32 protein-coding genes are annotated in these 40,864 nt (G+C 40.4%); 16 read left to right on the top strand and 16 right to left on the bottom strand.

Annotation, left to right across the window (positions count from 1 at the left end; translation table 11 throughout):
• The first annotated feature begins 117 nt into the window (after positions 1 to 117).
• Positions 118 to 1,728 carry a methyl-accepting chemotaxis protein gene (locus QZU45_RS03170; RefSeq protein WP_295351505.1) on the top strand — a complete coding sequence of 537 codons (1,611 nt, stop codon included), beginning with the start codon at positions 118 to 120 and terminating at the stop codon, positions 1,726 to 1,728.
• 155 nt (positions 1,729 to 1,883) lie between these two features.
• On the opposite strand, the gene QZU45_RS03165 is transcribed toward QZU45_RS03170, so the two are convergent.
• The 5 genes from QZU45_RS03165 to QZU45_RS03145 form a co-directional block, all read right to left on the bottom strand.
• Positions 1,884 to 2,375: a hypothetical protein gene (locus QZU45_RS03165; RefSeq protein ID WP_295351503.1), complete on the bottom strand. Its 492-nt coding sequence runs from the start codon at positions 2,373 to 2,375 to the stop codon at positions 1,884 to 1,886.
• A 287-nt stretch (positions 2,376 to 2,662) separates the two neighbouring features.
• Entirely contained in the window at positions 2,663 to 3,406 is a 744-nt protein-coding gene (locus QZU45_RS03160; protein ID WP_295351500.1) for a basic amino acid ABC transporter substrate-binding protein, read from the bottom strand.
• Positions 3,407 to 3,681: 275 nt separating this feature from the next.
• The gene (locus tag QZU45_RS03155) at positions 3,682 to 4,371 is read right to left on the bottom strand and encodes an aspartate/glutamate racemase family protein (RefSeq protein WP_295351497.1); all 690 of its coding nucleotides are present in this window, start codon (positions 4,369 to 4,371) and stop codon (positions 3,682 to 3,684) included.
• Positions 4,372 to 4,390: 19 nt separating this feature from the next.
• Positions 4,391 to 5,035 (bottom strand): TetR/AcrR family transcriptional regulator, encoded by a 645-nt coding sequence (locus tag QZU45_RS03150; protein WP_295351494.1) that lies wholly within the window; start codon positions 5,033 to 5,035, stop codon positions 4,391 to 4,393.
• A 157-nt stretch (positions 5,036 to 5,192) separates the two neighbouring features.
• Positions 5,193 to 6,260 carry a sugar-binding protein gene (locus QZU45_RS03145; RefSeq protein ID WP_295351491.1) on the bottom strand — a complete coding sequence of 356 codons (1,068 nt, stop codon included), beginning with the start codon at positions 6,258 to 6,260 and terminating at the stop codon, positions 5,193 to 5,195.
• A gap of 456 nt (positions 6,261 to 6,716) precedes the next feature.
• On the opposite strand from QZU45_RS03145, the gene QZU45_RS03140 reads away from it, so the two are divergent.
• Positions 6,717 to 7,022, top strand: a complete 306-nt coding sequence (locus QZU45_RS03140; RefSeq protein ID WP_295351508.1) for a CesT family type III secretion system chaperone — start codon at positions 6,717 to 6,719, stop codon at positions 7,020 to 7,022.
• A 122-nt stretch (positions 7,023 to 7,144) separates the two neighbouring features.
• Here the strand turns inward: QZU45_RS03140 and pseI are convergent, their stop codons facing one another.
• Genes pseI through QZU45_RS03115 form a run of 5 tightly spaced genes read right to left on the bottom strand, consistent with a single transcriptional unit; the run spans position 7,145 to position 12,427 of the window.
• Positions 7,145 to 8,167, bottom strand: coding sequence for a pseudaminic acid synthase (gene pseI / locus QZU45_RS03135; RefSeq protein WP_295351487.1), 1,023 nt, complete (start codon positions 8,165 to 8,167; stop codon positions 7,145 to 7,147).
• A gap of 9 nt (positions 8,168 to 8,176) precedes the next feature.
• A complete protein-coding gene (htpX, locus tag QZU45_RS03130) occupies positions 8,177 to 9,079 on the bottom strand; it encodes a protease HtpX (protein WP_074840281.1) in 903 nt (300 codons plus the stop codon).
• A gap of 25 nt (positions 9,080 to 9,104) precedes the next feature.
• Complete coding sequence (locus QZU45_RS03125; RefSeq protein WP_295351484.1) at positions 9,105 to 10,478, bottom strand: hypothetical protein; 1,374 nt, start codon at positions 10,476 to 10,478, stop codon at positions 9,105 to 9,107.
• On the bottom strand, positions 10,475 to 11,608 hold the full coding sequence (gene tyrA, locus QZU45_RS03120; protein ID WP_295351481.1) for a bifunctional chorismate mutase/prephenate dehydrogenase: 1,134 nt from the start codon (positions 11,606 to 11,608) through the stop codon (positions 10,475 to 10,477). Before tyrA ends, QZU45_RS03125 begins: the two co-directional genes overlap by 4 nt.
• Positions 11,609 to 11,611: 3 nt before the next feature.
• Positions 11,612 to 12,427: a VacJ family lipoprotein gene (locus tag QZU45_RS03115; RefSeq protein ID WP_295351478.1), complete on the bottom strand. Its 816-nt coding sequence runs from the start codon at positions 12,425 to 12,427 to the stop codon at positions 11,612 to 11,614.
• 215 nt (positions 12,428 to 12,642) lie between these two features.
• Between QZU45_RS03115 and QZU45_RS03110 the strand changes: the two genes are divergently transcribed.
• Together QZU45_RS03110 and QZU45_RS03105 are read left to right on the top strand one after the other, a co-directional pair.
• Complete coding sequence (locus tag QZU45_RS03110; protein WP_295351475.1) at positions 12,643 to 17,742, top strand: hypothetical protein; 5,100 nt, start codon at positions 12,643 to 12,645, stop codon at positions 17,740 to 17,742.
• Positions 17,743 to 17,759: 17 nt separating this feature from the next.
• The gene (locus QZU45_RS03105; RefSeq protein WP_295351472.1) at positions 17,760 to 18,191 is read left to right on the top strand and encodes an EscU/YscU/HrcU family type III secretion system export apparatus switch protein; all 432 of its coding nucleotides are present in this window, start codon (positions 17,760 to 17,762) and stop codon (positions 18,189 to 18,191) included.
• 118 nt (positions 18,192 to 18,309) lie between these two features.
• Here QZU45_RS03105 and QZU45_RS03100 read toward each other — a convergent pair whose 3' ends face one another.
• The 4 genes from QZU45_RS03100 to QZU45_RS03085 all read right to left on the bottom strand — a co-directional run bounded on the left by QZU45_RS03100 (position 18,310) and on the right by QZU45_RS03085 (position 22,497).
• The gene (locus QZU45_RS03100) at positions 18,310 to 18,636 is read right to left on the bottom strand and encodes a hypothetical protein (protein WP_295351469.1); all 327 of its coding nucleotides are present in this window, start codon (positions 18,634 to 18,636) and stop codon (positions 18,310 to 18,312) included.
• A gap of 208 nt (positions 18,637 to 18,844) precedes the next feature.
• Positions 18,845 to 20,101, bottom strand: a complete 1,257-nt coding sequence (locus tag QZU45_RS03095) for a glutamate-5-semialdehyde dehydrogenase (protein WP_295351466.1) — start codon at positions 20,099 to 20,101, stop codon at positions 18,845 to 18,847.
• Between the two features lie 6 nt (positions 20,102 to 20,107).
• Complete coding sequence (gene proB / locus QZU45_RS03090; RefSeq protein WP_295351463.1) at positions 20,108 to 21,226, bottom strand: glutamate 5-kinase; 1,119 nt, start codon at positions 21,224 to 21,226, stop codon at positions 20,108 to 20,110.
• Positions 21,227 to 21,228: 2 nt separating this feature from the next.
• A complete protein-coding gene (locus QZU45_RS03085) occupies positions 21,229 to 22,497 on the bottom strand; it encodes an alpha/beta hydrolase (protein ID WP_295351460.1) in 1,269 nt (422 codons plus the stop codon).
• Between the two features lie 1,422 nt (positions 22,498 to 23,919).
• On the opposite strand from QZU45_RS03085, the gene murJ reads away from it, so the two are divergent.
• Both murJ and QZU45_RS03075 read left to right on the top strand, forming a co-directional pair.
• Complete coding sequence (murJ, locus tag QZU45_RS03080; RefSeq protein WP_295351457.1) at positions 23,920 to 25,485, top strand: murein biosynthesis integral membrane protein MurJ; 1,566 nt, start codon at positions 23,920 to 23,922, stop codon at positions 25,483 to 25,485.
• Positions 25,486 to 25,843: 358 nt separating this feature from the next.
• Positions 25,844 to 26,971, top strand: a complete 1,128-nt coding sequence (locus tag QZU45_RS03075; RefSeq protein ID WP_295351454.1) for a hypothetical protein — start codon at positions 25,844 to 25,846, stop codon at positions 26,969 to 26,971.
• 157 nt (positions 26,972 to 27,128) lie between these two features.
• On the opposite strand, the gene QZU45_RS03070 is transcribed toward QZU45_RS03075, so the two are convergent.
• A complete protein-coding gene (locus QZU45_RS03070) occupies positions 27,129 to 27,542 on the bottom strand; it encodes a DUF6803 family protein (protein WP_295351451.1) in 414 nt (137 codons plus the stop codon).
• Between the two features lie 219 nt (positions 27,543 to 27,761).
• Here QZU45_RS03070 and uspE point away from each other — a divergent pair, with 219 nt between their 5' ends.
• Positions 27,762 to 28,703 carry a universal stress protein UspE gene (uspE, locus tag QZU45_RS03065; protein ID WP_295351448.1) on the top strand — a complete coding sequence of 314 codons (942 nt, stop codon included), beginning with the start codon at positions 27,762 to 27,764 and terminating at the stop codon, positions 28,701 to 28,703.
• A 113-nt stretch (positions 28,704 to 28,816) separates the two neighbouring features.
• Here uspE and QZU45_RS03060 read toward each other — a convergent pair whose 3' ends face one another.
• Positions 28,817 to 30,211: a PLP-dependent aminotransferase family protein gene (locus QZU45_RS03060; protein ID WP_295351445.1), complete on the bottom strand. Its 1,395-nt coding sequence runs from the start codon at positions 30,209 to 30,211 to the stop codon at positions 28,817 to 28,819.
• 103 nt (positions 30,212 to 30,314) lie between these two features.
• On the opposite strand from QZU45_RS03060, the gene pdxS reads away from it, so the two are divergent.
• The 9 genes from pdxS (at position 30,315) to QZU45_RS03015 (ending at position 40,733) form a co-directional block, all read left to right on the top strand.
• On the top strand, positions 30,315 to 31,190 hold the full coding sequence (pdxS, locus tag QZU45_RS03055; protein ID WP_295351442.1) for a pyridoxal 5'-phosphate synthase lyase subunit PdxS: 876 nt from the start codon (positions 30,315 to 30,317) through the stop codon (positions 31,188 to 31,190).
• 1 nt (position 31,191) lies between these two features.
• Positions 31,192 to 31,755 carry a pyridoxal 5'-phosphate synthase glutaminase subunit PdxT gene (pdxT, locus tag QZU45_RS03050; RefSeq protein ID WP_295351440.1) on the top strand — a complete coding sequence of 188 codons (564 nt, stop codon included), beginning with the start codon at positions 31,192 to 31,194 and terminating at the stop codon, positions 31,753 to 31,755.
• Between the two features lie 582 nt (positions 31,756 to 32,337).
• A complete protein-coding gene (locus QZU45_RS03045) occupies positions 32,338 to 32,736 on the top strand; it encodes a type III secretion system chaperone (RefSeq protein WP_295351437.1) in 399 nt (132 codons plus the stop codon).
• The gene (locus tag QZU45_RS03040) at positions 32,729 to 33,148 is read left to right on the top strand and encodes a type III secretion system chaperone (RefSeq protein WP_074944498.1); all 420 of its coding nucleotides are present in this window, start codon (positions 32,729 to 32,731) and stop codon (positions 33,146 to 33,148) included. The genes QZU45_RS03045 and QZU45_RS03040 overlap by 8 nt, the downstream gene beginning before the upstream one ends.
• A gap of 5 nt (positions 33,149 to 33,153) precedes the next feature.
• Positions 33,154 to 36,639, top strand: a complete 3,486-nt coding sequence (locus QZU45_RS03035; protein ID WP_295351432.1) for a hypothetical protein — start codon at positions 33,154 to 33,156, stop codon at positions 36,637 to 36,639.
• 291 nt (positions 36,640 to 36,930) lie between these two features.
• Entirely contained in the window at positions 36,931 to 37,365 is a 435-nt protein-coding gene (locus QZU45_RS03030) for a hypothetical protein (RefSeq protein ID WP_295351429.1), read from the top strand.
• Positions 37,362 to 38,276 (top strand): peptidase dimerization domain-containing protein, encoded by a 915-nt coding sequence (locus QZU45_RS03025; RefSeq protein ID WP_295351426.1) that lies wholly within the window; start codon positions 37,362 to 37,364, stop codon positions 38,274 to 38,276. Before QZU45_RS03030 ends, QZU45_RS03025 begins: the two co-directional genes overlap by 4 nt.
• A 27-nt stretch (positions 38,277 to 38,303) precedes the next feature.
• Complete coding sequence (locus QZU45_RS03020) at positions 38,304 to 40,358, top strand: alpha-amylase family glycosyl hydrolase (protein WP_295351424.1); 2,055 nt, start codon at positions 38,304 to 38,306, stop codon at positions 40,356 to 40,358.
• A 216-nt stretch (positions 40,359 to 40,574) separates the two neighbouring features.
• Entirely contained in the window at positions 40,575 to 40,733 is a 159-nt protein-coding gene (locus QZU45_RS03015; RefSeq protein ID WP_295351421.1) for a helix-turn-helix domain-containing protein, read from the top strand.
• Positions 40,734 to 40,864: the final 131 nt, after the last annotated feature.

Below are 40,864 nucleotides of genomic sequence, written 5' to 3'. Positions count from 1 at the left end.
AATGAACAACCGCTTCTTTGAAGCCTCATCTTTTTAGATCGATATCTTTTCTAAATTAATCAGCTAATTACCCGTATAGTATTTAAGATCCCGTGTATGTGAGGGATAGGTATGCTTATGTTCAATAAAATGTCTGTACGAGGAAAACTTGTATCAGCCTTTTTCTCAATCATTATTCTAACAATCCTAATCTCCGCAATCTCTCTAGTTCAACTCTTTAAAACCAATGATGTAATTAAATATGTCCACTTCATTCTGGGCACACGATACGAAGCTGTCATCAAGATTTACTATTCCATGGAGGATGTTGACCAGCTGTGCTTTGGTATTCAGTCAGATCTGAAGACCTTCTCACCTCAGGTGGAACAGAATCTGAAAGAGAATATGGCCGCCCTTCAAGAAGCTACAGATTTTATTGATAAAACCGATACCAATAACCGTAAGGATGTTGATCCTATTGCAGCCGGTGTTAAGGAATACATAGCGCTGGTCAACGAGAAATTCCTGCCAATCGTTCAACAGAATAATGCTCCTATGGCTCAGATTATCTACGAAAAGAGCCTCTTTAGGGTGAGCGACAGTGTTAAGTCGCATTCGCTTGCAATTACAAAGCACCAGATTCAGCAGACTACAGGCAGAGTTGATACCATTGCAAGTACCACTCCTATACTAATTATTCTTGTGATATCAGTGGCCGCAGTGGTCATTGCGGTAACTATAGCCCTGCTCTTCTCTGGCAGCATCGTCAAGGCTCTGAATCAGGCTGTAGGAGCCGCTGACAAAATCGCCAGTGGTGATCTAACCCATGAAACCCATTCCCGTCGTCTTGATGAGTTCGGTACTCTATTAAAGAGAATCGAGAATATGCGTCAGCAGATGAATTCACTGGTTGGACACACCAAAACCAAGACTTTTGCAATTGAAGAGAAGATTACAGCCATCAATGATGTAACCAACCGTATTAACGAATCCTCACAGAACACCCAGAACCGAGCTCTTACGGTGGCTGCCGCTTCAGATGAGATGGTGTCAACTACCGGTGATATTGCCAAGAACTGTGAGAATGCAGCAGCTTCCGCTGATCAGTCCAACGTAACCACCAATCAGGGTGTATCCGAGGTTGAATCAACCATTGCAGGTATTCATGAGCAGGTTGAGCGTTCTAAGAGAGATGCGGCTCAGATTCAGGCTCTTGTAGATCAGTCTCAGAAGATTGGTACTATTGTCCAAACCATTGAAGACATTGCTTCTCAGACTAATCTGCTGGCTCTGAACGCAGCTATTGAGGCAGCTCGTGCCGGTGAGGCTGGTAAGGGCTTCGCTGTGGTTGCAGATGAGGTGCGTTCACTTGCATCAAGAACAGGAAGTTCAACTCAGGAAATCATCAGCATGGTAACCCAGATTCAGACCGATGCAAATGAAGCCAACCAGTCCATGACCGCATCACTTGAAACCATGAATATTCTGGCAGAAAAGGCCTCTGGAGTTTCTACCCTGCTGGGCTCTATTTCAGATCAGGTATCAGGAGTTAACTCACAGATTACACAGATTGCTACAGCAGCTGAACAGCAGACAACTGCAACCGCTGAAATCTCTACTAATATGCAGAATATTACCGAGATGGCAAAAGATCTCACCACCGAGGTTGACGAGGCTAAGCAGTGTGTTTCTGAATCTGTAAGTCTGCTTAATGAACTATTAGAAGAAGTTAAGGAACTTAAGGTTTAAGCGTCAATTAGATTGCTACACTCACCGCCGTCTTTTCTGTTTTAAAAACACTAAAAAGACGGCTTTTTTATGCTTTTTTGCATAACGTAATACTGGTAAAAAAAACAAATAAAAACTCCGCCAGAGTTCTATTAGCTTTTCTCCGTGGAGTCGCTCTAGACACTTAGAAAGTTGTCAATATTGATGGTAGTCTTTGCTTCACTGTGATTGCGAGGGGCTTCAGCTGTATCTGATTGTTCCAGATAGGCTGCAATTATATCTTCTCTTAGTATGTTAATCAGGAGAGGCGCATTTTTTACAAAGTTATCAACTTCAGAGATAAGGCTGTCACCATTTATAGTTTCAAACAGAACATCATGACATACCCAGACTGCAGTTGATTCATCGTCGTAGACAATTCTCATATTTCCGAAACGTCCACCTATGATATTTGAATGCAGAAGTTCGCGAAATATCTCTGGATGATCTTCAGCAGCATTACCAAGAACCTCAACCTGCATAAACAGCATTAAAGACTCCTCTGCCGCATAGATATTCAGCAGGTTACCGTCATTAAGTCTTGCCGAAGTCAAACCGTACGAGTCAAACGGAGGAAGATCGTAATCTGAGAGTCTTTGAAGCAGTTTATTCAGATCAGTTGTATTCATTTGCGGCACCTACCTTTATTTATACTTATTATAGAGAATAAAGCACTACAGTTAAAAAAAGTTTATGTTATTACCTAGAACTCATTAACAAATTTTTAAATTCCGTTATTATTGCAGGACCATAACAATATACGTAGTTACATTTATACAAACATACTATGCCGTTATAGCGCATTCAACTGATAACCTACCGAAGTTTACTGCCTTTTCTGCAGTCTTGAATAAGGACTGGACAATAGATAATCTCAGTCCTTATATTTGAAAAGAAGATTAAAGACTACAGCTGCCTACTGATTAAACCACTTCCTGTACAGCTCATCATATACACCGTTTTCACGAAGTTTTTTCAAGCCAGAGTTGATTTTCTCAACAAGAGCGGTATTTTTCTGGTTAACTGCTATACCAAGCTGTTTTGCATTTACCGCACTCTCAGGAACATGAGCAAGCTCTTTCTCACCTGTTGAGGTCAGGTAGTACTGATTTACAGGAGTTCCTGTTATTGAAGCATCACACCCCTTACGCTTAAGTTCCATAAATGCCTCAACCATGGTGTTGAAGGTAACAATCCTGGCATCAGGAATACCAGCAGCAATATCGGCTCCGGCAGAACCAATCTGTACGCATACAGCCTTTCCCTTAAGATCGTTCATTGCGGTGTATTTGCCAAGATCTTCCTTTCTTACCATCAGATCCTGTGCGGCAGTATAATAACCATCAGAGAACAGCACCTGCTTTTTACGCTCATCAGTAATGGTAAGACCTGAAATCACCGCATCAATAGAGGAAGACATCAGACTTGGAATTAGACCGTCAAACTGCATTGGCTCAATCTTAATATCCAGATTGGCTTCTTTACCGATCGCATTGATAAGGTCAATATCAAAGCCGACAATTTCGTTAGTCTTACTGTCTATAAAGCCGAAAGGCGCAAAGGTTGGTTCTGTGCCAACAATAATTGTATCACCAGCGGCCTCTGCTGAGCAGACAAAGGTACATAGAACTGCTGCCAGAAGTTTTTTATATAGTTTCATCATCATTCCTTAATTAAAATAAACTATACAAAGAGTTTATCCCAAAAATACTACCTCCAAAAAAAATTGTATTATTTTCACCAAAATGGAACCTGTATGGTTCTATACGAAACAAAAATATTCGACATCTATAGACATAAATTAAGAGAACAAAGCTTGCTTTGAGAAAAGTAGAATTACCGCTTTATATGTGCAGAAAAAAAACGCACGATAAGCAGGCAATATCCTGCAGACGTGCGCAAAATTACGAGTTTCTTTTAATCAATCAAAAGTAGCTACGCTAAAGCCTTTAAGATAGCCTCTTCAGCATGAATGACTGTAGTATCATAGACAGGAAGTACACTGTCCTTTTCACTTATAAGCATACCGATTTCTGTGCAGCCTAAAATCACACCTTCCGCGCCTCTATCCTTCATGTAGGAGATGATTCTCTGATATTCCTCTCTGGAACTCTTAAGAACCTTGCCTAAACATAGTTCATTGAAGATAACGTCATTAACAATCTCAATATCCTTATCATCCGGAACCATCACTTCAAGTCCAGCGTTTTTCAGTCGATCTTTAATGAAATCCTGAGTCATAGTGAATTTGGTGCCTAACAGGCCAATCTTTTTGAAATTATCTCTTTTAATTCTGGCCGCGGTTGCATCTGCAATATGCAGAACAGGAATACGGATGTTCTTTTCAATTAAAGGAACCAGCTTGTGCATGGTGTTGGTTGCGATAACAATAAAGTCTGCGCCTCCCTTTTCAAGAGTTCTGGCTGCATCTGAAAGGATTTTTGCATTGCCATCCCAGTTGCCTTTTGACATATTCTCTTCAAGCTCGGCAAAATCCACGTTGTACATCAGGATCTTCGCACAGTGGAAACCGCCAAGCCGCTTTGCAGCCTGACTGTTCATAATCTCATAGTAGGTAATGGTACTCTCCCAGCTCATACCTCCAATAAGACCAATCGTTTTCATTTGACTCCTCCTTAATTACCTATCTGTCCTGTTCTCTATCTGATCCATTGATTACTGCTTTAAAAGCTGCATCCTTGTCGTATATACCTTCAGAAAATCCTGGTATTTCCTTGTATGCCTTACAGATTGCCAAACTGAACTCACTCATGATTTGCGACATCTGAATGTCGGTGAAAAAACATCCATTCGTAACTATCAGAGTTCCAAAGCTGAAAGCTACAAGCCACATGTCTCTAAAATAGTTGTCAGCCATCTGGGCATCCATTCTGTATATATTCATCAGCGATGGACGCACCAGCTCCTGAGCACACTGCATTGCTCTGATCGCACCTCCCTGGCTGTCCTTTGGGAAGGTTAAAAAAAGAAGCTTATAAAGTTCACCTTCCTCTTTAGCGAAGCGAATATACTGCTGGCCAACACCTAAGAACGGAATTGGCTGCTCAAGGCCTCTTTGAACATATTCTGAAAAGATTCTTTTTCCTTCCTCACAAACAGCTTCTTTAACCTGGGCCATTCCATCAAACCACGAAAAAATTGGTCTTGAGGAGACCCCCAGGAAGGCAGCAATTTCTCTGGCAGAAACAGCATCTATTCCCTGCTTTCTGGTGATAGCCAAGGCTGCTTGAATTATTTCTTCTTTAGTAACTTTAAATTTTGGTGGCATGAAATCACATCACTCTAAAAAAGTCTTCATGTTATGCAACACCTGTTGCATATAAAAATATTATTCTCTCCTAAAAATGATGTCAATTAGAAAAAGAATAAAAAAGAGCCGGATACATCATAAGTCCCGGCTCCTTCAAAAATAGTAAAACAGAAGGTTATTTGAGATCTTTTAGAGTGTAGTATCCGGTATCAATCAGGAGCTCCTTGATATTCTCCTTGTTAACCACCTTAGGATCACACAGGTAGGCAGGAATTACACCTGTACCGTTGTCATATGAGGTAGTATCGTTTACATCAACCTCCTCACCTGAAAGCATCTGATTAACCATATCCACCACGTGGATTGCCAGAATTCTTGAGTCCTTGAATACACACATTGACTGCAGACCGTTTCTGATGTTCTTAGCTCCTGCCTTTGAACAGTCCTGACCTGTAATCACAGGCATATTTGAGACATCATAGCCGCTCAGCTTGATTAAAACCTCAATAACGGCATTTGCTACAGTATCATTAGGACACAGAACAGCATCCAGACGAGTCTGACCTGGTTTTGGTCCATAATTATGAGCCTGAATCAGCTTGACCATACGGTCCCTGGCATTTTCAGCAAGCCAGCGATGAACAGCAGCATCTTCCTTGGAGGTCTGATTGGATTTGCAGACCAGACGGCCTGAAACCAGATATGGTTTTAACACCTCCATATCACCGGCCCACAGAAAGTTTACGTTGTTATCATCAATTGAGCCTGTGAAGAACTCGATGTTCTTAGGAGAATCATCATTCTTTAGATTTAGTTTTTCCTCAATAAAAGAGCCTTGCAGCAGACCGACCTTGAAGTTATCAAAGCTAGCGTAATAATCAACGGCATCTGAATTCATAATCAGACGGTCATAGGAAATAATCCTGATCCCTGCCTGTTTTGCTTTAGCCAGAACATCTGTAAGTGATCTGCCGTCAACAGGAACAACTAACAGAGCATCACATTTCTGAGCAATCATATCCTCAAGCTGAGCAATCTGAGTCTCTTTCTTATTGTCTGCAAAAACAAGTATGACCTCATTATCTGTAGCTTCAAACTCATCCTTTAAAGTTGCACCGTCTGTCTGCCAGCGAGGAACCACCGTATTAGGCATGGCAATACCAATCCTTGCGGCATAACATTCAGAGATGCATCCAAAAAGGAAATAAAAAACGAAAGATAAAGAAAATAACTTACGAAACATTTCACTACACCTGCTGTCAGTTAAATCCTACCCAATTTAGCTTTGGGATCTTTTTAATTCTAGTTATGAATTAATTGTTGAGACGAAAACACAGTGGTTATTCAGTAGAATTTGACAAGATTTATTCAAATTTGCGATTTTTATTTGATTTTTAAAAGAAGTATGTAATTTTTCCAAAAAAAACACATATAGATGAATTTTATTATACTCACATAAAAGCTTAGCATTTTTTTAAATCATAGGAACTTTTCTTAAATAACAGTCTGTTTATTGAAAAAAAGAATTTTCTTAATCACATCTTACCGCTCATATATTATTAAAAAAGCATTATTCAAAATTCTCAGATTCAGAATATTTTCATATAAAAAGTAAAAAAAAAATATTAATAAAATTGAGATCCAAATCAGTAGATGTAGAGCAATTTAATTAGAAAAATTATATAAAAAGCAGCTCTATATCTTTGCAGATATAGGTGTAGCCAAAGATATCCGTTTTGTCTTCAAAAGAATCTTAAGTGCCAACTATCTAGGAAACGAGACTGGTCAGGGAGTTATCTCCATCAATGAAAATGATGGAAACTTTGTCCTTCACCGACTGATTGACGGAGATGTCCCTTATTCTGATTTTGAAAAGATCCTGGTAATGTTTGTCAGAGCAGTTCGCTACTGGAAGGAATGGCTATCTCTTTCCCGTGAAGAACAGCAGGAAAGTAAATTCGAGAACGTAAATAATCCACTGACAATGCTGAGCACGATTGTTTAACAGGAGACATCCTGCATACAGATCTGGAAGAACACGACAGGAATGTTTTAATTCTCTGTCGTTTTTTTAGCAAACTGCTGCGACTTAAGATTACAGATAACAGTTCAATTGCAAAAAGAATTTCAGTTCTGGAAATTCTCCGCTTTCAACGGAAGCGGCGCCTTAAGATCACAAAGAGCCTTTTTTCCTAAAACAGACTCTAATAGATAAGGTTCAAGCCCTAAGGCAGGTCTTATTGATTTGACATGAGATGGGGTTAGGGTCTCTCCCTTTTTAATATCCTTAACAAGATAGATGGAACGACGCCCTGCCCTTGCCCCGTATTCATCCTCATGAAGATAAATTCCGTAGCGTCCCATTGAAGAAACAACCATTCTGGAGTCAGCAACAAGCTTTTTCAGATCACTAACATCCATTGAAAAGGCGCTATCTACCCCACCCTTTTGTCTGTCATCCGTAAAGTGCTTTTCAATCATGTCTGCACCTAAGGCTATGGCAGCAATATCAAGTTCATCTCCTAGAGCATGATTGGATAGACCACTTTTACAGCCGTATCTATCCTTAAGATAAGGAATAGCCTTCAGATTAAACTTCTCAGGAACAGCTGGATATCGGCTTTCACAGTGAAGAAGAGTTAAATCAGTTACCCCTCTTTTTCTGACAGCAGCAACCGCTCTGTCAATTTCCTCTTCCAGTGCCAGACCGGTAGACATGACCATTGGCTTGCCAAAGGATGCGCAATAGTCGATAAGTCCGATATCATTAAGCTCATAGGAGGCAATCTTGTAAGCAGGACATCCAGCCTCCTCCAGACAGTCTACATCATCATAGGAGAAAGGAGAGCTGAAAAGAAGAATACCATGAGCTTTTGCATGAGAAAAAAGAGGCTTCATCCATTCACGAGGAGTCTTAGCTTTCTTATAAAGCTCATAATAGCTCTGACCTCCCCACAGACCACCTCTGAGCATAAACTCATCTCTATCTGAGTCAATAGTCAGACTGTCTTCAGTATAGGTCTGAATCTTAATGGCATCAGCACCACACTCATGAGCAAGCTCCATAAGCTCAATGGCTCTGTCAAGAGAACCGTTATGATTGCCGGAAAGCTCTGCAACGATGAAAGCATGATCTCTTCTCTCAAACATAACAATTCCTTACAAAGAAGATTCTCTTAATGCAGCAATTCTCTTCTCTAGAGGAGGATGAGACATAAAAAGCTCAGACAAAGTTGCAGGACCGTTAATGCATAGAGCCTGCATGTAGCTCTTCTCCTTGTTTGCCTGAGGCTGAACTCCTCGCTGTAAAGCTTCAAGAGCACTGATCATGCACTGTTTACCGTTAAGCTCGGCAGAACCAGCATCTGCTCTGTACTCACGATAGCGGGAGAACCACATTAACAGCATTGTGGCCAATAAACCGAATACAGTCTGCATAATAGAGTTGATGGTATAAAACATCATACTTGAACCAAAGGATGGAGATCTCTGGGAATCAGAGTTATTTCCTCTGGACGCGTTGACGATGGCGAATGTTATAATGTATGAGAAGAAATACACAAAGGTGTTTAAAACTCCCTGCAGCAGTGCCATGGTAACCATATCACCATTTTTAATGTGAGAAATCTCATGGCCAAGAACACCGGTTACCTCCTGCTGGGACATAGAATTCAAAAGTCCGGTGGAAACTGCAACCAGAGCGGCATCTTTTGATGCCCCAGTTGCAAAGGCATTTGGATCAGGGGAATTGTAGATACCAACCTCTGGCATCTTAAGACCATCCTTCTGACAGAGCATGGCAACAGTATTAACCAGAAAAGCTTCCTGAGAGTTTCTAGGTGTATCTATAACCTGAACTCCATAGGACTTCTTACACATGAACTTTGACATCATAAGAGATATCAGAGACCCGGCACATCCGAAAATAGCACACATCACAAGCAATGACATGTAATCGTTAGGGTTAATCTGAATGCCAAAGATATTCAGCAGTACAGAGCCAACTATACTAACCAAAAGCAGAACAGCAATCTGCATTCCGATATATAAAATAATACGCATTGTCAGCTAATCTCCACGTTAAAAATTATTCATCAAGTGACTTCTGTGGTACAGAAACATCACTCTCTGACTCAGAATCATTTCTGTCATCTGAGGCATTGTAAGGAACACCGTTTAATCTGATATCCTTACCTTTAATATCAAGAGTTGTTGAATAGACACCACGAGATAGGTTTATAGCACCACTCTGCATCAAATCAAAAAGCCCCTGCTCATATTGAGCTGAAACCAGAGAATCAACAAAAGCTCTGTCAGCCTTTGCGCTGATTGTAGCATCAACATTCTGAGGTTTGCCTGAGTTAGGATCTAAAATTACGCTGGCTCGGCCTGAAGTGGAAACATTAGAACCGGCATGTCTGAATGACAGGTTCTTAAGGTTAAAGTTCAGAGGCTTTGAAAGTGCAGCAATAATTCTATTTACTGCCTCAGGATGTTTAGCTGCAGCAATAAGAGCCTCCACATTGAAATTTCCAATCTTAACATCATAGTTTAAATCGGAAAGATCGTAGTAAGGTAATACCTTTGAGTCTTTCTCATGAGGCATAGCAAACTCAATGGTCATAGAACCGTCAGATGAGAGTTCACGTCGGTTGTAATAATCCTTGTCTGACAGGGACAGATCAACATTAAAGGCTGAGAGTTTAAAGCTGTCACGTAACGATGGGTCACGAACCTTATCCTCTGGAGAGAAACCAATCATATAGATTGTTGAGGTATCCACCAGAAGAGTATCAAACTTTACGTTAACCTTATCCAGTGAAACATTCTTATTCTCAATGTCTAAAACCGGTTTTGCCGTTACCTTTAAATCCAGAAAATCCACCTGATAGGCAGGCTTATGATTGTAGTATTCATAGGCATGGCATTTTATACCTGCAGAGGCAAAGCCTACATCAAGACTTGTCTTAGAACGGCCGGAAACATAAAATGAGTTCTCTCCGAATCTGCACTCTCCGCCATCTACAGGTAAAGTGAAGGCTGAAGTTTTAACAGCTCCGCTGCCCTTAAGCTGCCATGGATAGAAGGCAATAGCGCCATCAAGCTTTAATGGAGGAATCTTCATAGAGGCAAGAATGCTGTCTATATTGCCCTCGTGATCCATTTTTGAAAAAGTTGCCTTTACAGAGGAGAAGGAAAAATCCACATTAACCTTGAAGACGGCTTTTATCTTTCCATATTTTGAAGCAGGGACCTCCACCGATAAAAGACCTTCCTTGTCTAGAATCGAGGAAGACAGAGGAGAATAGTTTAAGACGGCATAATGCTGCTTTGAGTTTATTTTTCTGATAACACTCTGAATCTTTGAGTTATAAAGATTACTTGCAATCACCAGAGCTATAGAAAAAAGGATCAGAATGACAGCCGAAAAAACAGCCAGATATTTAACTAATCTTTTCACTGTCTTTCATCCTGTAGTTTAGCCAGTAATGAGCCACTCTCTTTGAAAGCCACATCAGCAAACTCGCCAAAATACTCACGGGTCTTTAAGAAACGTTCAGTAAAGGCATCCAGATCTTTATCCTTAACAATACTCAAATCCTTAGACAGGGATCTTACAAACTTTTCTATAAGCTCTAAATTAGCATCTGAGGACATGATGATATCGCCATACAGACGAGGATCCTGCGCAAAAAGTCGGCCTACCATCATCAGCTCCATTCTGTAAATAGGAGAGGAGAGTTCAATCAGGCGTTTTAAATCCGGATTCAGAGACTGCAGGAAAGAACCGTAGCTGTAGGTGCCGAAATGACGCAGAGCCTGAATAATGCTCATCGCCTTATCATGATCGGAGGCTTCTGATTTAACGATTTTAGCGCCCCAGATTCTAAACTGTTCAACAAGAAATTCCGAGGCTTTCTCATCTCGCTGAGGAACAGTTACAATCACCTGTTTAACAAGGCTCTTAACATCAGGTCCGAACATAGGGTGCAAACCTAAAACCGGCCCCTTGTGATATTTCATCATGGCATCTACAATCGGAGCCTTTACAGAAGTGAAATCACAGAGGATCTGATCCTCTCTTAAAAGAGGAGAAAGCTTCTGTATTACCTCTACTGTAACATCAATAGGCACGGTGACAATTACCACTTTGGCATTCTTAAGATATTCTGGAGCCTTATCCCAGCCTCTGTGTCCAAAGGAAAATACCTTGTAGCCTGATGCCTCAAAATATCTTGAAAAAATCCGGCCCATACCGCCATTGCCGCCGACAATAACAATATCTCCGGATTCCTTTAAAGTTTTAGGATAAGAAAAATCAGTAGCAGAACAGATTTTGTAGGACTCTCTTAACAGACGCTTCATGACATCTGAAAGCAGACCTTCGGGAAGACCGTTTTCAACAGCATACTTTTCTGCAGAGCCTATCACATAGGCCTCGCGCTCACGTGAATAGACCTTATCCCCGAAGTCTTTTTTGGAAACCGCAGCCTTAGATACGAGATCAAATCTTTTTTTTAGTAACCTTATAAGCTCCCTGTCGGTATCGTTTATTTCTTCTCGGATTTTTTCTAGTTCTACGGCACTCATCTGTTAGTCAATCTCTTCTAAAAATTCTTCGACATTCTCGTCTTTCTTGTTTTCCATAGCGGCATCAGGGTTAACCTTACCCTCACGATACTGCAGATAAGCAGTTCTTACCTGTGCATATGGATCAACTGCGTTATCTATCATCTCCTCCTGAGGGATGAGACCAGCTCTGGTATCAATGGCACTGATGGCATTAAAGGTCCAGCCGATTAGAGGTGGAACCAGATAGGTTGGCCAGGCATCAACTACAGTACCGTGTATGGCTCTTTCGGTTGAAGGGCCCACTGCAGGAATCATAAGATAGGCACCGCTGTCAGCACCTGCCCTGCCCTGCACAGTATCAAAGCTCATTTCTTTACGTTCGACACCCATAGGGGTAGCAACATCAAAGAGACCTAAAATACCGATGGTTGAATTGATGGCAAAACGGCTTATGGATATTCCGCTGTCAGCAAAATTACCTAAAAACAGGTTGTTTACGGTATTGTTCAGCTCTCCGACATTACCGATAAAATTGTGAATACCGGTACGGGTAAACTGAGGAAGCTTGGCATAACCATGAGCCACAGGTCTTAGAATATATCTGTCAAGAACATAGTAGTTGGTCTGCCAAGGTCCGTTACGGTTTAAACCTTCAATTGAATCAATGGAATTTCCTGGAAGAATAGTAAGGCCGTAACTGTAATCGGCGTGAGAAGCTTTATAGGTAAGCTGTCTTGGTGCCATTGGGCTGTAATTAGAATGAAATGCCTGAGCAGTTCCTCCTATAATAAGAGCAAGAGTAACTGCAACTGATACCATTTTCTTTTTAAGATTCATAACAACCTACCTAATTCTTTTTTATTACATTCTACAACAGCATTGGTAATTTTCATCCATTGAAAAGACAAGTGCACCAAAGAAACGACAAAAATGCGAAGCAAGCCACTACTTCCTTACCGGTTTTTTACAAAAGCGTGAGAGATCAATATCTAATTTGGAAAATTTTTTGCTATCATACCGTCATAATACGTATTACATAAGATTAAGCACGAATGGATAACTTAGATATTGAAGTAAAGAGCTCAGAGAAAGTTCAATCTGAAGTCTCTGTATCAGAGAATGAAACCAGGGCTGCCAAAGAACCAGCCAGAATCAATACTCAGGCCACTGCAAACTACATAAGTGTTATGTCCCGACAGAAGGGGCTATTGGCCGAATCATCACAGAGAACCTACAATCAGTTATCTTCATCCCTAAACACCTATGTACAGGATCCTCAGTCTGTAAAGGATGTAGACGTTGACAGAGAATCCTCTTCCATGGGACATTACCGCAAGCTTACCGTTCAGGTTATCAACAGAGATCCTTCACTTCAGGAAAAGGTAGCTCAGGATCTGTCCACCTCAAAGGAAATGGTCCGCTCTCGAGATGCGGCCTCAACTTTAGAACAGAACATGAAAAAGCTTCCGGATTCACTAAGTGAGGGAGTTCCTGCCGGAAAGAATCTGTCAAAGCTTATCTGTCAGAGTGTGGTTAATCTTACAGACTATGAGAACATGGGTGCCGGACTGCAGCGTGATCTTGCTATAAGAGAAGTTTATCCGCCTCAGTCAGAGTTATCCTTAAGATCAAAAATAGCAACCTCTGATGTCCTGTCAGCATCCATAGCCTATGTAAAAAGCAATCAGCCCGAAGTATTAGAGAAGCTTGAGGTTGACGCTCCGGTTGAGAAACCAAAACCAGGCACTTCAACTCCACAGATTATGACAAGGTATCTGCGTAAGGCCTTAGATGAATTTCCTGAGGGTTCAACCTATCTTGATATCTTCAAGCAGAACCGTCAGAAGGCTGAAGCCTCGGAGACAGAGAACGAGTACAACGACGACATTTCAAAAAACACTGCAAAACGAATCCACGATCTGATTCACAAGGCAGCAGTAACCGCACGCAAGGGAAATCTGATTCCGGCATCAGACAGAACTGTCCAGGCACAGAGTACTGAGGCTGCTGAGGAAAATGTAAAAACATCCTCTGAAGGGAAGATGCGCGACGCCTCTACCCTGTCCTTGTCAGAACTGTCAGCAAGGGCAGCTAAGCTTCAGCAGCAGTTCAGAGAAGAACGAATCAGACTTGCCGCAGAAGGCAAGCTTCCAGATCCTGCCACAAGACAGTCTCTAGCCAATGTCAATGAGCAGGATATAAAGAAGGTTGATGAGTCTTTCGAAAAGACACTCTCCCAGACAAAATCCACCTTAGAACAGGTTAAGCCACAGACACAGAGTGAGGCAAAAACCTTACAGGCTGAAAATCTTAAAGGTGAACAGTTAAAAGCAGAGATTCAGAAAACTGCAGTTGAACAGCCTAAGACAGAAGTTCAGACTGTTAAAGCAGAACAGGTAAAAACTGAAGCTCCGCAAGCCAGACCTGAAACAGCCAGTACCGACACGGTAAAGGCTGAACAGCCCGCAAAGGCAGAACCTACCGACACCAAGAGTGAGCAGATAAAAAGTGAGCCTCCGATTCAGAAGTCAGAACAGACTAAAGCAGAGGTTCAAGCTCCAAAGGCAGAAGCAGTAAAGCAAGACACCCTCGTACCTCGCAGTGAAAATCTAAGTACCGAACAGAAGACTGTTCAAAATACAGAGTCTCAGCTCAAGACACCTCAGAAAGTCGAGAACCAGCTTAGCCCGGATGATATAAAGAAACTCGCCATGGAGGCGGTTAAAGAGGCTTTAAAGGAAAGCGTAAAGACACAGATAGAGGTTTCACAGAATTCAGCAAAGGCAGCTGCCTCAGAAGTAGTTAGCGAACTAAAAGCTCAGCTTGAAGCCTCTCAGAACAATGCCCGTGAAATGGCCTCGATGGTAAAAGAAGCCTTGGCTATAAGAGCTCAGGAACTATCTGAGAGAAACAGAATTCAGACTCCAGCAGAACCTCAGGTACAAAATGACAAGGCAATGCCGGAATTAAAACAGAATACCCAGAGTTTAGCAGCTGAATTTCAGAGCACTCCGGTAAAAGTATCCTACAGTACCAACATGGCATCCTATGGCTACACAAGTTCAGCCCTCTTCGATCTGAGCTCCTACCATAAGGCCCAGAGAATTGCTGATGAATCCTTAGTGCAGGATTTTACCTCCTCAACAACACAGGATAGAATTTCAAAACAGCAGCAACAGCTTGAAAACGAGGAAACTGCACCGAAAGTTCAGGATGAGACAGATAAAATCTCAACGGCTGAACTATTAAAACAGCGTGTAAATGAGGATGGATCAGAAATTGAGGAACTGGTACAGAATGAAGAAGCTCCTCTTAGTAATCAGCCCATAAACAGGGAGGTGGCTGTCTCTGAAGTGGCCATTGCCGTCAACACAGAAAATGCAGCTCAGGTTCCACAGACTCCTAGTGCCCCTCAGGTACAAAACGAGGAGACTTATGTAAATCCTGCAGCAGTGCAGACTTCTGAGACAAGTGCAGCACTGCAGCAGAATCAGGAGCTGACACAGAATCAGGCCCCGCAGACCGATCCGAATCTTAACCGTCTGTACTCACAGATAAGTACCGAAGCCCAAAGCAGAATTCTAAATGCTGCCCCTGAGGGAAATGTGCCTGTACAGGAACAGGTAACTCCACAGACGCAGACACCTGTACAGAATACAGCTGAACAGACCGCGACTGATGTAGAAACAGAACAGAAAATGACTCAGAGATCTGTTCAGGAGGAAAGCTCTGTACAGAACAATGAGAACAGATCAGCGCAGATACAGGAAGAAGAGCGTCAGGCTGAATTAAGACAGGCCGCTGCAGAAAATGCTTCAGCTGTGGCTTTAGACAATGATGACGTGAAGACTCAGAGTGAGCAGCCAGTAAATTCTCCCCAGCAGCCTCTGCATCAGAACAGCGCTTCCATGGCCTATCAGAATGTTGCACTACAGCAGAATACAGCTGCAGTTGAACAGCCACAGAATATCTATGCCAACTTGCCAGAGCTGCATCAGTCTTATCCGGAAACAGCTGAAGATTTACCAGAGCTTCATCAGAACGATAACCCTGAGCCTAAAAAAGCCTCCACAGAGGAATTAAAACAGAATACTCTGCCACCAAAGGAAGTTCAGGGTGATCATGAAATTATCAAAAAAGACAGTCAGATTATAATCACCCGTTCTAATCCTGCAGCTCAGACAAATCCTGATGCTCAGATTGAAGCCTCAAAAGCTGAACAGATGGCCTTACAGAATGCTCAGAGACAGGCGGCTCTAACTTCCGGAGGAAATGCCACCCAGAGCACAGTTCAGAATACTGTTACCAATATGACCGAACAGGTACTGGTTACACAGTCAGGAACAGTAATAAGCCAGCCTCAGCCAAAATCTCCTAATATGAATCCAATTGAGGCACAGAGTGCCGGGCTAAATCAGAATATGACCATAGCTCAGGCTCAGGCCATGACAGAAGCTTTAGATAAAGCTGAAGCGGAGGAGATTGCAAAAGCTCAGGCACAGGCCCAGGCTCTGGCCGCCCAGAGTGAACAGAACACAGATTCTAATGGACTTTTAGATGTTGAAGCAGAAGATAGTGCTCCTGTACCAAATCCATTTGCCTCAAACTTCTCGACTATTTCAGGAGTAGGAGTTTCTTCAACCGCTACTGCTGAAAATGCGGCAACACAGAATAACACTAATCCACAAAGTTCTGGAGTTACCTTAGAGCAGCAGGCACAGATGCACAGCCGCATTGTGGAAGCCCAGAATATGGATGATGTGGCTGCAGATGATACACCTATCTCAAACCCAGACAATGATGTCTTTGAAGAGATTCTTGATCCGGAAAAGAAAGGAATCAATTCTGATCTCAAATCAGCTGTTCAGAACAGACCTTCCTTCCTTTCAGGCTTTAATGCAGGTTTAAGCAACTCCTCTGAGGTCACAGCAAACTCAAATAATGCTGCTAATACTGAACAGAATCTTCAGGCCAAGATTCTGACTCAGACCGTACCTGAGGATGAACTTGATGATGGTGTAATTCCAAAAGATGTTAGGAATTTAGAAAAGGTTAAGAATACAGCAGACAGCAAAGAGTCTTCAGAAGACTTCAAGATCAGTGCAGTTCCATCCAAAACTCCTGGTGCCGCTGCGATTACTAATGGCAGAAGCGAGCCAATTCCAGATCCTACCGTAGTAAATGACGTGGGTGAGATCAAAGAGAAATCAGGCTTCTTCAGCAGGCTGGCTTCAATCTTCTCAAAGAAACCTGATGAGGTAAAATCTGAATCACAGAATCTTCAGCTAAATTCAGCCTCTGCAAGTGCCGCGCTCATGTCTCAGAATTCAGGAAGAGAATCTCCACTTGATGCGTACACACATGCCTTAAAGGCTCAGATTAACAATCAGGCACTGCCTCAGGTAGTACGAGATCAGGCTAAGGAATTACTGAAAAAGTTTGAAAACCCAATCAATGATTTGCCATCGGTTACCAACTGGCTGAGTTTCACTTCCTCACCATTGAGTACTAATTCATCAATGTCTCTCGCTCTTCATCAGTGGGCTTTCCTGCTTTTATCAATCAGATTCAGTCAGCTGGGTAAATCAGTTGATAAATTCCTCAAGAAGGACGTCGATCTGATGGAAGACAAATTCGATGCCGAGCTAAAGAAGCTTTCAAAGGAATTAGGAGCCGGCTCTAGAGGAACTATTTCTTCGCTGATTGATGAAACCTTTGAGCAGATATCCAGAATGCAGAAGCCATTAAAGGAAAATCTGCCTGCCCTGTTCCAGTATATTCCGTTGCCTCCATCCTATGATGGGGGCAAAGAGGGAGCATTTAATGCCCGACCTGTAGTGGAGGAAGACGGCAAAAAGAGCTGGCATCTGACCTTTGTATTCGATCTTCAGGGAATTGGCCCTGTAGAAATCAAAGCTGTAGCAAAACTTCCAGAGCTGAAACTTTCAGTAATCGCAAGCTCAGTCGAAGGACTGCAGAAGGTTCAGGAAGCACTTCCAGTATTAAAAGAGCAGCTGCAGCAGGCCGGTATTACCACCAGATCAGCCATGGCTCGACTTGGAAATGTTCATATTCAGAATACAGTGGCCTCTCCTGATGTAGGCCCTCATGAAAGAAACTCTGACGGAGCAACCTTATCGGTTGATATCTGACGGGCAGGAGGATTTTTATGGATCAGGAAAATAAAGATCAGGACATCATTGAGACGCAGGTTGAACCTGATGTGCCTAACAGTCCACAGGAAGTCAGACCGATTGATGCAACTGACGAGGATCTTTCCTTTAAGCAGACTTATGAAAAAGCCAGCGCTGCAGTTGCGATAAGCTACGATGAGGCCAAAGAATCTCCTTTTGTAAGTGCTCTTGGTTATGAAAGCAGAGCCCAGGCGATTGTGGATATGGCAAAGGAGCTTGGACTTTATGTACATAAAGATCCTGCCCTTTTCAATCAGCTGAAAAATCTCAAAGAAGGAGAGGAAATTCCAAAAGAGCTATATGTAATTATTGCTACCATTCTCTCTTTCAGTTATTACCTTCAGGGAAAGACTCCTGAAAAATACAGACGTGCTGACGGCAGTACCGCCATCAACACTGAAGCTTAGAAAAGATTATGACTGTGATTTCACAGTCATTATCCTCCATATAATCAGAATGTTCCTGTAATATACCACTCAATCTTAATTGATTATGATTTCTGAATATATCAGAAGATGTTGAATACTAAGGTTCTTCAAGTCTTAATTCCAGACTGTCAATTTTATCTAGCAGCTCATTACAGGATTCAGAAACTGCATTAAGTTCACGCAGAACTTCACTTACGGTTGAATTGAGCTCACTTAGGTGGTCGGAACTGCTGGAAGCTCCTTCTGAAAATCCAGAATTAAGCTGTTGCAGGAGAGTTCTAAGTTTTGTTTCAAGAATCTTGTTTAAGGTCATATCCACAAAAATTCTAATCTTCTGAACCAGTTCCTCATTCTTTTTATCCAGAGTCTCATTCAGGATCTTCTTAACTATGTCTTCAACATCAGTTCTGCTTAATTCACTCATGTGCACACCTTCTTCTAACTCATTTCATTAAGGAAGTTTGTTTAAAACAACAGGAAGTCTTTTTAATTATAGGAAATGATAGGACATCGAGAATAAAAATGATTATGACTTGCAGAACAGAAAGACAGGAAAGAAACTATTACAGGAGAAGAAAAGGAAATCAGTCCTCAGAAACACTATGTATTTCTGAGGACATAAAAAAGTTGAACTAGTGTCTGTAGATATAGTCTCCAGTGCATACATACTGATAAGTTGTAAGTTCCTGCAGAGCCATAGGTCCTCTGGCATGTAGTTTCTGTGTAGAAATGGCAACTTCAGCTCCAAGACCAAACTGCCCACCATCAGAGAAACGAGTAGAGGCGTTTACGTATACACAGGCTGATCCTGCTGATTTAACAAAAAGCTCTGCATTCTTTCTGCTGTCAGTCAGAATTGAATCTGAATGAGAAGCATTATGAACTCTCAGATGAGTAATTGCCTCATAGACATCCGAAACAATTCTTACATTCATCTTAAGAGCTAAAAACTCTCTGTCAAAATCTTCATTGCTCCCCTTTTCCAGGAAAGGATAGTTAGCGCATTTTTCAAAAGCCTCTCCATGAGCAAGAACAGTAACCTCTTTCTCCTTAAGCCTGCTCAGAACCATTGGCAGGAACCTGTCTGCAATCTTCTCATGAACAAGCAGAGTATCAAGACTGTTACAGGCTGAAGGCTTCTGAGTCTTAGCATTGAAGATAATCTCAACACTGCGTTCTAAATCTGCAGAATCATCCACAAAAATATGAGAAATACCAAATCCGCCAATAATCACAGGAATTGAAGACTCTCTTTGGCACATACGCTGAAGTTTCTCTCCTCCACGAGGAATCAGTACATCAATGTACTGATCTAAGGAAAGCATGGTGGTAACCTGTTCCCTATCGGTACTGTCTACAAAAGATACACCAGCAGGATTTAGGCCACACTTTTCAAGCGCTCTACAGATAATACGGTGCAGAAGAGAATTGGTATTAAAGGCCTCTGAGCCTCCTCTTAAAATACAGGCGTTGCCAGATTTTAGACAAAGTCCGGCGATATCCACTGTTACATTTGGACGGGACTCATATATAACACCTACAACACCGAAAGGAACTGATTTTTTTACAACCTCAAGGCCGTTTGGCAATACTCTGCCATCAAAAGTTCTACCGCATGGATCTTCTAAAGCAGCAACTTTGTCAAGACCATCCACCATCTCATCAAAACGGGCCTGTGTAAAGGTAAGGCGATCGACCATTGCCTCTGCCAGACCTTTAGCTCTGGCACTATCAACATCCTTTTTATTGGTTTCAAAAATCTCTGCAGCAGAATCTCTTAACATGGAGGCAATAGTATGCAGAGCCTCATTTTTCTTTGAAGTTGAGAGCAGAGCAAAATCATAACCGGCTTTGCGGGCTCTTTTAGCGATTTCAATAATATCTGTCATAAAAAACTACTTGTTAACCAAAACCAAATCATCACGATGTACAGCAACATCACCATGAGAAAAGCCTAAAGTCTTTTCAATCTCAGAGGAGCGTTTCTTGGCAATAAGATTCAGCTCATCCGATGAGTAACGGGTAAGGCCTCTTGCAATTATCCTGTCCTCTGAATTTCTAATCTCCACAGTGGCACCGCGCAGGAAATCTCCCTTAATAGATGTAATTCCCTTAGGCAGGAGACTAGAACCGGAAGTTAACAAAGCTTTAGCCGCGCCATCATCAATGTAGATAGAACCAACCGCAAGGGTTGCAGTACTGATCCATGACTTTCTTGCAAGAACCGGTTTCTTAGAGGGAAGAAATACAGTACACTCGGCATTTTTGTTAATAACATCAACAAGAGTAGAAGGATTTGCGCCTGAAGCTATAATAAGCTCCACACCAGCATCGGTTGCAACCTGAGCTGCCTTGATCTTGGTGGCCATACCACCGGTGCCCAGAGAGGTACCAGAACCACCGGCAATCTCAATGATATGTTCATCGATTTTTTCAACGGTTCGTATAAGCTTGGCATCGGGATCGTGTCTTGGATCACCTGTATAAAGCCCTTTCTGGTCAGTTAAGAGAATAACCTTGTCCGCTTCAATAAGCACGCCAGACAGAGCTGCAAGATTGTCATTATCACCAACTTTGATTTCAGAAACACTGACAGCATCATTTTCATTGATGATAGGAACCACTCCCATCTCAAGCAGAGCAAATAATGTATCTCGAGCATTAAGGTAACGCTCACGATTATCAAGATCAGCTCTGGTAATCAGGATCTGGCCAATACGAATATCATAAATAGAGAACAGTTTTTCCCACTCTTCAATCAGTTTAACCTGACCTACAGAGGCAAGCATCTGTTTGTAACGGACATCCTTGGGCAGTTCGGGGTAATTAAGGAATTCACGACCGGCGGCAATAGCACCGGATGAAACCAGAATAACCTGAGCCTTCATTTTAAGCAGAGCAGATACAGTTCTTACAATCTCAAGCATATGAGCTCTGTCGAGCTTTTTACTGCCGTTGGTAAGAGTACTTGTACCCAGCTTGATTACTATTCTCTTATTTTTTAACGATGTCACTTCTAATTACCAGATGAAAATTTTTCTGAGAAAAACTTGGTTACTTCAATAATTGAATTTCGAATAAACTCAGCACGTCCAATCTTCTCATTAGATTTGACAGTTATATCGCTGAAATTATTCTCTAGTAGAGTTATATCTTCTTTACTTACAACAGAATCCCTTACGATACTTGCATAGGTTGGAATCTTACATCCACCTCTTCCAGAAAGAATTCCCTGCTCTTTTAGAGAGAAAACCTTAAACTGAGGAGTTAGAGTATCCCAGTCCTTAGCATCCAGATCAAGACGGTTGCACAGAGAAGATCTCAGACACAGAGGCATTGAATCCAGGATTTCCTGATCTGTAAAGAAAGAATGAACATATGGAGCCAGCAGAGCAAGAGCTCTAACCTTTGAACTCTTGAGAATTGCGGCTCTGATGCAGGCTGTACCAGCGATACCAGAACCGTAAAGACCAATGTTAGTTGCATCAATATACTTTAAGGTTCCAAGATAATCGATAGCAGCCTCTATAGCCATAGAGAAATGATCATTAAGATTCAGTTTTTCACAGGCTCCTGCGCCAGGCATTTCCAGTACAAAGGCACAAATATTGGCTTTAGCAAGATAATCATTGATGAATCTGTAGGCATATGAGAAGTTACTCTCATACGGACAGACAATAATTACACAAGGATAGACCTGCTTTAAATCAGGAAGATGCAGATAGCCAGAGACCTTTTTTCCGTCAACATTAAAGAAATGTTCCTGCAGAATACCGTTGGAAGGATCAATATCATACATCTTCTTATAGGTAGTACGGCACAGGGTATCAGAATTCTGAGCTAAAGTATCTGACTTAAGAAAAGGATAAGCTGCAATGGCGAAATAACGGGAAGCCAGACGGTAATTGTGGCTTGCCCCTAAAACATCATTTCGTCTTTCACATTCATGAGCCTTGTTGACTCGATTCTGAGCAATGGAATTGAACTCAAAATTCCAGTGACCGCTGCCGTATTCCTTCACGGTATCATGTAAAGAATCTCTGCTGCGGACATTCTTTGAGACACAGATTTTTGCAAGAGCCTCATCAATATCAAGAGCGCTTCCTCCAGAGAAAACCCATTCAAACTTAAGAACAGGTCTGTAGAAATCTATAACAAAACCGAAGGAAATGTCTTCTCGGGATAAAGCCGGAAGTTCCACGCCACTATTTGAAATGACTGAAGTCTCAGGATAAACGAATTTAGGTTTAAAAAGGATTTCACTTAGATTTAAAGATTCTTCCATAAAACATATCTTACCTAGTCATACGAATTAAGCAGATTTTAACCTATTTATAGTCTTGATGCACTTTTAAACGGATTGAACAAAAATAGAACAGAAAAGGAAATATGAAAAAATCCACTTTATGAACATACTAAAAACAAAAAATGCACATGACAACTTTTGTAAAAATTTATATAAATAGGTCAAGATCTCAATTTTAATAAAACCGCATTATAAAGCCAAATTTAAAAGATAAACCACAAGTTTATCTACTGAGTTTCCCACAGGCAGAATAGCCAATTTAACTTAGTTTCCCACAGTTTCCACCATAACCCACAGACTTTCCCACAACCTAATTGGGAAAAAAAATTTTTATAAAAAAATTCATTTTTAGATTAAAAAAAAATAGAAGTAATTAAAAGAATGTTTAAAACGATAGTCATTTTTTTCTTAAAATCAAATTTTATTTATCTTGTTGATTTTAAAAATAATTCAAATAAAAATTTTCATTTTTCCAAAAAATGTTACTCAAAAAAAAACTATTGAAAAAATATGTAAACACAGTATGAATATTTATTATATTGTTATGTCTGATTTTATCTACAAGAATAAAAAACAACAATTATTCCCTACTAGAGCTGAAAACATTAAGAATTCATAAAAAAACCGAAAAGTTTCCCACAGGTGTGGAAAACTTTTTCCACTTTCCCACAGGTCTAAAAATCATAATTCAAAGGTGTGGGATAATGGGTTAACACTTTGTATTTTAATTAAAAAACTTTTATATTTTTTCTTGTTCATTATTGACATTTAAATGTCAATAGCTGTAGCTAAAACTAAAAAAAATTTTTATCCACACATTTTCCCACAGCTTTAGGGAAAGTTTTTTGGATGCTCATTTCTTTCATTTCTGAAATCCTAATAACAACTATTCTTAAATATATCTAAATTTTTACTTATCGCTTTGTTAAATAACGTTTTTATTTTATAAACTACTACTTTTATTCTTGCTTATTAAGAAATACAAATCTCAATAAATCGACATTTTTGGGTTTAGAGGAATATTTTTAAAATTATCAGTTGTGGGAAAAAGCGTATTCTATATTAACATTTTGAAAATTAAATAATTTTTATAAAGCAATAGCTTTTTTTTATTATTTTCCCACAAGCTGTCAGAGCTGATTAAATGCAATTTACCCACAGTTTCCCGCACAATCCACAGAGTTTCCCACAGTTTCCGACATTATCTACAAAAGCAGTATTTTCTATTATTTATTTTCAGTTTTGTAAATTGCTTTTATTTGATCTTTTCATTGCATTTACGTTTATTTTATTGAACATTTATCTGCATATTTTCATAACCGGAGCCTGACAGATTAACTTTATAAAGCCGGTATGGATTAAATCTGCTAAAATTTGTTGACTAATAAATAAGGATACAAAGTGGAAAATAAAAAAAAATCTGTCCTGTTAAGATCAGGAGCCATAACTGCAGGTGCAACCTTTCTCTCCCGTATTCTTGGAATGCTGCGTGATATAGCAATTGCTTCACTGTTAGGCGCATCTTTAAGTGCTGACGTTTATTTCTTTGCCAACAGAATTCCAAATTTCTTCAGAAGACTATTTGCTGAGGGAGCTTTTTCTCAGGCATTTGTGCCTGTAATGAGCAAAACCAGAGAAACCGGAGATAAGGCAGCCTTAAAAGAACTGCTGGACAAAACAACTGGTACTCTCGGCGCAGTTGTTCTGCTGATTACACTTATCGGTATGGTGGCCTCTCCTGTTTTAACCGCAATCTTCGGCTGGGGATGGTATCAGGCCTTTTTAAAACATACCGATGAGGCTATTAAGTTTACTCAGGCAAGCTATCTTTTAAAGATTACCTTCCCTTACCTTTTCTTTATTACCTTAACCGCCTTAAGCAGTGCCGTACTGAATGTTTTTGGAAAATTTCTTATTCCGGCAATTACCCCCTGTGTATTAAATATTTCTCTTATCTCCTTTGCCTTCTTTGTAGCACCTCATTTTGAGGATCCGAATGTAGTTCTGGCTTATGGTATGGTTGTGGGAGGTATACTTCAGCTGTGTCTGCAGATCCCTTTTTTAATAAAGCTCAAAATCTTTATTCTGCCAAAGTGGGGCTGGTCTCATGAAGGAGTCAAAACCATCAGACGTCTGATGATTCCGGCAATTATAGGTGTATCAGCAAGTCAGATTAACCTTATTGTCAATACAGCCCTGGCATCCTTCCTGGCAACAGGTGCAATATCTTATCTTTATTACTCAGACAGACTGCTGGAGTTTCCAATAGGAATCTTTGCTGTAGCAATCTCAACAGTAATTCTGCCAGCCCTATCCAAGATCAATATCAATGAGGCAAAGGACAAATACGTAAAAACTCTGGACTGGGGTGTAAGACTTGTGCTGCTTCTGGGAATTCCATCCATGTGCGGTATTATTTCACTAAGAGAGCCAATCCTTAGAGTTATTTTTATGAGAGGCGCATTCACACCTGAGCACGTTCACCTGTCTGCAGCTTCTCTTTTAGCTTCAGTTTCAGGCTTATGCGCAATCATGCTGGTAAGAGTTATCGTACAGGGATTTGCTGCCATACAGGACACAAAGACACCAGTAAAATGCTCACTGATTGCCATCATCTCCAACATTATTTTTAACCTTTGTCTGGTATGGCCCTTAGGTTATGTAGGTCTTGCCCTGTCCACTGCTCTTGCAGCCTACGTAAATCTTTCACTGCTGCTGTTCTTCTTATATAAAAGAAAGATCTATACCGTATCCTCAGGCACAATTATCTTTATTCTAAAGGCGTTAGCTGCTGGTATAGCCATGGCCCTTGTAATCCACTTTACAGTACTGGATTTCAACCGCTGGGTAAGCATGTCAACCATAGAGTCTATCTTCTATCTTACCGCCTACGTTCTAATGGGAGGAGCAACTTATGTTGCTGTATGTCTGGCTCTTGGCATCAAACCAAGAATGATAAGAATGTAATTTTAAGAGGATAGCTATTTTAAGCTATCCTCGTATTGTCTACAGTGCGCACTCAAAATCCTCAATAAACATCTCTCCGTTGATAAAAAAATGCAGAATATGCCGCATTACAAAACAATAGGAAGCATTTTTTCGAAAAAAAATCCAGAATTATTCTTTGAATTTGCATAGTTTTTTTAACACTTAAAAATATTGTGCAAAATTTGACTGTTTTATGCAAAGACATTCATTTTTTTATCATTATAATAGTCGGCTCTATACATACAGAAAATAATATTTTGTATAGTTAAATAAAATAAACATCAATAATAAAAAATAAGGAGATTACAACCTAATACTATTTTCGAGATATCCTATTATGAAGCATTTAAAAATAAACGCATCTGAATACTACAGAGTCCATTGCAAGAAAATCTTTGAATCGTCTTATACAAAGGAAAAAGACTGTTCCTTAAATCTGACACCGAAAGCTGAAGCACGCATGACCGCTGCATTTAACCTGCTGTTCAACTATATGCCAGCAGCCCTTGTTCCCTATATGCAGTATGCAGCAAATGTTGCTCCTGAACTCTATAACAACATGCAGACACTTGCCGATGTTAACCTATACTCCAAAGTTAAATTTGAAAAGATGGATGAAACAAAGCTAAATGCAGTTTCAAGACTATCATCTTCAAACACAAACCAGCTAAGATGTGCTCTTCTTGAAGCGGCACAGACTTCAGAGACACTTGTCGAAAAGCTTATCAACAGAAAAAACAGCAATCTGCTGTGTGTTATAGAAAACAAGATGCAGCTAAGTGTATTTCCAAACATTATTGGACCTGCAGATGACGTTTCCAAACGCAAAACCCTGGCTTATATGCTGGTAAAAGTAGGCAGTACCAAACATCTTATCAGCAAGCTCACCGGAACAGGATCTAAGACCATCAAAGATCTGTACGAAACAGTGCTTTCCGAGAATTTAAGACCTATGAGACGCTATAAAGCAGCAGATAATGATACTAACTTTGGAATATCTCATCTGATTAAGGTATGCAGCAACAAACAGTTTAGCAACCAGATTATGCTGATGCTCTCAATGTACACCATCTGCAGTCGAATTCTTTTAAACAAGCTGCCAACATCAAATCATTTTGATCAGGAAGATATCGGCGAGAAAATGTCACTGCCGCTTGCCATAGGTGTATACAGAGCATGCTTCGACCTGTGCAGAAATTTCAACAGACTTTATCCGGTAAAGGTAAAGAAGCCATTTGAGTTTGCATTCTTTGATGATTTCTTCACAGCCCTTGAAATATTCGTTTCTAAACAGGCAGAGGTTGTAGCCTGTGAAGACTGTCATACTCCTTATCTGAACCTTTATACCAGAAAAGGAATAAGAACACCTGTTCTTGCTAGTGAGAATGATGATTTTTTCGCAAGTAAAAAAATTTCGTTCTGTCCTAGCTGTAAATGCGAGTTCGAATATAGTCTTTACGACTAGACTTCGTTTTTCCTGAAAGCCATCCTGTAAGTATCCAGAAAAATTTCAGGTATACGCAGGATTGGCTAAAAAAATGCAAAACTCTGGCAAATAATAATGTCAGAGTTTTATTTGTTCTTATTACGGACTGACTGAGGTCAGCCCATAGTCTTAAATATTAGTGGTGCTCATGTCCATGACTGTGAGAGAAAGAAGTATCTGCACTCATCATAGATTCAGATGCAGCGGATCTTTCTTCAGTTAGAACTCTGTAGTCAGAATCAAGTCTAGGATCAGCCATACCTGCAATCATGGCAACATGAGAAATCACAAGAAAAGCTGAAAGCAGACCAACTCTTAAACCTCTCTGGAATCTCTCACCTAAGAAAGCTCTGAAGGTATTTAATGTTACCACGCCAAGAGCAACCATTATCAGTCCGCCTAAAACATAGAAACCGACCGCAATCTTATCAATCAGACCATACCAGCCGGAATTCTCTGTCAGAGGAACAATGACCTCTTTTAAGATATATATATCAATCAGAAGAAATACAGCCGCACCTAGAAGGCATGAAAGCTTATTTACAAGCATCAGTTTAGGTCTGTTTTCTTATAAAAAAAACCAAATATAGATGAAAGCATTTCCAAATGAAAACATTAACCGATGATCCGTTTGAAGACAATAACCTTTTGAAATTTTGTAAAAAATTTTGTTTGTCTTCGCACATTTATAAGCAGTACAAAATGATTTTCCTTGTTATTTAATTTATAGTTAAAAGTATGTAAACACTATAAAAATAAGGGGTTGGCTATGAGAAAATATACAAACATTCTGGTTATTGCAGAGCCAAAAAAAGATGTTCAAATAGCACTAAAAAGAGCTTTAGAAATTGCAAAATTCAATCCTAAGGCAACTATTACATACCTTAGAGTTGTGTATGATTTTTCATACGATCTGCTCATTCTGAATAAAGTTAAGGAAAAGCCAATTCACGAAGATATAGAACAGACTCATATCGACCATCTTAATGAGATTATTGAGGAATACCGCTCTCAGGAAAATTCAGAAGCAACTATTGTTCCTAAAGTTGTTGAAAACAGAGATGTAGGTGAAGCAGTTATCGACGAAATGAGAGCGGGTAATTATGATCTGATCATCAAGGCAGCAAATCGTCACGGTATACTCGATTCAATCATTTTCACTCCTATTGACTGGTTTATTCTCCGTCATGCGGAAATTCCAGTTATCATCGCCAAAAACAATGACTGGCAGACAGGAGGCAACATTGCAGTCTGTGTGGATTTCACTCTAAATGACCATCTGCAGAGTAACGTAGCAATGCTGCGTGAGGCACAGGTTCTTGCAAAGGCAACAGGAAGCAGAATTCATCTGATAAATTCTGCACCTGTTTATATGCCAACAGTTATGCTCGAGGTTCCTCACTATTCCCCTGACCTGTATGAACAGGGAGTTCTGGAAGAACACAGAAACCGTATGTTCGAGTTTGCAGACAAGCACCATATTGACAGAGAATACTGCCATATTGAGGAAGGCATGCCGGATGACGTAATTCCTTCAATCTGCGAACAGATCAATGCAAAGGCTGTTCTCATCGGTTCTGCAGGTCGTTCCGGCATTGCAGCCGCACTTATCGGAAACACCTGTGAAGAGATTGTTGATGATATTGACGCAGATCTGTTTGTATTAAATCGTAAAGCCATAAAACTGGAGAAGGAAAAGAACAGAGAGTAGTCATTCTTTTTAGGAAATACTGATCTATTTTGGCCTCACTTTGGTGAGGCTGAATTATTTTCGCTGGTTGAAATTGCTTTATTTGACAGCGGAGATTTGCGTGACCCAATCACTTAATGAATCACTCTGTTCAGAGTTTCAAACACCGTCCCAAGTTTTTTAATATCTAAACTAGAGTAGTTAATAACAAAGTGATGGGGTATAGCTTTTCCTGTCATATAGTAATCAGACAAAGGACTTATTCTGATCTTTCTTTTAAGCAGCTCTCTTTTTATAGTCTCATCATCTATATCAGTTTTAAGCTTCATCAGAAAATGAAGACCTGACTCGTTTTCAATAAGCTCCATATTATCTTTCAGCGAGCTCTTATACAGCAGTTCTATCACTTCTCTTCGTCTGCGCAAATAGTAAAGTCTCATTCTGTTGATGTGTTTTTCAAAATAGCCTCTGTTTATGAACAGAGAAAGAGTATACTGCTCGAAATTCGAAACCGTGCAGGAGTAGAAGGAAAGTTCCTGATAGAAGCGATTTGCAAGATCTATCGGCAAAACCATATAGCTGATACGTATGGTTGGGGTTAGAGTCTTTGAAAAGGTATTCATGTAAATAACTTTCTCACAGCCATCTATACTGAAAAGGGTTGGATGAATCTTACCACTCAGACGAAACTCACTGTCATAATCATCCTCAATAATATACCGGTCAGAAGTTTCATTGGCCCAGCTTAAGATCTCATAGCGTCGGTCAGCAGGCATGGTAATCCCCGTCGGGAAATGATGATTTGGACTTATGTGAACGATCTGAGCATTCACCCTATTAAGCTCCTGAACCGTTACACCTTTTCTGTCGATATCTGCCAAAACACAGTTTGCTCCATACTGAGAATAGATTGATTTAAGCTTTTTATAACCAGGATTTTCTATACAGAAATTACGCTTGGTTCCTAACAGCTGAATCAAAAGACCGTACAGATATTCTGTTCCGGCGCCCACTATAATCTGATTGGGATCGATGAGCATTCCACGAAAGGCCTTAAGATGTTCCGCTATGGACTCCCTTAATTCTAAGATACCTCCTGTTGGAGATTGGATCAGGACTTCCCTGCTCTTTTGCGACATCACTTCTCTTGAAAGTCTGGACCATACAGAGAAAGGAAAATTCTCAGGCTTGATATTATTGTTGGAAAAATTGATTTCACACTCTTCCTCAGAAGGAGGCAGCTTAATATCCAAAGAGAGTTTTGTATCTGCGCCTAGTTTTCTGAGACTGCAGAGATTTGCAACGTAATAGCCCTTTTTCGTTAACGAATAAATATACCCTTCACTCTGCAACTGGTTATATGCATTCTGAACCGTAATGGTACTGATCCCGTTGTTTCTGGCAAAGGCTCTTTTGGAAGGGAGTTTTTCATCTGTCTTTAAAATTCCCTTTGTAATGTCATCCTTAAGGTATTCATAAAGCTGTTCATACATTGGAACACCGTTGTTCTCAAAGACATAGGTTAACATGCAGCACCTCAAATCTGACATCTAAAACATTATCATTCTGGAGATTTATATAATACCAGATAACTATATAATTTCTGATATAGATAAATCAAGGAGAAAAACAATGTCAAATTCAGAAATTATCGTAAACAAAGGTTTAGCTCAGATGTTAAAAGGCGGTGTGATTATGGACGTAACCACCCCTGAACAGGCAAGAATCGCGGAAAAGGCTGGCGCCTGCGCCGTCATGGCTTTAGAGAGAATCCCTGCGGACATCAGAGCTGCAGGAGGTATCTCCAGAATGAGTGATCCAAAGATGATCAAAGGAATTCAGGATGCAGTAAGTATTCCGGTAATGGCCAAGTGTCGTATAGGCCACTTTGTAGAAGCTCAGATTCTGGAAGCTATTGAGATTGACTATATTGATGAGTCAGAGGTTTTAACTCCTGCCGATGATATCTATCATATTGATAAGACCAAGTTCAAGGTTCCTTTTGTCTGTGGAGCCAGAGACTTAGGAGAGGCTTTAAGACGCATCAGTGAAGGCGCCTCCATGATCAGAACCAAGGGTGAGCCAGGTACAGGAGATGTAGTACAGGCAGTTCGTCACCTCAGAAAGATTCAGTCCCAGATAAGAAAAGTGGTCTCATTAAGTCCAGATGAACTATATGAGGAGGCAAAAAACCTGCAGGTTCCATATGATCTGATTTTATCTGTTCATAATAACGGAAAACTGCCTGTTGTAAATTTCGCTGCCGGTGGTGTTGCAACACCTGCAGATGCTGCGCTGATGATGCAGTTAGGAGCAGAAGGAGTATTTGTCGGTTCAGGTATCTTCAAGTCAGGAGATCCGGAAAAGCGAGCTTCAGCCATTGTTCAGGCTGTAACCAATTACACAGATGCCAAGCTTATTGCCTCCCTATCTGAAGATCTTGGAGAGGCCATGGTCGGAATCAATGAGCATGAAATCAAGCTGATTATGGAAGAGCGAGGCAAATAAAATGAAAATTGGTGTTCTTGCCGTTCAGGGAGCTTTTATTGAACACGAAAAAATGCTTCAGAAACTTGGAGCAGATACCGTTGAGCTTAGGCAGAAAGGAGATCTGAACAATCTTGATGGACTAATTCTTCCAGGAGGAGAGAGTACTGTCCAGTCACTTCTGTTAGATAAACTTGAGATGAAGCAGTTACTAAAAGGCTTGATTGAAGATGGACTCCCTACCCTTGCAACCTGCGCCGGACTGATTCTGCTGGCAAAGAACATTGATAATGCGCCCAAAAGTCATCTGGCAACACTGCCGGTAAGCGTAAAACGTAATGCCTTTGGGCGTCAGCTGTCAAGCTTTGTTACCAAGCAGAATGTAGGCTGTGTCTCTGATTATCCGGAGGTATTTATCAGAGCACCATATATCTCCAGTACGGAGGATGGAGTGGAAACACTTTGTGTTCATGAGGATAAGATCGTGGGAGTAAAGTACAAGCATCAGATTGGTCTTGCCTTCCATCCCGAGCTTACTGAGGATACAAGAATCCATCAAAAATTTCTGGAGCTGATTGCAGCTTAGTTTTCACATCTTCTCATTGTAAAACTGCTGCTTAAATTTCAGCAGATACAGTCCAATTAAGCTAAAAGAATTCTCTGCATTGAGAATTCTTTATGCAAGCAACTCTCCGCATAAAAAAGTCAACATATTTAAAACACAGAATGATCGATGACGAGGTGACAGAAAAAAACTGTATCGGCTCTTCTCCTAACTCTATTTTCCATATCTTCAAAAATTTGCACAATCCGCCACTTTCAAGAATATCAACTTGATTTATAAGAAAAATCACATATCATTCAAAGAGGGGAAATATCTTCTTGAAACATCAAACTTTTCTGCTACATAAAATTATGTATGTTTCTTTTTGAAATTTTACTTTTTTTTAGGTAATTATTGAAAGGTTAAGATTATGTATTTACGGTCGTACACTGATTTTAATTTATTAAATTCAATATGTTACCAATAAAAACGATTTTTCTCCTTTAAATCAATAAATAATTTTATGTAGTTACATTTTTCTAAACTTTTGATGTAGTTCAAATTTTGGTACTTTATTATTACTTATAATTAAATAAAGGTAGGTCAAAAAGGGAAAGTATAAATATGATTACAGAGATAGAAGAGTTTAAGCAACTCATTAAAGATACTTATCCAGAGACAATAGATGTTCAAGATGGAATTCTTGCTATTCCTTTTGAGTCTTTTGCGCTTACACTTGGTTTTGCACAGGGAGACACAGAAAACGTAATCTTCCGAGCAAAGGTTGTTGAACTAAGCGCACTAGAGCGAGCTAAACAATTTGCAAAAGATGCTCTAAAAGGAAATTTTTTCTGGAGTGGAACAAATGGAGCAACACTCTCCATAGGAGCTGATGATGCCGTATATATAACAGAACGTCGACTGATTACAGCATTCCCAAATAGTGAAGTCTTAAAGCAGGCTGTTGAGGAATTCGTTAAAACCGTCAGTGACTGGATGATCAGGAGTCAACTATATGCTTAGAGATCAATTTGCAAAAGTTTTAGATGAATTTGGAGATATGCTTCAGGAAGATATCTATCTGAGCGATGATAACACCTCCACTTTTATTGCAGATAATGAGGTTGTAATTAACATAAATTATCTTGAACAATCTGACTCTATTTTGATGTTCTCTCCTGTGGGTGAACTCGAAGATGATGAAGCTTCAGGTCAGAAGGCAATAGAGCTTCTGAAGCTTAACGACATCGGAAATGTAGCAGGAAGAGTCACTTTAATGATGGATCCTCAAAACAATTTGATATTAGCTGCCGATCATCAGAGTGCTCTAACCGTAACATCAAAAGAAGTTCTAGCAGATTGGGTTGATAATTTTGTTCATGCAGTTCGTTCAACCAGAGATTACTTTGCAGAGCATTATCCTGTAGAGGAGTAATTACTATGACAGACCGTATCTCAATTAATAACAATGGAAACATTCCTGTAGGATCCGCTCTGATAGACAATGTTCAGAATAATAATATTCAGAATGAGCAGAACGTTGACCAGCCTAACAATGTTGAAAAGCAGCAAATTATAGATAATATTAAGAATGATATCGGACTTAACGATGTCATCAATGGTGTTGCTAATGGTAACAATCTGCAATCAAATGTAGATGGTCACAACGGAAAACATGTTAATGTAATGGATCAGAATCTTCATAATATTATTCAAAATCAAGATCTGAATCCTCCTGCCGGAAATGGTCAGCCTGAAAATAATCCTATAAATCAGGAACAACAGAATCAGTCGTTCATAAATGAAGAGCCTGAAGATAATGTGGTTAATCAGGAGCCAGAGAATCTGCAGATCGAAATTGAACATGATAATGAAGTAAATCCTCAGCAACAGCCTCAGGTACAGAATCAGGCTGTTGGAAAAGAATGGGATTTTAGTAAGGCAGAAGGTCTAAAGGATCTCGTCAAGAATTCATACGACAATATCAGAGCTGATATTAAAGGCGATAAATATATTGAGGAGTTAGAAGGTTCTTTAACCCAAAAATATGAGGACCTAACCCAAAATAATCCGGTTTTAAAAAATCAGCTAAAGCCTATTTTTGATCAACTCAAAGAACAGCTCACAAGTCTAAAAGATGCAAGAAGACAGCTAAGCTTGGGATTGCCTGAAAGTAGTACCTTATCCTCAGATCCAAATGAAGCACTGGCTCAGATTAGAAAGTTTCTGCGAGTATTCCGTTATGAGACTCAGTCAAGCTTATTAAAAATAAACAATAATACCCAGAAGATGGGAATAATTGAAAGAACTTTTAGAGGTATTCAGAATCTATTCACTTTTGGTATTAACCACAAAGTTACCAAGAATGAGATTGTTAATGTCAATAGTCTTGAAGACGATGTTGCAAGATTACTGCAACAGTTCAATAACATTATAACTAATGAAAATGTGGGACATGAAAATGTGAGACAGGAACCTGTTGCAATACCACAAAAATTCAATCTGAGAAATACTATTAATGACACACTGGAAATAAGCCATCGTACAAATGATCAGATCAGAAGGTATCAGCAGAGAAGTGACGATTACACAAGAATTCATGAAATTTTAGGCCCAGCTGTTGACTCTGGCGGTTCAAGAAAAGTTGAGTTTACAGTTGCAGCCGGTGTCCTGGTTGGACTAGGCTTCCCTGAAACAGTAACTGCAGGCGTTAAAGCCAGTGCAAGATTCACTGTAACAGCCGATGTAAAAGGCATGGGAAAAGGAAATCCAGTAACAGTAACCTTCAGATTAGCTGGCGGCCTTGAAGGAAAGCTTCTTGTAAAAGCCGGTGATGAAGAAAAAACCTTTACAGGTGGAAAGGTTCAGGCAGGATTAGGTGGACAGGTGTCTTCATTTTCAACCCGCACCTATGCTTCACTGGATGATCTTATTGCTGATGCAAATCGCAATAAATTTGCTACCACACGCCAATTTGGAGCATTTTTGTGGAGCGGAGTAAAGTATATTGGTGGAAAGCTCGGACAATTAGGCGGATGGATTGGAAGACACAAAGGAGATACCCTCCACTCCAATGCCCAGTACTTTAATGCTATAAAAACCCAGGGTTATATTGATCAGGTTGATGGAATTCTTGCAAAGAAATCTAATGCAATTATCCTATCTGAGCAATCAGGATGGACAATCAAGGGCTCAGCAGATGCAAGCGCCGGCATGGATTTCTTTGACAAGATGTTAACGGCAAAAGCAAGTCTTTCAGGAAGCCTTGAAAGAGATTTTAGAGTGAAATCCCAGTTCTATGCTCCTGTAGTAAACTTGCTGAAAAATATGCCTAATACAGAGGCAGTAGAACAGATGAAGAGAAATAATCCTGTATCAGGACAGCCTTCTGTTCTACCTCAGGGCGATCTGGAACAGCAGTATACTGAGCTTATCAGGGAAGCAAAAGAGAATCCTCCTACCAATGATCTGTTATGGCAGGCATTTGCCAATAATATTAGAAACCTGATGATCGCTACTGAAATTAAAGCTCGTGATGAAGTAATTAGTAGAGAGCTTGCCGACAAACTGCTAGCCCGATTCTCTAACCCTGAAATAAAGATCCCTGTAGATATTTACAGAGAGTACTTCATGGAAGGCTCCGGCCTTGCAAAACCAGCTAAGGTCCGTAAGAACTTTAGTGCCTCGGTAGAATTATCTGCATTTAAAGAAGAGGCAAAGGGACTTACTGACGGTATGAAAGATGCTACTAATACCGTAGTAGGTAGTATAGCCAAGGGGGTTGCGGATGGTGCTATTGACCAGGTAAGAAAAGAGATCGGTCTTGAGTATAAAGTCAGTTATAAGTTCTCATCAGAGAAACCTGCTAACGAAGACGATCCTCGCCCATGGGAGAATGTTACCAAGACAAATCATGAGGTAGTCTTAACTCAGAATATGGCATTCAATACACTTATTAATGCTTTATACAAGATTAATTCAGATCACAAGAAAATTGAGACTAACCATGAAGTTTTGAAAGGCGGCTTAGAGGCAGGAAAAACCGCAGTTAAAGACGTAGGAGAAAACGTCATAAGATCAATGATTGTTGCAGGTGTCAAAGAATCAGCTAAAGCAGCTGTAATGAAGTTCATGAACAATGCAGCAAACATGGAAGAAGTTTTAAATTTTATCAATAGTGAGGAAAGCCTTACATATCAGGCTGTTCTGGGAGTTATAACCAAAGCAGCAATGGATCCTAAACTGGATAAACAATTAAAGCCAGGGGATCTTAAGGATTATGTAAAAGGTGGCGATATTGCCTATACCAATGATAAAACTAGATCCTTGAAATTGTCATATGTTGACGGTGAGTTGGAAACTGTAACGTTAACAGCAACTGATACCACTAAATTTGGAATCAGTGAAGAGCCTTTAGGCGTAGGACTTGGAGTAAGTTTTGACCTCTCCTTAACTGTAACCGAAAACATTAAGGAAAATGGCGCTATAGTCAATACCTCACTGACAACACTGATGGAAAAGACAGAATCCTTACTGGCACAGTCTTCATTTACCTCAGGATCATGTGAAGGAATAAAAACATGGATGGCTCGCAATATCGATGCAGTAAAAATGTTAATTCCACTAAGTGAGAAATCGCGTGGTCTAATAAATCGGGCACTTGAACTAATGGATCCTGATGCTCGTGCTAGAGCAGAGGATGCCGTTAACAGATTAAATGCATTGCAGCGTAATTCGAATAATGATGACATTGTCAATGCAGTCCATGATCTGATAGTGCCAATGACTAAAGCCTTCAGATCTGAACTTCCTGGAGCTGTACAGATTGAAGAGCAGAATCAGGAGGAAGATAATGCAAGTATCCATAGTGATGTAGATGAGGTTGACAGTGACGATGAGTCAGAAAGTAGTATGAGTTCTGATTAAACAGCGTTATTGGAGAATGACGTTAGATTAACACAGCAAAGGTAAAACAAACCTTTACAATACCTGCAAAACTGAAATGGATTGCAGGTATTTTTTTTCAGAACAAGGGAAACACAAAAGGACTTTCAGAATATTTGTATTATTGGCTGTCCGGTACCTCTAACTAACTGAAAACAAACGTGATGTTTGAAAAAACAGAACCAGAGTCTATTGTTCTCCTTCTCAATGCACCATCATAAGCCGCTCCATGTGTTATAATGCGTGCGATTACGTAAAATTTGAGGAAATAAAGTGAGTACATTAATAACAGACTTAGAACCAAAATCAGTTTGGAAACATTTTTCAGAATTAAACAAGATTCCTCGTCCATCTTCTCATGAACAGAATGTAGCAAAATACATAGTTGATTTTGCCAATAAGAATGGATTTAAAGTTGAAACCGATGAAGTAGGCAACGTCATCATTGATGTACCTGCCAGTGAAGACAAGAAAGACGCTCCTACCGTTATTCTGCAGGGCCATATGGACATGGTTCCGGTTGCAGCTGAAGGATACGAATTTGACTTTCTGAAGGATCCTATTGAAAGCTATGTAGACGGTGAATTCGTAAAAGCTAAAAATACCACTCTAGGAGCCGACAACGGTATTGCTATTGCTATGGCTCTATCCATGTTTGAACCTATCTCATCAATCTTGATTCTGAGGAGAATGGTTTCCTATATGTGAACTGCGCAGGTTCTCAGGATATTGATATCAGATTCAATATCTCAAAAATTATTCCTGAGGCAACTAGCGCGCTTACTATCAGATTATCCAATCTGAGCGGAGGTCATTCAGGTGCAGATATCCATGTTGGTAATGCTAATGCCATCAAGGTTATGGCCACCATCATTGACGATCTGAGTGACGAATATGATCTTTTCATACAGGATTTCACTGGCGGAACCGTAAGAAATTCGATTCCGGCAAAGGCAAGTGTAACTATTGCAGTTCCACAGGACGAAACCGAAGAGATAAAAAAGAGTCTTTTAAGAATCTTTGAGAACCAGAAGTCTTTATATTCAAAGACCGATCCTGACATGAAGATTGAGATCACCGAAGCTGAAGTTTTAAAGGCTTTAGGTTATGCTCAGACTCAGGATCTGATTCATCTTTTAAGAGCTCTTCCTAGTGGAATTATTCGTATGTCAAAGGAATTTGCTCCTGTTGTTGAGACCTCCATCAATCTTTCAATGGTAAAAACCTTCGATAATGAGATTGTAATTGAAATGATGCCTCGCTCTCTTGAGGATGCAGGTCTTGCACAGATTGTTGAGGATGTTCGTTCCTGCTGTTACCTTCTGGATAATGTTGAAGTTGAAACAAAGAATCTTCATCACTGCTGGTCATCACCAAGTCATAACCGTCTTATTGAAGTATTAAATAAATGCTACAAGGAGGTTAGCGGCAGTGAATTCAAGATCACAGCAATGCACGCAGGCGTTGAATGCGCACAGTTTGCCCTTCTAAACAAGAATCTGCAGCTGATTTCTGTTGGACCAACTATTTTAAATCCTCACAGTCCACAGGAAAGAGTTGACATCAAGGGCGTAGAGCAGATGTATATAACAGTTTGTCATGCTTTAGCAATGCTTTAAAAAAGTATTTACATAAGGAAGTATCACATGCGTCAGAACACAAGTTCTCAGAGAGCCTCTCTTCCATTCCAGTGTTTTCACACCTGTACAGCACCTGGAGTGGATGCATCCAATGCAGAACTGTTTGTAAGAGGTGTAAACCATAGCAGACTAAAAATCTGGATTGTAAGCTTTTCCCAGAATGAAGACGTAAAAAATCCAATGACCTATTCCGGTTCCTATTCAGGAATCCATAGATTTGTAGCTCCGCTTAATGCAGATAAGAGCCATAACCTTATAACCTATTACTTTAAGATTATGCTATCTGATAAAGACGGTGTTCCGGTGGACGTAGTGTGGTACAGTTCCTTAGGCATGTCCAGAGAACCGCCTTTAAGACAGCACTGTTATGTGATTGAACTGTTCAACACCCACCCTCAGTGGGCAATGGACAGCGTAATCTATCAGATCTACCCTGATAAATTTGCAGCCTCTTCCGGAAATTTCACTGTTGATGGAACCAAAGTAAATGCAGATTCTCCTGTAAGATTAAAGGATTTTGAGTTTGTAAACCTTGATGAAACTCACTGCGGTGGTGATCTTGACGGTGTTGCCACCATGCTTCCTTACATCAGAGGACTTGGCTGTGACACAATTTACCTGACCCCTATTTTCAAAGCCCCTTCAGTACATAAATATGATACTGAGGATTATGATGTTGTTGATACTCACTTCGGAGGAAATGGAGCTCTCAAGAGATTAAGAACCGTGGCTTTAGGCTATGAGATGAAGATCCTGCTTCACGGTACCTTCAATCACACCGGTGATTCCAATCCTTGGTTTGATCGTCAGGAGAAAACAGGAAAAGGAGCTCTCCGTCATAAAGACTCCCCTTACCGTGAAATATATACCTTCAACTCCGAAGGCGACGCTTACGTTTCTGACGACAAAGCCAACTATCCTAAGCTTGATTACTCAAGTTATCTGACTCGCCACCTTATCTACGAGGGAGAGAATTCCATTGTAAAGAAATGGACCCGCGCTCCATACGGTATTGACGGCTGGGTTATTGACGATGCCAACCAGATCGGTGACAACGGCAATGCCCGCAACAATGTCGAGAGACTGTCAGCAATCTGTAACAGCGCCAGAGAGTCTCATCTTGACTGCCTGATGCTCGGTCACTTCGGAACCGATCCTAGATACGCCCTATGCTCTGAGGGTAATGTTGACGGTACCATCAACTACACCGGCTTTATCAGTCCAATCCGTTCCTTTTTCGGTGGTATCAACTTAAACGGTGATCCTACCCCTTACACAGGTGAAGACTTAAGAAGAACCTGTGAGGAATTCGCCGTCGGTGTTTCTCAGCAGTTAAAGCTATGTCTTGTAAACCAGCTGGATAACAACAGTCTGCCTCGTTTCTACGATATTATCGGCGGCGATAAGCACTTATATCAGGCTGCCCTGGCATGTCTTGTAACCTGGCGAGGAATTCCTTGCATCTATCAGGGTGATGAGCTTGGCGATGTGATTGCAAAGTATGAGGTCGGACCTCGTTCCATGATTCCATTCAAGGCCTTAAAGGATCATCATGCAAGTGTAAACTCAGCTGAAACCCAGACTGTGATTACCGAACTTACCGCCCTGCGCAGATCAAATCCAGCCTTCTCTCGCGGCACCATGATCTTCATCAGTGCCGGTGGTGCTTATTTTGCCTATATGCGTCTTTACAGGGACAGATTCAGTATCGTACTTGTAAACGCCTCTCGTCAGCAGGTTAAGTTTGAACAGGGCTCTATTCTGTTCCCGCTCCTGGCTTCAATGTATATGCCTGAAGACTGTGGCAGCGACAATGCAGAGGATTCAGGTGAAGATCTGCTGATCCCTCTGTCAGGAAGAAACGTTCGCCGTTACGACCATGCAGAAGGTCTTGAAGGTCTTTACGAGATGCTGGGAAGAGAAAAGCTTGCCGTCTACAGCTACGGTGCAACCAGAACCTCTAAGGAATTTGAGGAGAAGTTCATCAAGGAGCTGATTGCAGGTAAGAATATGACTATTCCTCCTCGTTCAACAGTGATTGTATCCAATCTTAAAAAGTAATACATCACTTTAGCTATTTTTATCAAATTCAGGCTCGCGAAAACCCCGTACTTTTAGTGCGGGGAAGAAGCGAGCCTTAAAAGCTGTTTTCTGCATTTTACTTTAACATATTGAAATTACATTAATAAACATTGTTAATCGTGCAAAAATTCTGTTTTTTTTCTTATACTATCATCTTCAATTGTTAATAATCTTGTTAGAGTCCTTTCATAGTAAATGAATATCAACTGGAAACAGGCATACAAATATAGGTTAAGACCTAATGGCGCACAGCAGAGAAGATTACTTCAGCTCTGCGGCTCTGCCAGATATGCATGGAACCAGGTATTGGCAGGAAGAAACGAGGAATATAAGGAATATCTTGAAGACATCTAATCAGCCAAATGCTGGGGAGAAGATGTTTCTTTAAAAATAGAACTCTGTATCTCCTGATACCTTCAGGTATCAGGAAATAATCTTCCAGCGTAAATAATTTCTCTTCTAGACCACGCTTCTAGGTGTATTCA

It is taken from the genome of uncultured Succinivibrio sp., assembly GCF_902756765.1.
In the GTDB taxonomy this organism is placed as follows: Bacteria; Pseudomonadota; Gammaproteobacteria; order Enterobacterales; family Succinivibrionaceae; genus Succinivibrio.
The sequence above is the reverse complement of the archived record's forward strand: the minus strand, read 5'-3'. Positions and strand labels throughout refer to the sequence as shown.

Bases quoted from the DNA above. Each gene is read 5' to 3' on its own strand.
- QZU45_RS03170 (WP_295351505.1), top strand. From the start codon at position 118: ATGTTCAATAAAATGTCTGTACGAGGAAAACTTGTATCAGCCTTTTTC.
- QZU45_RS03165 (WP_295351503.1), bottom strand. From the start codon at position 2,375: ATGAATACAACTGATCTGAATAAACTGCTTCAAAGACTCTCAGATTAC.
- QZU45_RS03160 (WP_295351500.1), bottom strand. From the start codon at position 3,406: ATGAAACTATATAAAAAACTTCTGGCAGCAGTTCTATGTACCTTTGTC.
- QZU45_RS03155 (WP_295351497.1), bottom strand. From the start codon at position 4,371: ATGAAAACGATTGGTCTTATTGGAGGTATGAGCTGGGAGAGTACCATT.
- QZU45_RS03150 (WP_295351494.1), bottom strand. From the start codon at position 5,035: ATGCCACCAAAATTTAAAGTTACTAAAGAAGAAATAATTCAAGCAGCC.
- QZU45_RS03145 (WP_295351491.1), bottom strand. From the start codon at position 6,260: ATGTTTCGTAAGTTATTTTCTTTATCTTTCGTTTTTTATTTCCTTTTT.
- pseI (WP_295351487.1), bottom strand. From the start codon at position 8,167: ATGTTTGAGAGAAGAGATCATGCTTTCATCGTTGCAGAGCTTTCCGGC.
- htpX (WP_074840281.1), bottom strand. From the start codon at position 9,079: ATGCGTATTATTTTATATATCGGAATGCAGATTGCTGTTCTGCTTTTG.
- tyrA (WP_295351481.1), bottom strand. From the start codon at position 11,608: ATGAGTGCCGTAGAACTAGAAAAAATCCGAGAAGAAATAAACGATACC.
- QZU45_RS03115 (WP_295351478.1), bottom strand. From the start codon at position 12,427: ATGAATCTTAAAAAGAAAATGGTATCAGTTGCAGTTACTCTTGCTCTT.
- QZU45_RS03110 (WP_295351475.1), top strand. From the start codon at position 12,643: ATGGATAACTTAGATATTGAAGTAAAGAGCTCAGAGAAAGTTCAATCT.
- QZU45_RS03105 (WP_295351472.1), top strand. From the start codon at position 17,760: ATGGATCAGGAAAATAAAGATCAGGACATCATTGAGACGCAGGTTGAA.
- QZU45_RS03100 (WP_295351469.1), bottom strand. From the start codon at position 18,636: ATGAGTGAATTAAGCAGAACTGATGTTGAAGACATAGTTAAGAAGATC.
- QZU45_RS03095 (WP_295351466.1), bottom strand. From the start codon at position 20,101: ATGACAGATATTATTGAAATCGCTAAAAGAGCCCGCAAAGCCGGTTAT.
- QZU45_RS03085 (WP_295351460.1), bottom strand. From the start codon at position 22,497: ATGGAAGAATCTTTAAATCTAAGTGAAATCCTTTTTAAACCTAAATTC.
- QZU45_RS03075 (WP_295351454.1), top strand. From the start codon at position 25,844: ATGAAGCATTTAAAAATAAACGCATCTGAATACTACAGAGTCCATTGC.
- QZU45_RS03070 (WP_295351451.1), bottom strand. From the start codon at position 27,542: ATGCTTGTAAATAAGCTTTCATGCCTTCTAGGTGCGGCTGTATTTCTT.
- uspE (WP_295351448.1), top strand. From the start codon at position 27,762: ATGAGAAAATATACAAACATTCTGGTTATTGCAGAGCCAAAAAAAGAT.
- QZU45_RS03060 (WP_295351445.1), bottom strand. From the start codon at position 30,211: ATGTTAACCTATGTCTTTGAGAACAACGGTGTTCCAATGTATGAACAG.
- pdxS (WP_295351442.1), top strand. From the start codon at position 30,315: ATGTCAAATTCAGAAATTATCGTAAACAAAGGTTTAGCTCAGATGTTA.
- pdxT (WP_295351440.1), top strand. From the start codon at position 31,192: ATGAAAATTGGTGTTCTTGCCGTTCAGGGAGCTTTTATTGAACACGAA.
- QZU45_RS03045 (WP_295351437.1), top strand. From the start codon at position 32,338: ATGATTACAGAGATAGAAGAGTTTAAGCAACTCATTAAAGATACTTAT.
- QZU45_RS03040 (WP_074944498.1), top strand. From the start codon at position 32,729: ATGCTTAGAGATCAATTTGCAAAAGTTTTAGATGAATTTGGAGATATG.
- QZU45_RS03035 (WP_295351432.1), top strand. From the start codon at position 33,154: ATGACAGACCGTATCTCAATTAATAACAATGGAAACATTCCTGTAGGA.
- QZU45_RS03020 (WP_295351424.1), top strand. From the start codon at position 38,304: ATGCGTCAGAACACAAGTTCTCAGAGAGCCTCTCTTCCATTCCAGTGT.
- QZU45_RS03015 (WP_295351421.1), top strand. From the start codon at position 40,575: ATGAATATCAACTGGAAACAGGCATACAAATATAGGTTAAGACCTAAT.